Source organism: Azospirillum palustre (genome assembly GCF_002573965.1).
Classification (GTDB): domain Bacteria; phylum Pseudomonadota; class Alphaproteobacteria; order Azospirillales; family Azospirillaceae; genus Azospirillum; species Azospirillum palustre.
The window spans coordinates 792,265-846,303 of record NZ_PDKW01000040.1 but is presented as its reverse complement, the minus strand read 5'-3'; the positions used below and the strand labels follow the sequence as shown (position 1 = coordinate 846,303).

Here is a 54,039-nt window from a genome sequence, read left to right as displayed (position 1 = left end):
CCCGGCATCCTGCTGGCGGTGGACGGGCCGGACCTCGACCGCTTCGTCGCCGCGGCGGTGGAGGCCATCGGCGGCAGTGCGGCCTCGACCATGCTGACGCCGGGCATCCATGCCGCCTTCGACAGCGGCGTCGCCAAGCTGGCCGGCAGCGGTGCCGTGACGACGCTGGCCCGCGGTCTGGCCTGCAGCGGGCCGAACCAGGCGCAGGCCGCCTTCTTCACCACCACGGCGGACGCCTTCCTGGCCGACACGGAGTTGCAGGAGGAGGTGTTCGGCGCCGCCTCGCTGCTGATCCGCTGCCCGGACGTGGCGGCGATGACGGCGGTGGCGGAAAGGCTGGAAGGGCAGCTGACGGCGACCTTGCAGATGGACGGGGAGGACAAGGCGGCGGTGGCCGGGCTGATCCCGACGCTGGAGCGCAAGGCCGGGCGCATCCTGGCGAACGGCTGGCCGACGGGGGTGGAGGTCTGTCACGCGATGGTGCATGGCGGCCCGTTCCCGGCGACCTCCGACCCGCGCAGCACCTCGGTCGGCACGCTGGCGATCCGCCGTTTCCTGCGTCCGGTCTGCTACCAGGACATCCCCGCCGACCTGCTGCCGGAGGCCCTGCGCGACGGCAACCCGCAAGGGATCTGGCGCCGGGTCGATGGGGAATTGGGGCGCGCCTGACCGTCTGTCGGGACGGGGGGCAGTGGCAAATCAGCCCCTGCCCCGCCGCTCCATCGCAGCGCGCAACAGGGCGGCGAAGCGGAAGGGTGCGTGCAGGGACTTGCTGTAGGGCAGCGTCGCGAACCAGCCGAGGACGAGGCCCAGATGGACCAGCAGCAGCGGTCCCATCGCCGCCGTCTCGCGCAGAGCCAGCAGACCCAGGCCGCTGGCCGCCACCAGAAACAGCAGAGCCAGCAAGGCGCAGTCCGCACCGGTGAGGCTTGCCGCCACCGGTGCGGGATCGGCGCGCAGCTTCAGTGAAGCCAGCCCTGCCGTGCCGATCACCATGCCGACCCCGCCAAGGCTGCCCAGCAGGACCGGCAGGCTTGTCAACGGATAAGGCGCCGGCCACCCCAGAAGATGGTCATAGACGGTCGCCATGCTGGTCGAGGCGAAGCAGAGCATCACCCCGTAGAACAACGCATGATGGAAGCGGCGACGCGCCTGGGAAAAGCCTTCATCCCGGTCGTTGCAGCCGGCCCCGCCGCCGCCGAGATTGCGCAATGTGGCGGCGTCGGACAGGGCATCGCGCAGCGCCGGCAACAGCGGCACGCCGGCCGGCGCCGGCCCCATGCCGCGCCAGAAGGATGCGACGCTGAAGCCGATGGCGAGCAGCGACCACAGCATCACCCCCCCGGCGACACCGGCAATAACCCGCCACGGCACCAGCCGGTAGAAGGCGCCGGGCCCCGACTGTCGCCCGAACAGCGTCTCCGGCGGAACCCACAGCAGGGCCGGAACGACCACGAGGGCGACCGCCGACAGGACGACGGCAGCCATGACGGCAACCGCGGGCCATCCCGCATGGGGCAATCGTCCCCTGAGCAGCGGCGGCCAGACATGGTCGCGGTAGGATTGCTGCCGGACCAGGCTCAGGCTTTTCGGCAGGTTGAGGTCGAAGGCGTGGGGCGGCGCGTATTGGCAGGCATGATGGCAGGACCGGCAGTTGTGGCAGAGGTTGGACAGGAAGGTCAGATCCTCCGCCGAGACCAATCGCCGCGATTTCAGCGCGGGGAAGACGGCGCAGTAGCCGTCGCAGAACTGGCAGGCGTTGCAGATGTCCAGCGCCCGGCGGGCCTCCGCGGCGATCCGTTGGGTATCGTCAGCGCAGGGCATGAGCTGCGGCCTCCCGACCGGCGATGCGGCCGAACACGGCGCCGATGGTCATGGCGCTCCCCGCCAGATAGCCAGTTCCCAGGATGTTGGGCGCCATGATGACTCCGGCGGCATGGACTCCGTCGATGGCCGTCCCGTCCGGCCGCAGCACACGTGCCCGCCCATCGACCCGCACCCCCAGGCAGGTGGAGGTGATGCCGGCCCGAACCGGGTAGGCACCGAAGGGCGGAACCGTGATCGGCGCGGCCAGCCGGGTTTTCGGTGGATGGATGCCCGCCGTCGTGCCGCCGGTGACCGCAGCGTTGAAGGCCGCCACCGTGGATTCCAGCACCGGCGGACAGATGCCCAGAGCCGAGGCCAGCCCGCCGACGCTGTCCGCCTGGATCGCCGGGAAGATGGAGGGCCGGAACCGCTCGGCAATGGCGGAATCGAAGACCGAAAAGGCGACGGCACCGGGGCTGCGGGCCACCAGTTCCCCCCAGGCCGTGTAGCGCGACGGCCCGACGACCGCCCCTTCGTCGGCGAAACGCCGGCCGTCCCGATCCACGACGATGCCATGGGGAAGCCCATCCAGCCGCGTGACGATGCCGCCGTCGAACGGCGGAGCGCGGCCATCCACCGCCACCATATGACAGTGGTCCGCCGCCCCCACCGGGTCCGCCCCATCCTCCAGCAGCGCCTTCAGCGGGACGCCCGTCGCATGCGGGGTGCCGCGGATCGTGAATTCGCCGGCAGCCCCACCCCACTGCTGCCGCAGCCAGCCGAGATCGGCCTGGAACCCGCCGGAGGCGACGACGAGCGCTCCTGCCCGGATGGGGATGTCCGCATCGCCGACGGTGACGGCCGGCGGCCCGTCCCGCAGATGCAGGGTGCGCACGGCGCCGTCGTAGCGGACGACGACGCCCAGCGCTTCCGCCGTGGCGTAGAGCGCATTCATCAGGGCCTTCCCCCCGCCCAGGAAGAAGGCGGTCTTGCGTGAATAGGGCAGGACTTCGTCGGTGCCGCGGTGAAACCGCACGCCGTTGCCGGTCAGCCAATCGACGATGTCGGCACTGGCGTCGATAAATTGGCGCGCCAGCTCGTCATCGGCGGATTTTACGGCAGCCCCGGCCACCCGTTGCAGGTCGGCATGGTAATCGTCGGCCGGATAGCGCCCCCGCACCCACGCTGTCGGTGCGCCGTGCATGACCCGCATGTTGCGGGAGTGGCGGGCGTTCCCTCCGCGCAGCGACTTGGATGCGGCCTCCAGCAGCAGGACCGACGCACCGGCCCGGCGGGCCGCGATTGCGGCGCAGAGCGCCGCGTTGCCGCCGCCCACCACCAGAACATCGCAGTCGCACGAAACACGGGTCATCGATCCGTCGCAGCAGAAGGCGGTCCGCCCCCGGTCTGCCGGACGAAGCCTGGAAAACATGGCTTTAGCGCCGGACGGCATCGCATGGGAAGAGCCGGCACCTGCGACACAGCGCAGCGGGACGATGGGCTGTGTCGCCTTGTTAAGGCAAAATTGGTTTTCCATAAGCCATGCTTGACTCCTGCACGGATTTTGTGTGCAGTGCAATATAATCCCCGCTCATGAACCTGGACGGCCGCCCGCCGGATCGAGGCGCCCAACCGAGGTCGCTCCCCACTCCATCACGGCTGGAGTTGTCATGATCGAGTTGATCTTCGTGGTTTGCCTTGTTTCCAGTCCGGATCGCTGCACCGTCGAACGCCCGCAATTCCAGGAGCCATTCGTCAATGCGATGGCCTGCTCGCGCACCGGCCTGTTCCGGGCCGCCGAATGGGCGGAGCAGCACCCGAAATACACCGTGCGCCGCTGGAAGTGCGAACCGCGCCAGATCTGACCTCACAGGATCCGGTGGCTCCATCGCATCTCCTCGAAAGAGACCCACCTCTTTTGAGCCCCCCAACTTCATCCGTATCCATGATTGTTATATGTGACAATCATGGATGGTCCATGGGCGCAGACCCATGGACAGGGATGGAAGGGGTTTGGGCATGCCTGTTCGCATCGCGTTCATCCTTGCCGCGGCATTGCTGTCGGCTGCTCCGGCAGCCGCCGGCCCGGCCAACGACTACCCCACGGCGGCGCGGGCCGATTACGTGATCGCCTGCATGGCGTCGAACGGGCAGTCGCACATCGTCATGGAGAAATGCGCGTGCAGCATCGACGCCATCGCCGACCGCATCACCTATGACGACTACACCGCTATCGAGACGGTGAAGGTGATGGCCGACCTGCCGGGCGAGCGGGCCGGACTCTTCCGCAGCTCCGGATGGGCCAAGGACCTGATGGACCGCTTCCGCCAGGCCCAGGTCGCCGCCGACCGCCAGTGCTTCTGAGCGCGCAAGTGTTTCTGAGGGAAGGCTACAGTGCCGGATCGCCCTTGGCGGCAGCGGCTGTCAAAGGAACGCTGTGGGTGAAGGTGGCGCCCTTGGTGTCCTGCGCGACCACCTCCAGGCTGCCGCCACCGGTGGGTAGGAAACTGAAGCGCAGGTTCGGGTCCTCGCTGATGGAAATGTCGGTGTCCGCCTCCAGCACCGTCCGGCCGCCGGCACGGATGAGGATCGACTGGATATAATGGGCGGGAATGTAGGTACGGCTGACCTGATCGAACTGAAGCCCGCTGCTGTTGGGGTGGCTGACCATGACCTGGGCGGTGGCGGGGCTGCCGGGGGACAGCGCTTCCGGAAGCTTCACCTTGATGCGGCCGAGACGCGCCATCGCCTCCTGCGGGTCCTTGACGGCGGGGGCGGAGCAGCCGCCGGCGGCCTTCACGTAGACCGCCGTCATCAGCAAACGGCCGTCCTGCGTCTCGCCCACCGCATGGAGGTTCGTGTATTCGTTGACGCGCACGCGGGTCTCGATGCCGCTGCCGGCGCTGGCCGGGCCGAAGCGGAAGGTGGCGGCCAGCGGCACCGGGTTCTTGTCGACCAGCAGGGACAGCGATTTCAGGCGAAGCGACGGCTCCACCTCGATCCGCACCGGGACCAGGGCCGCGTCATGGGCGCGGGCCGGCGCGTCGATGCGGATGAGGGTGCCCGCCTCCTCGATTGGGCGGTCCTTGAAATACATGTCGTGCAGAATGTCCCAGCGCGCGGCATCCTCCGCCGCATCGGTGGCGGCAAGACCCGGCATGGACAGGACGATCAGGAGGCCGGCCAGCAGCCCCATCGGCGGATATCGCATCATCGCTCCCGCTCCTATTCCCATTCCAGTTCGGCGAAGGTCGCCGTGACGTTGCGCGGGTTGTATGCATCGAACAACAGCCAGCGCTCCCGTTCCTCCTCCGCCACATGGGCGACGGCATCCTGGATGCCGCCACCCGCCGTCAGCACCCGGCGCACGCCCTCCACCAGCACTGTCAGGTAGCGCCGCTGGGCATCCAGCGCTCCCGGCCAGGCCACGCGGACGGGCCCATGGCCGGGGACGGCACGCACCGCCGGCACCCGCTCCAGCCGGTCGATCACCCGAAGCCAGCCCATGGCATTGCCGTCGACCGCCGGAACATGGTCGACGAACAGCAGGTCGCCCGTGAACAGCGTTCCCGTCTTGCGGTCGAAGACGGTCAGGTCGTTGTTGGTGTGCGCGGTCGGATAGGCGGTCAGCACAAGGATGCGGTTGCCGAGGTCGACCCGCACGTCTTCGGCCACCGGCCGGTCCACCCGGACTGGGGCGATTCCGGCCGCCGCTTCGGAGCCCAGCTCCTCGGTCAGCCGTTGACGGTAGATTTCCTGGCGGGCAGCCAGCGCGTCGCGCAGGTTGGCATGGCCGGCGATGGGCACGCCGGCGAAGGCGGCATTGCCGAAGATATGGTCGGGATGCATGTGGGTGTTGATGACGATGACCGGTTTCCTGCCGGTCCGCGCCGCAATGGCCTCGCGCAGACGCACCCCCAACTGCGGCGTGCCGCCGGTGTCGATGACCGCGACGAAGCTGTCGCCGACGACGAAGCCCATGTTGGCCGTATCGCCGGCGTTGTCCGGCGCCGGTTCCGCAATGGCTCCCTGGTGGACGAAGACCCCGGGCGCCACTTCCGTTACCGGCAGAGGCTCCGCCGACGCAGGCAGAGCTGCGACGAGGAGGCGTAGCACAACGCCGCCGACCTTGAGGCCGATGGCGGTCCTCATGTCCGTGTGCCTTTGCAGTCGGCATCCCGGTCCTCCAGACGATGGGCGAAGAGGCTGGCGACGGTCAGGTCGGCGGAGGTGCCGGGGTTGATGCCCTGCCATTTCAGGCGCGCATCGAAGACGAACAGATGCTCCCGCCGGATGGCCGCCGAGGATACCGCAGCGACCTGCCGGTGCACCTCGCGGGCTTCGGACAGCACGGCCGTGGCGCGATCCTCCCCATGCTTGCGCAGGATATGGCTGTCGGGGAAGGCGGTCAGGAACTCCAGATAAATGGCCTCCGCGAGCGTAACGGCGTCGCTGTCCGGCATCGACCGGGCGCGGGCAACGCCGATGTCGAAGACGTCCCGAAAGCCGTCGGCATATTGGGCGGCGATGCGGTCGCGCGACCGGGCCGCCGCCATGGCGGTGCGCAGATCCCCCCTCGCCGGGCCGGCGACGTCATGCTCCGCGGCACGACCGAGCCCGCCGGGCGATGCGAGGCGGATCGCCTCGAAGGCTGCCTCAGCATCCTCCACCGTCAGCACAGCCAGCACGGCGGCCAGCCTGTCCCGCAGCGGGCGCCTTTCTGGCATCTCGACGGCGCGGGCCAACGGGGCGCACAGCAGCAGGATGCCCAGGTTGGTATTGCAGCCAACCGCCCTGCGGGTGGCCTGCACCGCCCGCAGGATGCGGTCCCCGACCGGGGCACCGGAGCGGGCGATCTCGGGCGCCGCGGCTTCCGCCGACAGAAGGAAGTCCTCCACCGTCATGCCATGGCCGGCGGCATGCACATGGACGTTGCCGGGCTTCAGCGCCATCATCTCCGCCCGGCAGACGGCCATGAACAGTTCCGCGGTCGCAGCGTTCATCCCGCCGTTCCCGCGCCCTCCGCCCCACCGAAGGACCGGTCGAGCATCTCCGAGGCAAGATGCCCGCCGTGGAAGCTGCGGCCGCTGTCGAGTGCAGTGACCACCACGCGCGCCGGGGCGAACAGCAGCGGGTCGATGGCGTAGAAGTCCTTGTTCACCGTGGCGAACACCTCGGCGAAAGGGCGGCCGTAATCGCGGGACTCCGTGCTGGGCAGGCGTTTCGCCAGATCGGCGGCGGCATCGTCGGGTCCGGTGACGAAAAGCTGGACGGTGCCGCCGAACAAGATGGCGTCGTTGGTCCGCCCCATCGCCTCGACGAAGCCTTTGCCGGGCGGCGGCAACGGGGCGACGCCGATGCCGTCCACGACATGGCCGAGCGGGAAGCCCAATGCGTGCACCTTGTGCATGGCGACTTCCAGCACGCGGGCAACGATCTGCACCGTGCCGGCGAGGCTGGCCGTCGGCGTCAGCACCAGCGTCAGCCGCTCCGCCGCCACCCCGCACCCGGCGGCAATCCGTTCGACCAGCGGCGCCGGCGGGACGGTGCCGCTTTCCAGCACCAGCACCGCATGGTCGCCGCTGTCCGTGTAGCCCAGCTCGTCGAACAGCGGTTCCTTGCGGGCGAGCGCACGGCCGGGACCGGAACCGAGCGCGAAGAAGGAGCCGCCCTCGTCCTTGTGCGACAGGCTCCACCCGGCATATTGGCTGCCGAGGCAGGCCAGCACCGGATCGGTGCTGTGCACCGCGACCTGGACGGGCCAGCGGTCCGACCGGGTGTCGGCCTGGAGCGTCACGCGGCCGAGACCGCCCATGCACAGCTCGGCGATGCGGCGTCCGGCTTCCAGCCCACCGGGATGGGCCATCCCGCCATCGACGATGGTGGCGCCGGCCACGCGGTCGATGCCGAGCCGCAACCGCACCACATCGGCGACCAGAGCGGCGGCGAGCGGAGCGGACAGGGCCGACAGGCTGGGGCGCCCGGTCGGCGCATGTTGAGTCATGATTTGCCCTTTCCGGCAATGGTCCGCGCCGCGTCCATCGCATCCTGGAAATCGAAGGCAACGGCGGTGCCACCGGTCTGCATCCGCTCCAGCAGATGGTGCTGGACCTTGAACTTGACGTTGCCGATGGCGAGAGCGCCGATGCCGACCGCGTTCGGTTGGGCAGGCAGGGGTGCGCCGTCATCCTGCACGCCGATACCCTCCACACCGGCCGGCGGCACGGCGTTGATGTCGGCGGCGACGCGCAGGCGCTTGGCCGTACGCAACTCGTCGGCGGTCAGCACGGTCACCCCCGCCTTGCCGCAGGCCAGCACGACCTCCGCCCGCTCCATCAGCGCGGCCTTGCCGCCGGCCGATGTGTCGGCGCAGGACAGCGTGACGCCATAACGCCGGCCGAACTCCTCCGCCTTGCCCTCCACGGCCGACACGCCGCGGTGGCTGACCAGGGTGACTTGGCCGCCGGCCTGGGCGGCGATCAGTCCGGCGATCCCGCCGACGACGCCGGTGGCGCCATAGACCTGGACATCCAGGCCGGTCAGGCCCTCCACCCCCAGCCGCCGCAGCGCACGTTCGGCCACGGCGACCATGGCGGCGGCGGTGGTGAAGGCGCCCGACGGGTCGGCGAAGACCGAGATCCGGAAGGGCGGGAACATCGCCTTGCGCGCGACCTCCTGCATGTCCAGCGCCATCGCCGCGTCGCGCCCGCCGATGAACAGGCCGGTGCGCGCCGCGTTCTTCGGATCGCGGGAGAACATGGCGTCCTGCGTCAGCGCCTCGACCTGCGCGGTCCCGATGCCGGTGTAGGGGACCACCGTGTCGATGCCGGCATCCACCGCCATGTTGACGTCGAACGGGCTGACATTCTCCAGCGGCGTGATCATGTGCAGCACATAAGGGGCGCCCATGCCTGTCTCCCTCCGGTCATTCCCCGGCTGCCCGCCGCATCGCGGGCGTGAAGTCCGCCTCGGCGGACAGGTTCCGCACCGTCGCACCGACATTCCGCCCGCGGCAGACCGTCACCTCCAGCGGTGAACCGGTCCAGAGCGTGCGCATCTCACTGGCCAGCCGTTCCGCCTGTCGGGAATCGCCGATGACGGCGAAGCCGGTCGGCCCCCAGCTGCTCTGGCCGACCCCGGCGATCCCCTGCGCCTCCAGCCAGGCCAGCGCGTCCGCCACCAGGGGGCTGGTGAAGCGGCCGCCCTGGGCGGGCGCGAAATGGTCGCCGACCGTGCGCTGAAGCTCGCCGATGGCCTGTCCGAACCGGTCGACGTCGCCCTCGGCCAACGCCGGCAGGGCGACCATCAGCATCAGCCGGCACAGATGCGCCGCGGCGTCGGGCGGAAAGGGCGGCAACCGGCGGAATGCCTCGGCCTCCGGCGCGCCGTGCAGGCCGTGGCCGCCGCGATGGAGCAAGAGCAGGATGCGCCACTCCTCCGGAAATGGCGCCCGCGCGATCACCGGCGGCGCGGCGTCGAGCCCACCCCGGCCACCGTCGAGCAGCACCCCGCCCTGCTCGAAGGCCGCCAGCCCGATGCCGGACCGGGCCCCCCGCTCCAGCGCGCGGGCCAGATCGCGGGCAGCCGTGCCGCGCCCCTCCAGGCAAACCAGCGCCGCGGCGACGGCGAGGTCCGTCTGGGTGCCGGAGCCCAGCCCGACATGGGGCGGGATCGCCTCCTCCACCGTCACCGCGACGGCTTCGGGCAATCCGGCTTCGCGCCCAAGCCGTTCGATGCTGCGGCGGACACGCTCCGCCGATGGACCGCTGACGGTCAGCCGGTCAGCGGGCCGGACACGCAGGGCGATGGCCGGGCGGTCGATGGCGATGCCGAGACTGCCGAAGCGGCGCCCCAGCCCACCGTTCAGATCGACGAAGCCGGCATGCAGGCGCGCAGGCGCACGGACCCACACCTCCCCTATCCGATTGCGCTGGTGGCTCATCTGCATTCCCTTTGCGCGGGTCACCGCACAATGTTAGCGTTACGAACAAAATTGTCCGTAGCGCGAACGAGTATCCACGCGCGGTAGCCCGAACGGGGCAAGACATATCCAGGGAGGAAACCGGGCATGAAGCGGACGCTTTGCCTGTCGGGGACCGACCATGTCCAAGCATCGGACCCTCAATGTTGGGGCCGGTTCTTGGGAGGATCGTGGCGAAGATCGCCAGCGTCCTTGAATTCTGCTTGAATTCTTCGGTCTGACTTCACTCATCCCGCTCAGACGATTGGGGGGCCATGACCTTCCACCCCGACATTCTCTGCCCGTTCTGCGGGCTCGGCTGCGGCGACATCGGGATCGACCGGGACCCGTCCGGCATCGCCCCGCGGCCGAGCGGCTGCCCGCAGGCCGACCGGCTATTCCGACGCTCCATGGCGGTGCCGACGGATGCCCGCCTGGGCGGAGCCGCCATTTCCATGGACGATGCCATTGCCGAAGCGGTCCGGCTGCTGGGATCCAGCCGCGCGCCGCTGATCGCCGGACTGGCAACCGATGTGGACGGCGTGCTCGCAGCACTCAGCCTCGCCGAACGCATCGGCGCGACCGTGGATCATGAGCGCTCGGATGCCCTGTTCCGCAATCTGTCGGTCCTGCGCCGCTTCGGCTGGTCGGTGACCACGCTGGCAGAGCTGCGCAACCGCTGCGACCTCGTCCTTGTCGTGGGGCCGGACCCGGCCGCGGCCTTCCCGCGCCTGTGGGAACGCTGGGTGGTCCCGGAACCGGCCTTCGCTGACGGCAATGGCCGGAGCGTCGTTTTCCTGGGCGGGGCACCGCTGCCGGAAACCGTGCGGTGCCTTGGCGGCAGGCTCGAAACGAGCGGGGTGGACACCGGCGCGGAAACCGATCTGGCGACGCTGGTCGGAAGGCTGAGGACGGCATTGGCCGGGCGTTTGGCGAACGACGATCCGATGGCGGCCTTGGCGGCCCGGTTGCGTTCCGCCCGCTATGCGGTGGTGGTCTGGGCGGCGGGATTGTTCGAGGGGCCGCAGCCGGACCTGATCGTCGAGGGGCTGGTGCGCCTGATCCGCACGGTGGACGGCACCACGCGGTGCGCCGGTCTTCCATTGTCCGGGGCCGACAACCTGATCGGCGCCAATCAGGCCTGCGGCTGGCGCACCGGCTTTCCCTTGCGCACCGGTTTCGATGGTGGCGGACCGCTGCACGATCCGGAACGCTTCGACTGGCGCACGCGCCTGCGCGATGCCGACGTGACGCTGTGGATTTCCGCCTTCCGCCCGGAGACACCGCCCCTCGCCACCGGCGGCAGCGTCATCATGCTGGCGCCGCCGGAGACGAGTGTTGCGCCGGAGCCGGCGCTGTTCATTCCGGTGGGCACCCCGGGCATCGACCATCCCGGCGACGTGTTCCGCGCCGACAGCGTTGTCGCTCTCCATGCCGGCGCCCTGATCGACAGGGGCCTGCCGAGCGTCGCCGGCGTGATCGACCGGATGCTGGCGGCACTCGGCCAAAACGCCAGAACCAGGGAGGCCGCCGGATGCTGACGAAGCTTGCCGGCGGGCGGCTGTTCGACCCGGCCAACGGGCGGCATGGCGAGGTCGCCGACCTCTGGCTGCGAGACGACCGCATCGCCGCCGATCCGGGGCCGGGCGCGACGCCGGACGCGGTTCATGACGTGACCGGCAAGGTGGTGATGGCCGGGGCCATCGACATCCACAGCCACATCGCCGGCGGCAAGGTGAACCTCGCCCGCCTGCTGATGGGAGAGGAGCACGACCGGCACCGCTTCGCCGGCCATGCCTGCGGCCACGATAGGATCGGGGGAGGCAGCGGCATCGCCACGCCCTCCACCCACACCACCGGCGCCCGCTATATCGAGATGGGATTCACCGCCGCCTTCGAGCCGGCGATGCTGGGCTCCAACGCCCGGCATGCGCATCTGGAGATGAGCGACATCCCCTATATCGACACCGGCGGCTATCTGGTCCTGGGAAACGACGATTTCCTGCTGGACCTGATCGCCACCAACGCCGGGCAGGCGGCGGTCAACGATTATGTCGCCTGGATGCTGACGGCGACCCAGAGCCTTGCCGTCAAGGTGGTCAATCCCGGCGGCATCAACGCCTTCAAGTTCAACGCCCGCTCGCTCGACCTGGATGAGGCCGGGCCGCATTACGGCGTCACGCCGCGCAACGTCCTGACGGTGCTGGCCCGTGCGGTCTACGAGTTGGGACTGCCCCACCCGCTGCATGTCCATGGCTGCAATCTGGGGGTTCCCGGCAACGTCGCGACGACGCTCGACACCATCCAGGCGGCATCGGGGCTGCCGATGCACATGACGCACATCCAGTTCCACAGCTACGACACGGCGGGAGACCGCAAATTCTCCTCGGGTGCCGCGGCGCTGGCGGAGGCGGTGAACAGGACGCCGACCCTGTCGGTGGACATCGGGCAGGTGATGTTCGGGCAGACGGTGACGGCATCGGCCGACACCATGGCGCAACGCCACACAGCACCGCTTGCCCACCCCCGCAAATGGCTGGCGATGGACATCGAATGCGACGCCGGCTGCGGCGTGGTCCCCTTCCGCTACCGCGATACGTCCTATGTCAACGCGCTGCAATGGGCGATCGGGCTGGAGCTTTTCCTGCTGCTCGACGATCCCTGGCGGGTGTTCCTGACCACCGACCATCCCAACGGCGCGCCCTTCACCTTCTATCCGGAACTGATCCGGCTGCTGATGGACCGCGATTACCGGTTGGCGAAGCTGGCCGAAATCCATCCCGACGCGCCGGCCCACACCACGCTGGGCTCCATCACCCGCGAATACACGCTGGCAGAGATCGCCATCATGACCCGTGCGGCGCCGGCCCGCATCCTTGGGCTTGCCGACCGCGGCCATCTGGCGCCGGGCGCTTCGGCAGACATCACCGTCTACAGCGATTTGCCGGACCGCCGCGCGATGTTCGAACGGCCCGATCTGGTCTTCAAGAGCGGCCGGCTGGTGGTGCGCGACGGCGTGCTGGTGGCGATGGCGCAGGGCTGCACCCATGTCGTCCGCCCCGGCTTCGACGATCTGATCGAGCGCCGCATCGCCCGCCATTTCGACGAGCGACTCGGCCTGCCGATCAAGCATTTCCGCATCCAGGACGCGGAAATCCGCCATGGCGCCGGCCCGCAGCTCCATCCCTGCCGGCGGCGGGAGGTGCCGTGATGGCGGAGATGCGGATCAACGGCGTGCGCATCGAGGACACCTTTGCCGAGGCGTTTCCGATGACCTACACACGGCTGGTCATCACCGCCGACACGCCCGCCTGGGTGGAGGCGGCGACATCCAGCCTGACCGGCTTCGCCACCTCGGTCATCGGCTGCGGTTGCGAGGCGGCGGTGGAACGGCTGCTGACGCCGGAGGAAACGCCGGACAGCCGGCCGGGCGCCGCGGTGATGATCTTCGGCATGTCCACCGGCGACCTTGCCAAGCTGGTGGTCAACCGGGTCGGGCAGTGCATCATGACCTCGCCGGGGTCGGCCTGTTATGCCGGGCTCCTCCAGGGGACCAAGCGCATTCCGCTCGGCGGGGGCTTGCGCTATTTCGGCGACGGGCACCAGGTTTCCAAGAAATTCGGCGACCGCCGCTTCTGGCGACTGCCGGTGATGGATGGCGAGTTCGTCTGCGAGGACAGCGTCGCCGTGGCCAAGGGCATCGGCGGCGGCAACTTCCTGATCCTGGCCGCCAGCCACCGTCAGTGCCTCGCCGCGGCGGAGGCGGCAGTCGCGGCGATCCGGTCCTTGCCCGGAGTCATCCTGCCCTTCCCCGGCGGGGTGGTGCGGTCGGGGTCCAAGGTGGGGTCCAAATACAAGGCGCTGATCGCCTCCACCAACACGCGATTCTGCCCGACCTTGCGGGCGGTCGAACCGGAAACGCTGCTGGCCCCGAACGTCGAAGCGGTGCTGGAACTGGTGCTGGACGGCATCGACGAGGCGGCGATCCGCACCGGCATGCGGGCTGGCATCGCCGCCGCCGCGGCCGGGGGGACGGCGGCCGGCGTGCTGGCGATCACCGCCGGGAATTACGGCGGCAAGCTGGGCCCGCACCATTTCCACCTCCATGAGGTGATGGGCGAGGTGACGGAATGAGCGGCATGACCCTCACCTTCCGCGGCGATGCCGGAATGGCGGTGGACATGTCCGCCCTACTGCCCGAACGTCTGGCCGGCCTGACGGCCGATGAGGTCGCCGGACTGCCGCTGCCCTGTGGCGGTGGAGTGGCAGACGTCGGCGGAATGTTCGACGTGTCGGCGGGCGACGCGGCCGAAGGCCTGCTGATCCGGCCGGTGCAGGCCGTCCTGCACCGGGTCGGCGCCGGCATGGCGTCCGGACGCATCCTCGTGGAGGGCGATGCCGGCAGCCATGCCGGTGCCGGGATGAGCGGCGGACTGCTGCGCATCTCCGGCAATGCCGGGGATGCGCTGGGCGGCGCCCTGCCCGGCTTGCCGCTGGGGATGCGCGGCGGGCTGATCAGCGTCGGCGGCAGCGCCGGTGACCGGGCATCCGAACGGATGCGGCGCGGCATCGTCGTCGTCGACGGGCCGGTCGGCGCCTATGCCGCCGGCTTCATGGTCGCCGGGACGCTGGCCGCCGGTGGCGGCTGCGGTCCGCATCCGGGATTCGGCATGCGGCGCGGCACGCTCCTGCTGGGCAGGGCGCAAAACGAAGCACCCGGCGGCTTTGCCGACGGCGGCATGCGGGACTGGCTGTTCCTGCACCTTCTGCGGCGCGCCCTGGAGGGAACCGGAAGCTGGTTCGAGCGTGCGGGCACCACCCGCGCCCATCGGTTCATCGGCGACCTTGCGGAGGGAGGGCATGGTGAGATTCTGGCGATGGCCTGAACGACGATCCGACTTATCGAAGCGGTGGCAACCGGTTGCCGCGGCCCTGCCGCTTTTGGGACTACTGGCCCTTGCGCCACCGGCAGCCGCCCAGGGAAGCGGTTCGCAGGACCCCGGTGCCACGGTGGTGCTGATCGGCTATCTGGCACGCCAGGAGGATCCGCGCACCCCACTCAGCTTCCTGGAGCCGGTCGCGACCGACGAAGGGCTTCAGGGGGCCCGACTGGCGCTCGCCGACAACAACACGACCGGCGTCTTTCTGAAACAGAGCTACCGGCTGGTCGAGCAGGTCCTGCCCCAGGACGGCGACATCTCCGCCGGAGTGAAGGCGCTGGCCGACGAGGGTGTCCGCTTCGTCGTCGCCGATCTGCCGGCCGATGCGCTGCTCGCCGCCGCCGACCGGCCGGAAGCCAAGCCCATGGTGCTCTTCAACGCGCGCGCCACCGACGATGCGCTGCGCAACGGGCAATGCCGCGCCAACATCCTGCACACCGCCCCCAGCCGGCGCATGCTGGCCGATGCGCTGGCACAGTATCTCGCCTGGAAGAAATGGCCGCGGTGGAGCCTGATGACCGGCCGCGACCCGGGCAATGCGCTCTATGCCGAGGCCGTCCGCCGCGCGGCCAAGCGCTTCGGCGGCCGGATCGTCGATGAGAAATCCTGGACCTTCGACACCGGCAACCGACGCACCGACACCGGCGTCACCACCATCCAGTCCGACATCCCGCTCGCCACCCAGGGGCCGGATTACGACGTGCTGGTCGTCGCCGACGAAGCGGGTGATTTCGGCGACTATCTCGACGGACGCACCTGGTATCCACGCCCGGTCGCCGGCACCCAGGGGCTGACCGCAACGGCCTGGTCGCGGGTGAACGAACAGTGGGGCGGCACCCAGCTGCAAAGCCGGTTCGAAAAGCTGGCCGGACGCTGGATGACCCCACGCGACTATGCCGCCTGGCTGGCGGTGCGCAGCGTCGGGGAGGCGGCGGCCCGCACCGGCGCCACCGGCTTCGATAGCCTGACCGGCTATCTGCACAGCCCCGATTTCGAGCTGGCGGGCTTCAAGGGCGAGGCGCTGTCCTTCCGCGCCTGGGACGGCCAGATGCGCCAGCCCATCCTGATCGCCGGGCCGCGGATGCTGGTCTCGGTGTCGCCGCAGGAGGGGTTCCTGCACCCGGTCACACCTCTCGACACGCTCGGCGACGATGCGCCGGAAAGCAAATGCCGTCTCAACCGATAGGGCGGACCCAACAAGGCGGACCACACCATGCGATACCTGCTGTCCTGCACCCTGCTGCTTCTCGCCGGCCCGGTCCTGGTTGCCGAGCCCCTGCTCGCTGAAACCATTTTCGTGTCCAACGAGAAGGACAACCAGATCGCCGTGGTCGACGGCGACAGCCTTCAGATCAAAAACAAGATCAAGGTCGGCCGGCGTCCGCGCGGCATCACGCTGAGCGCCGACGGGACGCAGCTTTACGTGTGCGTCGGCGACGACAACCGCATCGACGTGGTGGACATCGCCAGCGGCAAGATCGTCCACACATTGCCGTCCGGTCCCGATCCGGAACTGTTCGTGCTGTCGCCCGACGGGACGAAACTCTACGTCGCCAACGAGAACGACAACATGGTGACGGTGATCGACGTCGCCGAACGCAAGGCCATCGGCAACATACAGGTCGGCGTCGAGCCGGAAGGGATGGGGATCAGCCCCGATGGCAAGATTCTGGTCAACACCTCCGAAACCACCAACATGGCGCACTTCATCGACACGGAGAAGCACGCCGTCGTCGGCAATGTGCTGGTGGACAGCCGGCCGCGCGTCGCCCGCTTCACCGACGACGGCAAGCAGGTCTGGGTGTCGAGCGAGATCGGCGGCACGGTCAGCGTGATCGATGCGGCGGCCCACAAGGTGATCAAGAAGATCCGCTTCGAGGTCACCGGCGTCCGGCGCGAGGCCATCCAGGCCGTAGGCATCCAGATGACGAAGGACGGCAAGCGCGCCTTCGTGGCGCTGGGTCCGGCGAACCGCATTGCCGAGATCGACACCGGCAGCTTCGAAGTGAAGCGTTATTTCCTGGTCGGACAGCGCGTGTGGAACCTCGCCTTCTCCCCCGACGAGAAGCGGCTCTACACCACCAACGGCATCAGCAACGATCTGTCGGTGATCGACCTGGAGCGTAACAAGGTGATCAAGAGCATTCCGGTCGGCGGCGCGCCCTGGGGCATCGTCGTCAAGCCGTGAGCGGACGGAACCCCTTGCCGGACCGGCCGGTTGATGGGGATGGCCGGGTGCGTCGGCAAACCGTCGACGATGGCCCGACGCGGCGTGCGGCAGGACCGGACGGTCTGAACCGCCTCGCCAGGATTGTCCATCCCCGGAGACCCACGATGAAACGCTTCACCACCCTTCCCTTGACAAGCCTCGCACTGGCCGCCGGCCTTGCGATTGCCGCGCTGCCGGCCTCGGCGCAATCCAGCGGCAATCCGACCGGCGGCTCCACCGGTACCAGCACGCAGAACGCCCCAGCCGGCACCACCGGACAATTGCCGCCCGACTCCCTGCCCGGCAAGCGCCAGGGCGCCATCGGCGGCGCTCCGGTCCCGCAGGGCAGTTCCGGCAGTTCCACCGACAGCACCAGCGCCCCGACCGGACAGCTTCCGGGCGGCTCCCTCCAACAGGAAAGACAGGGCGTGATCGGCGGTTCTCCCGTGACCCAAGGTGGCTCGGGCCAATCGACCGGCAAGCAGGACAGCCAGTAACCGGGAGCATTTCCGGTTTCCCGACGGACCAGCAACCGCCGCCCTCCCGAAGATGGGGTAGCGCAGCCCGAAAGGCCGTGCCATCCCGGTCCTTATCCGGTCAACGGGACGGCGGCAGTTGCGATTTCAAGTTACTCCGGACCTCTTTTGAGAGTTTGTTGGCAAAACAAACAAGATGCCATAATGCCGGCCGTGACCGACGCCGTGGCCGTAGTTACCCGGCTATCAATCATGCTGGATCGACATGCCCGCATGACCGCGACGGTCCTCCAATGATTTCAAAATCCATGGGAGAAAGCGGCGATGGGCATGTGGCAGGGGTCATCCCCGAAAATCAATCGCGTGCTGGTGGGCGAATCCTTGGTCGGCGACGGCAACGAGGTCGCTCATATCGACCTGATCATGGGACCGCGCGGCAGTGCGGCGGAAACCGCCTTCTGCAACGCGCTGACCAACAACAAGGACGGCTTTACCAGCCTTCTGGCGGTCATCGCCCCCAACCTGCAATGCAAACCCTCCACCATCCTGTTCAACAAGGTGACGATCAAGGGGGCGGAACAGGCGGTGCAGATGTTCGGGCCGGCCCAGCATGGCGTCGCCAAGGCGGTCGCCGACTGTGTCGCCGCCGGCACCATCCCGCAGGATGAGATCGACAACATCTTCATCTGCGTCGGCGTCTTCATCCATTGGGAAGCCAAGGACAACGCCAAGATCCAAGACTACAACTACCGCGCCACCAAGGAAGCCATCGAACGCGCGGTGTCCGGCTATCCGACCCTCAAGGATCTGCTGAACCAGAAGGATTCGGCCAAGCATCCCTTCGCCGCCTGACACCGGGTCCGGTGGCGTCCTGCTGGATGGCGGTGTCCGGATCACCGTCATGGGGTACGCCACCGGCCGCATCCGGGCCAGCGCGATAGGACCGGATACCGTCCATGCGCCAAACATCTCTTTACCCGCGAACCGAAGAGAACGACACCTTCGGCCATCGCCGGAAACTTCATTTATATTTTTAACAAAAGATATTTATTTTGAACTCTCCGGCAAATCAGCGGGTGACGCATAGATTTTTTCTAATTCTAACAAGCGGATCCCCCAGAATTCTTTCTGCATCGCAGCAAATCCATCCCAAATTATCTTAGGACTATCCATTGGGATGATGGCCGACTTGCGGACTCACGGGTACAATTTCCTAGTGGGCTCCCGCGGCAATATTGCCTGATCGCCCATTCCAGCGGAGGATGCGGACATGAAGACCTGGCGCAAGCCGAAGATTGTCGAGATTTCGGTCGGCACCGAAATCAACGCCTACGCCTGCGCCGGTTTGTAACCGGCAAAGGCGATCCATTTCTCGAACATCCTTGCACGTCGTCAACTCAAGGCCGGCAGCGGCTCGAAATGGGCAAAGAACTGCCCCGCATCGTCCGGCGCGCCCACATCGTAGTGCAGCGCGCAAAGCCGCAGCCGGCCGGCATTGCCCAACTCCGGGCCCGACAGCATGGTGTGGAAACTCTCACCACCGAGCAGGCGATGCGCGGTGGTGAGGTAAAGCCGCGAGAGCACCCGATCGCGCAGCATGGTGTCGAGCATCCGCGGCCCCGTCAGCAGATAAATGCTGCGCAGCCCCCGGCTGCCGAGTTCGCGGACCAGCGCCCCACCGTCCACCGACGCGCCGGCACCGGCGAGCAGCACCTCATAGCCGGCGCGCCGCCAGTGCGCGACCCGCTCGGCCGGAGCCCCTGCACCGGTGGCGACGATCACGCGCTGACCATGCCTTGCAGGCGAGTCCGGCATCGGGAAGTCCAGGCTGGCGCTGGCGATGACCACGGCAGGCTGGGGTGAAAGGCCGTTATCCACCCGCCACTGCGCCAGATCTTCCGTGGCCGCCTGTGTGCCGATTTGCAGAACGTCGTCCAATCGCCCCGCCGCAAGGTCGCGCAGGTAACCGCCATGGGTGACCAGGCAATCCGCCTGCGCCTGAAGTTCGAGGAACAGCCGGAAGTCGTTGCCGCTGACAAGCCCGGCCGGCAGCCGGCTTTCCCCGGTGGGGGGGTCGCGCAAGGCGATGCGCCCGTCCAGGCTGGCGACGAAGCTGGCATAGACGAACGGCACGCCGGCACTCCCCTTCTCATGCAGGCGGTGGGCGAGATAGGCGCCGGACAGTGCGATGTCCTCAGGCACGCCGGGATAGAGGCGCAGCAGCCGGGCAGTCATCGCGGTTCCCTCGATGAAACGGCATCGATCCGGCCCAGGAAATCGGCGGCCAGTGCATCGGCAATGTCGATCTTGCTGACCGATTGCAGGCCCTGCCAAGCCGGCATCGAATTGACCTCCAGCACCAGCCAGCGGTCGCCGTCGCCAGGATCGGCGATCAGATCGACACCGGCATAATCCGCCCCCACGGCGGCGGCGGCGCGCACCGCCAGATCGGCGGCGGTGCCGTCCGGCGCCATGGCCTCGCAGCGGGCGCCCTGATGCACATTGGTGATCCAGCTGCGGCCATGGCGGATCATGGCGGCCACCGCATGCCCTCCCACGACGAAGACCCGGCAATCGCGCCACTCGCCCTCCCGGCGCGGCGGCACGAAGGATTGAAGGTAATAGACGCCGGCCACCGCCTCGGATTCCGGTACGTCGTCTGGGGTGGACAGGCGGCGCAGGCCACGTCCCTGGGCGCCGAACAGCGGCTTCAGCACACAGTCCGGCGTGTTCTCCACCACAGCACGCGCCATATCGGCGGATTGAACGGCAACGGAGGGAGGCGTCGGCAGGCCGGACCGGGCCAGCAGGAAACTGGTGGCGCTCTTGTCCACACAGCGTTCGATGGCCCGGGCGGTGTTGTAGACGGGGACGCCCAGCCGGTCGAGCGCATGAAGCACTCCCAACCGCAGCGTCACCTGTTCGAAGCTGCCTTGACCGATCACCCTCACGAAAGCACCGGACGGCAGGCTGTCGCCAAAGCCCGGCAGCAGAAGATCGGTCAGCGTCCGTCCGACCGCAAAGCCGCAGGTGCTCAACGAAACGCGCCGACATTCGACACCGCGGCGCGCGAATGCCCGCTCCAGGCGTGCCGCGTGCCAATCGGCTCCGTCGGTGAACAAGGCGACTGCGCCGCTCATGCCGCCTCCACCATGGCGAGAAACCTGCACAGCGTCCGGGCATACCGGCCGGCAAGGCGCCGGGCGTCCAGCAGGCCGTCTGCGTCGGCGAGCACGGTGCAGAGCGGCGCTCCGGTCGGGATATAGGCCGGGGTTTGCGGGCGGTCTGCTGTCCAGTCCGGCCAGCGCAGGCCCTCCGGCAAATGGACCGGAGCCGTGGCATAGACGACCGTGGCGGCGCGGCAGCCGGCAAGCGGTGGCAGTGCGGCCGGCAGTTGCCCGGCGCAGGCCGCCAGATGCAGGCCGAACAGGCTGGGCATCGGCGGTCGGTCGAACAGGTCGAGCGTCGCTCCCGGCCGCGGGTTGATCTCCAGCAGGCACCATCCGGCGGACCCGACCAGGAAATCGGCGCTGTTCAGCCCAACCAGCCCAACCGCTTCGGCGATTGCCGCCGCCGCATCGATCATCGCCGTGCCCAGCCTCCCGCAAGCCGGCAACGGGCCGACCGCCCCGCCGTAACGGTAGGGCTGCCTGGGTGCCGGCGCCACCCATTGCTGGCTGAAGCCCACCGGCAGGATGCGACGGCCGTCGGCCAGGAACAGCAGGGACACCGGACGCCCGCCCATGCGGCGCTGGGCATAATGGCCGGCCGGCAGTCGTCTGGAGGCCCGCCGGATGTGGCCGTCACCGCTGGCACCTGCGCGCTTCACCAGCCAGCCGTCGCGGTCCGGCAGCGACAGCGAGACCTCCGGATGCGGAATGCCGAGACGGGCGAGCAGCGCTGCAAAAACGAGAGGATCCTTCACCTGCGCCACCGCTTCCGCGCGGTTGCCGATCACCGGCCGGACGCGGGCAAGCGCCGCCAACAAATCGGCTTGGTCCTCGAACCCGGCGCCATAGACCAGCGGCAGCCTGCGCAATTCGGGCAAGGCCAGCGCCCGCCGCAATGCGCCGGCGGAAATGCACAGCCGGCGCGACGGCAGGTTCAGGCAGAGGGCGGTCATGGCAGCCGTATCCGCATCGGCGAACAGATCGATGGCGGCGACGCTGCGCCCGCCGCGGCAGGCGCTGGCTGCCAGCGCCCGTGCCGACAGCGCAACCACGACGAATTCCGGAACTGCCGTCGGGGTCAAGCTCCACCCCCTCGGAAAAGCATCTTGAACAATCGTTTGCAATGCCAACAATCAGGCGCGAACGCTCTCTTTGCAATGACCCTTCCGAAGCATGGCGACCGCCGCCCACCGGATTTGACTCCGGCATCGAACAGGGTGTGTCCTGGGGAAGACAGGATGTACGAAGCCGCGATCCCTGCGGAACCTCAGCCGATTCCTGCGATCCATGGCCCTCCCGCCCTGGCGGTGGAGGAGTTGAGCCACAGTTTCGGCAAGCGCCTGGCGCTGGATCGCGTGTCCTTCGCCGTGGCGCCCGGCGGTTTCACCATGCTGCTGGGCCTGAACGGGGCGGGAAAGACCACGCTGTTCTCGCTGATCACCCGGCTCTATTCCAACCGGACCGGCGCCATCCGCATCTTCGGCTTCGACCTGCGGCGCCAGCCGACCCGCGCGCTGGAGCGGATCGGCGTGGTGTTCCAGCAGCCGACGCTCGACCTCGATCTCACCGTCCGGCAGAACCTGCGCTATCACGGCGGCCTGCATGGAATGTCGCCCTCCGACTGCGAAGCCCGCGCACGGGAGGAACTGGCGCGCATCGGCCTTGCCGACCGTGGCGACGACAAGGTCCGTGCCCTGTCCGGCGGTCAGCGAAGGCGGGTGGAGATCGCCCGTGCGCTGCTGCACCGGCCGAGCCTGCTGCTGCTCGACGAGCCGACGGTCGGTCTGGATGCGGACTCGCGCCGCCATATTCTGACCCATGTCCGCACGCTGTGCCGGGAGCAGGGGTTGGCGGTCCTGTGGGCCACCCATTTGATGGACGAGGCGACCAACGAGGATTCCGTCGTCGTGCTGCACCAGGGCCGGCTGCGCGCCTCCGGCACGGTGCGGACGGTCTGCGACGAGACCGCCACCGCCGCCCTGCCCGCCGCCTTCGCCGTCCTGACCACAGGGGAGCGCCGGCCATGAGCGCCGCAACCTACTGGTACTGCCTGCGCAGCATCATCGTGCGCGAAGGCCTGCGTTTCCTTCACCAGCGCGAGCGCTTCTTCGCCGCCCTGGTCCGGCCGCTGGTCTGGCTGGCGATCTTCGCCGTCGGCTTCCGGGCCGTGCTGGGCGTGTCGATCATCCCGCCTTACGAAACATACATCCTCTACGACGAGTATGTCGTTCCGGGGCTGGTCGCGATGATCCAGCTGTTCAACGGCATGCAGAACTCGCTGTCGATGGTCTATGACCGCGAGATGGGCAGCATGCGGACGCTGCTGGTCAGTCCCCTGCCGCGCTGGTACCTGCTGGTCGCCAAGCTGCTGGCGGGTGTCGCGGTGTCGATCGCACAGGTCTATGTGTTTCTCGGCATCGCGTGGCTGTGGGGGGTGGAGCCGCCGCCGCTGGGCTATCTCGCGGCCCTGCCGGCGCTGCTGCTCAGCGGACTGATGCTGGGGGCGCTCGGCCTGCTGCTGTCGTCCTTCGTCCGGCAGCTGGAAAATTTCGCCGGGGTGATGAACTTCGTGATCTTCCCGATGTTCTTCGCCTCCTCCGCCCTCTATCCGCTCTGGCGGATCAGGGAGGGCAGCCCGGCACTCTATCAGATCGCCGCCTGGAACCCCTTCACCCAGGCGGTGGAACTGATCCGTTTCAGCCTGTATCTCCGAGTCGATGTCAGTGCCTTGCTATGGGTGGCCGGCTGTCTCGCCCTGTTCCTGGGTGCGGCGGTTCTGGCCTACGATCCGGGGCGCGGTTTCTGGGCGCGGCGGGGTGGCCCGGCCGAACAAGCCTGATATCGGGAGCGTCGGATTCGGCGTTTGCGATTTTCCGGATTAACTCTTCGGTTTCTCCCTACCCGTTATTCCGCCTCTTTCGAAAACTTTCGAACGGTAACGGAAAATAATCTTCACAGCCTATTTTTATTTGATCAAACTGATTGTCAGTATCGCCAACAGAGTGCGGGGCAGTTTAGAACCCCGCCAACAGTCGTGCCCCGGCATTTAGGACCGGCACGCCTGCGATGCCAAAACAGTTCGAAATCTGAGCGCCGGTAACCGAACCGCCCGACGTCTCTCAGTTCGACGTCACGCGTCCATCGTCGAGGGAGAACGCCCTCTCCGAACATCGCCTTTCACGGAAGCCGCCGCCTGCCGCCGCACGAGTTTCTGGGACCACGGACGACCGCCGAAAAAACGGGAGGAAACACATGAACCCCTTTGTGCGCTGTCTGCTCGTCACCGCCGCGATCCAGGCGGCCACCGCCGCCATCCCCACCGGTGCTTTCGCCAACGACGACATTCTGAAGAACCAGAAGGATCCGTCCAACTGGGCATTGCAGCTCGGAAATTATGCCGGCCAGCGTTACAGCACGCTCGACCAGATCACCCGCGACAACGTGAAAAACCTGCGCCCGGTGTGGCAGTTCTCCACCGGCGTGCTTCGCGGCCACGAAGGCGGTCCCATCGTGGTGGGCGACACGATGTACATCTCGACGCCTTTCCCCAACAACGTCTATGCGCTCGATCTCAACGACAACGGCCGCATCAAGTGGAAGTATGAGCCGAGACAGGATTCGTCCGTCATCCCCGTGATGTGCTGCGACACCGTCACCCGCGGTGTCGCGGTCGCCGGCAACAAGCTGTTCCTGGGTCAGGCCGACAACACGCTGGTGGCGCTGGACACCGAAACCGGCAAGGTGCTGTGGTCGGCCAAGAACGGCGACGCCAGCAAGGGCGAGACGCTGACCGCCGCCCCGCTGGTGGTGAAGGACAAGGTCTATGTCGGCATCAGCGGCGGCGAGTTCGGCGTGCGCGGCCATCTGACCGCTTACGACATCAACTCCGGCAAGATGGTGTGGCGGGCCTATTCGACCGGTCCCGACAAGGACGTGATGATCGACCCACAGAAGACGATGATGCTCGGCAAGCCGATCGGCGAGCCCGACCTCGGCATCAAGACCTGGCCGGCCGACCAGTGGAAGATCGGCGGCGGCACCACCTGGGGCTGGTACACCTACGATCCCGAACTGAACCTGATCTATTACGGCACCGGCAACCCGGGCACCTGGAACCCGGCGCAGCGCGCGGTCGACAAGGACCGGGCCAAGAGCGACAACAAATGGTCGATGACCATCTTCGCCCGCGATGCCGACACCGGACAGGCGAAATGGGTGTTCCAGAAGACGCCCTTCGACGAATGGGATTATGACGGCGTCAACGAGAACATCCTGGCCGACGTCACCATCGGCGGAGGCAAGCGCAAGGCGCTGATCAATTTCGACCGCAACGGCTTCGCATACACCATCGACCGCACCAACGGCGAACTGCTGGTCGCTCAGAAATACGATCCGTCCGTCAACTGGGCGAGCGAGATCGACATGAAGACCGGCCGGCCGAAGGTGAACGACAAGTACAGCACCTTCGCCCAGGGCGAGGATCACAACACCACCGGCGTCTGCCCGGCGGCGCTGGGCTCCAAGGACCAGCAGCCGGCCAGCTACTCGCCCGACAGCGGCCTGATCTATGTGCCGACCAACCACATCTGCATGGATTACGAGCCGTTCAAGGTGGAATATTCCGCCGGCCAGCCCTATGTCGGCGCGACGCTCAGCATGTATCCGGCGCCCGATTCCCACGGCGGCATGGGCAACTTCATCGCCTGGGATCCGTCCGCCGGCAAGATCGTCTGGTCTAAGCCCGAACGCTTCGCGGTGTGGAGCGGTGCCCTGTCGACCAAGGGCGGCGTCGGGTTCTACGGGACGCTGGAAGGCTATCTGAAGGCGTTCGACCTGAAGGACGGCAAGGACTTGTACAACTTCAAGACCTCGTCCGGCATCATCGGCAACGTCAACACCTACATGCACAAGGGCAAGCAGTACATCGCCGTGCTGTCGGGTGTCGGCGGCTGGGCCGGCATCGGGCTGGCCGCCGGTCTGACCGGCGAACAGGAAGGGCTGGGAGCCGTCGGCGCACACAAGGCGCTGGGCGAATACACCCAGCTGGGCGGCACGCTGACCGTCTTCGCCTTGCCGGACACTCAGTAACGAACAAGGGGGCGCCGGTTCCCATGGCTGGGGCCGGCGCTCGCACAATTTCCAGGCTGATGGCGCCTACGCATGAAGGCAGTGGGGAGAGAAAGCAAGATGCCCAAATACCTGATCGGGCTGTGCGCCGCCGTCGGGTTCACCGCAACCGTGACCCTCGGCACCGCATTCGGCCAGCAGGATGCAGCACAGAAACCGGAGCAGAGCCCGACACCGCCGAACCAGACGCAAACCGCTCAAACTCCGGCCACCCAAAGCCCAACCGCCCAGGCTCCAACCACCCAGGCGCCATCCGGCGGAAACGCCGCGCAGGAGGCGAAGGTCGCCGACCCGGAGGAACTGGTGGACGATCAGGGCGTGCCGCTCTACGCGGTGCGGGACGGCAAGGTGGACCAGGGGACCTACAACGGCTATCGGCGCTATGCCTCGTCCTGCCATGTCTGTCACGGGCCGGACGGGCTCGGTTCGTCCTTCGCGCCGGCGCTGGCCGATTCACTGAAGCGGATGGACTATTGGCAATTCACCGACGTGGTGACCAACGGCCGCAAGAACATGGGCGCCACCGGCGACAAGGTGATGCCGACCTTCGGGTCCGATCCCAACGTGATGCTCAACCTCGCCGACATCTACCGCTATCTGAAGGCGCGCTCGGACGACAAGATCGGCCGTGGACGGCCCGAGCGGTTCAAAGCGCCGTCGTGAGTCCGGCATGACCCGCTGGCTCTCCTTTTCCAGGCGTGTCCTGTACCTGGCCGTCGCGCTCTGCGCGGCGGCTGCGTCCATTGGCCGGCCTGCCAGTGCGGCAGAGGGCATCCCCACCGAGGTGCTGCGCGTCTGCGCCGACGCCAGCCTGCTTCCCTTCTCCAACGAGCGCCGCGAAGGGTTCGAGAACCGGATCGCCCAGCTGATCGCCGACGATCTGAAGGTGCCGCTGGCCTTTACGTGGTGGCCGCAGACTATCGGCTTCGTCCGCAACACACTGCGCACGCGCCAATGCGATCTGGTGATGGGCACCGCGGTCGGCGAAGATCTGATGCAGAACACCAATCCCTATTACCGGTCGACCTATGCGCTGATCTATCGGAAGGATTCCGGGATCACAGCGAAGACGCTGGCCGATCCGTCGCTGCAGGGTGCACGCATCGGCGTCGTCGCCCGCACGCCGCCTTCGGCGGTGATGCTGCGCCATGGGTTGATCAACATGGAGCCCTACCAGCTCGACACCGACACGCGCGCCCACCATCCGGCTCAGCAGGCGGTGGAGGACGTGGCGGCGGCACGCACCGATGCCGCCATCGTCTGGGGGCCGATTGCCGGCTATTTCGCCGCCCGGCAGCAGGTGCCGCTGGCGGTCGTGCCGCTGATGGACGAGCCGGGCGCTTCGCCCTTTCAGTACATGATTTCCATGGGCCTCCGTCCGGACGAGCCGGACTGGCGGCACTGGCTGAACGACTTCATCATCCGCCGCCAGGGCGACATCGACCGCATCCTGGCCGAATACCATGTCCCGCTGCTCAATGCCGATGGAACGATCCGGGCAGAGGTGGCGGAGCCGGACGGCTATCGCATGGCCGATTACCGCTCCCCCACACCGCCGGGCCTGCGCGGTGCCGAAACGGTGGGAGCGGCGGAGGTGGAGCGGCTGGCGAAGGCCGGCGCCGTCCTGGTCGACGTGCTGCCGACGCCACCGAAACCTGCGGGCCTGGCGGCTGACAGCCGTTGGGTGCCGCCCCCGCATCGCAGCCTTCCCGGCGCCCATTGGCTGCCGAATGTCGGCTACGGTGCGCCGTCGGACGAACAGGAGGCCTATTTCCGCACCGGCTTGGAGGCCCTGACCGCGGGTGACCGCAAGCGTCCGCTGGTGGTGTTCTGCCAGCCCGATTGCTGGATGAGCTGGAATGCGGCCAAGCGCGCGGTCGCTCTGGGCTATCAGTCGGTCAAATGGTTCCCGGCCGGCACCGAAGGCTGGACGGCGGCGGGACACGAGCTGGTCACGGTCGAACCGGAACCGAGCCCTGTATCGCCAAATTCCATATCTAAGATTGCGAACTGAGTGGTCCGCTCAGGACAGCAACGCCGTCAGCATCCGGGCAATCTGGCCGAGCCGCTGCTCGATCCGGGCCGGCTGCTCGCACACCGCAGTCTGCGACCGGCGGCGGTCGTCGAGGATGCGGCGGTCCCAGGCGATGGCGTCCTTGATCTCTTTCGCGCGGGCCGCGTCGCCCGATGCGGCGTCGAGGTCGCGCAGGCTGGCGGCAATGCGGTCGCGCAGGGCCCGTTGGTGCTGGGCATACCGCTCGATAGAGGCGATGGCCGCGGTGCGCTGACGGTCCAGCGTCTGGAAGGTTCCGGCGAACACCAGGGCGAGCCTGCGGTCGTGTTCCTGATCCGCGTCGTGCTTGACCGGCCCCGCCAGCGCTTCGGCCTGCGGTTCCAACGTCGCGGGATCGACGCTGTCGTCGGCGGCCCGCCGGACCAGGGCGGCGACCGCGGGGTCTCGTTGCCACTCGTCCATCAGGCCGTCGAGCGACGGGCCATCCCAAACCGAGGCTGGGGACAAGCTGGGGACGAGAATTTGCTGGCAGGGCCAGTCGGGGTTCTTCGGGTCCTGCGCAATGGCGGCGGCGGGCAATCCGGCGCCCATGGCGATGGCCAGAGCCGCGGCGAAGGCGGGTCCGAGGACGGAGGAATATCGTTGCATGGCAGGAATGATGGCTCCGCAAACGATCCGGCGCAATCGGAACCGCTGCGCAAAAGGAGAAGCCCGATGGATCATGTGGGGAGGTGGGCCGCAGCCGCTATCATCGCTGGTGCGACGGTCGCTTTGCCGGCACCGGCATCGGCGCGGACGCTGGTGTTGGACCTCGAACTGGAGGACAGCAGCGGCGAAGCCCCATCCGTGGAGCATGCGGAGCGGCTGAAACGGGTCAGCGCGGAGTTGCGCCATGCCCTCGATGCCAAGGGGTATGACGTGGTCGGCGATGCGGCCACCGCCGGACTGGTCCCGCCGGGAACGGCGATCCGATCCTGCAACGGCTGCGAGCGCGACATCGCGCGGGCGGCCGGGGCCGATCTGGTCGTTTTCGGCATCGTCCGCAAGGTCAGCAGCCTGATCCTGTGGATCGGTGTGGTCGTCGAGGATGTCGGCACCGGCCAGGCGGTGACAACGGCGCGCGGCGACATCCGCGGCGACACCGAGACCGCATGGTCGCGCGGCGTCGGCTGGCTGGTCGACCATCGGCTGGCGGAGCATGCGCCGCAAAAGCGGTAAGCGGGCGGCGGGGAGGACCGAGGAATGCCGGACGAATCACAAAGCGGCTACAGCAGCATCATGAACGTCCTGCGACCGCCGCCGCCGCGCACGGCGGCCCTGATGCGCCGCTACGATCTGGTGCTGCGCGACTATGTCGGCGATTTCCGCATCGGCGTCTGGGACCATGAGAAGACCCGGACCCAGCGCGTGCGGGTCAGCCTGACCGTCACGGTGGAGGTACCGAACCGGCCCTTCGTCGACGATCTCGACGCCGTCGTCTCCTACGAATACCTGATCAAGGGCGTCGAGGCCTTCACGCAAATCCCGCACATCCAATTGCTGGAAGTACTGGCGGAGAAACTGCTGGCGCTGTGCCTGTCGCCGCCTCAGGCGGTCTTCGCCCGGGTGCAGGTAGAGAAGCTGGAGATCGTGCCGCAGGCCGCCGGGGTGGGCGTGGTGCTGACCGGCGCACGGGAGCCGTCGTAACGGTAGCAAAGCCAGCCGTGGTCCCGCAGGCGGCGGCGCGCACGCCGCCTGCGGGACCGGTTTCAACCTCGCTACTCCGCCGCCTCGGCCATCTGTGCCTTCTCGATCCTGATCGCGCAGTATTTGAACTCCGGGATCTTGCCGAAGGGATCGAGCTGCGGGTTGGTCAGCACATTCGCCGCCGCTTCCGCGTAGGCGAAGGGGATGAAGACCAGCCCCACCGGCATGCGGTCGTCGATGCGCGCCTTCAGTCGGATCGTGCCGCGACGGCTCGACACCAGCATATAGTCGCCGGTCCTCATCCCGGCGCGGGTGAGGTCATGCGGGGAGACATAGGCCACCGCCTCCGGCTCCACCGCATCCAGCACGCTCGACCGGCGGGTCATCGACCCGGTGTGCCAATGCTCCAGCTGGCGGCCGGTAGTGAGCACCAGCGGATAGTCGAGGTCGGGCGTCTCCGCCGGGTTGATAGGCCGCGCCGGCACGAAGCGCCCGCGGCCCGTCTTCGTCGGGAAGCCGTTGCCGAAGACGATGTCGTGGCCGGGCTGGTCCGGACCGTCGACCGGATAGGTGACGGAGCCTTCGCGCTCGACCCGCTCCCAGCTTATGTTGGCGAGCGACGGCATGGCGCCGACCATCTCGGTGAACACCTCCGACACGTGGGTATAGGTCCAGTTGAGGCCCAGCCCGCGCGCCATGTCCTGGATGATCCACAGATCCTGGCGCGCCTCGCCCGGCAGCGGCACCGCGGCACGGCCCATCTGGACCTGTCGGTTGGTGTTGATGACGGTGCCGTCCTTCTCCGGCCAGGCCGAGGCCGGCAGCACCACGTCGGCGTATTTTGCCGTCTCGGTCAGGAAGATGTCCTGCACCACGAGATGGTCGAGCATCGCCAGCGCCTCGCGGGCGTGGGTCACATCCGGATCGGACATCGCCGGATTCTCACCCTCGATGTAGAGGCCGTTGATCCGGCCGTCATGGATGGCGTCCATGATCTCGACCACCGTCAGGCCGCGCTTGCCGTCCAGCTTGGTGCCCCAGTAATTTTCGTAGAAGGACTGGACCTCCGGATCCTCGACCGACTTGTAGTCGGGGTAGAACATCGGGATCAGGCCGGCGTCGGACGCGCCCTGGACGTTGTTCTGGCCGCGCAACGGATGCAGGCCGGTGCCGGGGCGGCCGATCTGGCCGGTGACCAGGGACAGCGCGATCAGGCAGCGGCTGTTGTCGGTGCCGTGGATGTGCTGCGACACGCCCATGCCCCAGAAGATGATCGACGCCTTGGACCGCGCGAACAGCCGCGCCACCGTGCGCAGGGTGGCGGCCGGGATGCCGCAGACCTTCTCCATCTCCTCCGGCGGGTAATCCTTCACCGTCTCGGCCAGCGCCTCGAAATCCTCGGTGTTGGCCTGGACGTATTGGCGGTCGTACAGCCCCTCCGCGATGATGGTGTGGAGGATGGCGTTCAGCATCGAGACGTCGCGGCCCGGCGTGAACTGCAGCATGTGCGTGGCGTGGCGCGCCATGGCAAGCCCGCGCGGGTCCATGACGATCAGCTTGGCGCCACGCTCCGCCGCGTTCTTGAAGAAGGTGGCGGCGACGGGATGGTTCTCCGTCGGGTTGGCGCCGATGATGACGATGACCTCGGCATCCTCCGCCGCCATGAAGGGCGCCGACACCGCCCCCGACCCGACACCCTCGATCAGCGCCGCGACCGACGAGGCGTGGCAGAGCCGCGTGCAGTGATCGACGTTGTTGGTGCCGAAGCCGGTGCGCACCAGCTTCTGGAACAGATAGGCCTCTTCGTTCGACCCCTTGGCCGATCCGAAACCGGCCAGCGCGTTGCCGCCGCGCTCGTCCCTGATCTTGCGCAGGCCGCCGGCCGCCACCGCCAGCGCCTCGTCCCAGGTGGCTTCGCGGAAATGGGTGAAGGGGTTCATCGGGTCGATGTCGACGTCATGCTTCGACACGCCCTCCTTGCGGATCAGCGGCACGGTCAACCGGTCGCCGTGATGGGCGTAATCGAAGCCGAAGCGGCCCTTCACGCACAGGCGGTTCTGGTTCGACGGACCGTCCTTGCCATCGACGGCGACGATCTTGTTGTCCCGGATCTTGTAGGTCAGCTGGCAGCCGACGCCGCAATAGGGGCAGACGGAGTCGACTTCACGGTCGGGGGCGTTGGCGTAGACGCCCTTCTCGTCCACCAGGGTCGCCGGCATCAGCGCGCCGGTCGGGCAGGCCTGGACGCACTCGCCACAGGCGACGCAGGTGGATTGGCCCATGGGGTCGTCGAAATCGAAGACGATCTTTTCCAGATGCCCGCGCGCCGCCATGCCGATGACGTCGTTGACCTGCACCTCTCGGCAGGCGCGGACGCACAGGTTGCAGTGGATGCAGGCGTCGAGCTGGACCGCCATCGCCGGATGCGACATGTCGTCCGTCTTGGTCGGCCGGTCCACGGCGGGAAAGCGGCTGCCGGCGATTTCGACCTTGTCGGCCCAGTTCCAGAAGGTGGAGTTGGGGTCGTGCGCGCTCTCCCGCTCCGGCTGGTCGGCCAGCAGCAGCTCGAAGACCAGCTTGCGCGATGCCTTGGCCCGCTCCGACGCGGTGCGCACGGTCATGCCGGGCTTGGGCTTGCGGATGCAGGAGGCGGCGAGCACGCGCTCCCCCTCGATCTCGACCATGCAGGCGCGGCAGTTGCCGTCCGGACGGTAGCCCGGTTCCGGCCGGTGGCAGAGATGCGGGATCTCAGTACCGAGCCGGGTCGCGACCTGCCAGATCGTCTCGCCGTTCCGCGCCGTGACCTCGGTGCCGTCCAGGGTGAAGCTGATGCCGTTGGACATGTCGGTCTCCTTACCCCTGCGATCCGGTTGCGCCCTGGGTCATGCTCTGGCGCGATACGAAGTCGTCGCGGAAATGCTTCATCACCAGCTTGATCGGATTCATCGCCGCCTGCCCCAGGCCACAGATCGAGGCATCGCCCATCACGGTGGCGAGGGCCGTCAGCAACTCTTCGTCCCATTCCGGCTCACTGATCAGGCGCACCGCCTTCTCGGTGCCGACCCGGCAGGGGGTGCATTGGCCGCAGCTTTCATCCTCGAAGAATTTCAGCAGGTTGAGCGCCACGTCGCGCATGTTGTCCTTGTCGGACAGCACGACGACGGCGGCCGAGCCGATGAAGGAGCCATGCGGTTCCAGCGTGCCGAAATCGAGCGGGATGTCGGCCATCGACGCCGGCAGGATGCCGCCCGACGGGCCGCCCGGCAGGTAGCCTTTCAGCGTGTGGCCGTCGGCCATTCCGCCGCAATACTGGTCGATCAGCTCCCGCAGAGTGATGCCGGCCGGGGCCAGCTTGACCCCCGGCTCCTTGACGCGGCCGGAAACCGAGAAGGTGCGCAGCCCCTTGCGGCCGTTCAGGCCATGGCTGGCGAACCACGCTCCGCCCTTCTCCAGGATCTCGCGGACCCAGAACACCGTCTCGATGTTGTTGATCAGCGTCGGGCGGCCGAACAGGCCGACCACGGATGGAAAGGGCGGCTTGTGCCGGGGCAGCCCGCGCTTGCCCTCGATGCTTTCCAGCATCGCCGACTCCTCGCCGCAGATGTAGGCGCCGGCACCGCGACGGAGATGGATGCGGGTGTGGCGGGCGAAACCGGCGGCCTCGACCTTCGGGATTTCGCGCAGCAGGATTTCCCGGCATTGCGGGTATTCGTCGCGCAGGTAGATGTAGACGTCAGTCGCCTCCACCGTCCAGGCGCCGATCAGCATCCCTTCCAGGAAGCGATGCGGGTCGCGCTCCAGATGGAAGCGGTCCTTGAAAGTGCCGGGCTCGCCCTCGTCGCCGTTGATCGCCATGATGCGCGGTCCCGGCTCCGCCCGGACATAGCGCCATTTCAGGCCGGTGGGGAAACCGGCGCCGCCCAGGCCGCGGATGCTGGAATCCTCCAGCCCCTTCAGCACGGCATCGACATCGCGCGCGCCGTTCAGGCATTCGGCCAGCATCTTGTAGCCGCCGCCACGGATGTACTCGTCGAAGCCCAGATAGTCGGGAATGTCCGGGTCGACATGGCCATGGGCGACGGCATCGAGCACGCTCTCGACCGTCGCGTTCTCATGCGGGGCATGGCCGATCGCCACGACGGGGGCGTTGTTGCAGCCGCCCATGCAGGGCGCACGCACGACGCGGACATCACGCTCGTCGACGCCGGCCGTCAGCGCCTCGTGCAGTTGTTCGGCTCCGGCAAGCGCACAGCTCAGGGAGTCGCACACACGGATGGTCAGCTTCGGCGGAGCCGGCTCTCCGTCCATCACGATGTCGAAATGGGCATAGAAGGACGCCACTTCGAACACCTCGACCAGCGCCAGCTTCATCTCCTTCGCCAAGGCAGCGAGATGGCGGGCATGCAGGCAGCCGTAATGGTCCTGAAGCAGGTGGAGATGCTCGATCAGCAGATCCGGCTGACGGGAACGGTCGCCGAGAAGCGCCCGTATCTCGTCAAGGCTGAGGGGATCGACCTGACGGCCCTTCTGCTGGTCGCGCGTCTTGCGGCGGCCGGAGCCGGGATGGATGTTGCGGGCGGGAACGCCACCGGGCGGTGTCGCGCTGATGATCGGAGGGAATGCGGTCACGACGGTTCTGGCCTCTGCTGGGTGGTCCGCGCTTCTGGTTGTCGCGATCCCAAGTTCCTGGCGTTTCGTATACCAGATGCCACGTTAACCGATAATTCACCGAATGTCAGCATTCTAAATCATTCACAGTCTCAGCCGGATGGGAATGTCGGATGGGCTGTTGGCATAAGTCGATATTGCTGCGGACAACGACCTCAAGCACGGCCGGAAGTTCGATAAGACGGTGGATCGGGAAGCGCAGCATGGCATCTCTGACCACAGGACACCCCCAACCGCCGAGCAGGCGGTTGAGGGCGTGACCGAGATGCGGAGCACCGTCGATCAGCGCCGCTTCCGTCAATGCGACGCCATCGCCGTAGGCGAGCGCCGCTCCATCGCCGCGAACTCCAATGCCGCGGTGCTGGCGGCCATGCGCTCCAGCGGAAGCGGAACGATCCGCTCCGCGTGTCCGGCGGATCCGAAGGCTTCGAACCGTTCGCGGCAAAGGCTGCGGGCGGCCCTGGTGGCCTCGGCAAGGAACCGGCGCGGGTCGAACTCCTCCGGTCGCGTCATCAACGCGCGACGCAGGCTGCCGCTCATGGCGAGGCGGATGTCGGTGTCGATGTTGACCTTGCGCACACCGTTCCGGATGCCCTCGCGGATTTCCTCCACCGGGACGCCGTAGGTCTCGCGGATGCGACCACCATGGGCGCGGATGATCTCCAGCCACTCCTGCGGCACGCTGGAGGACCCGTGCATCACCAGATGGGTGTCGGGAATGCGCTCATGGATGGCGCGGATGCGGTCGATGGCCAGCACCTCGCCATCCGGGCGGCGGCTGAACTTGTAGGCGCCGTGGCTGGTGCCGATGGCAATGGCGAGCGCGTCCACGCCCGTGCGCGCCACGAAATCGGCCGCCTGCTCCGGATCGGTCAGGAGCTGGTCGCGCGACAACGTGCCGACAGCACCGGAACCATCCTCCTCCCCTGCTTGGTTGGTCTCCAGCGAACCGAGGCAGCCCAGTTCGCCCTCCACCGAAACACCGACGGCGTGCGCCTGCTCCACCACCTGCCGGGTGACGCGGATGTTGTAGTCGTAACCGGCCGGTGTCCTCATGTCGTCCAGCAGCGAGCCGTCCATCATCACGCTGGTGAAGCCGGAACGGATGGCCTGCTGGCAGACCGCCGGGCTGGCGCCATGGTCCTGATGCAGGCAGACGGGAATGTGCGGCCACATCTCCGCCGCCGCCTGCACCATATGGCGCAGGAAGGGCTCGCCGGCATATTTGCGCGCTCCGGCCGAGGCCTGGAGGATCACCGGGCTGGCGCAATCCTCCGCCGCCTGCATGATCGCCTGAATCTGTTCCATGTTGTTGATGTTGAAGGCCGGCACGCCATAGCCATGCTGGGCCGCATGGTCGAGCAGCTGCCGAAGGGAGATCAGGGCCATCGGGGAGGTCTCCGGTTCAGGACAGGGGGACGCAAAGGCGTTGGGCGCGATCCGCCACCGCGTCGCCCGTAATGCCGAAATGGCGGTAGAGGTCTGCGGCTGGAGCGGACTCGCCGTAACGGTCGAGGCCCACCACATCGCCGGCAAGCCCGACGGTGGCGCGCCACAGCCCGGTTGCCCCGGCCTCCACCGCCAGCCGGGGAATGCCGTCCGGCAGTACGGCGCGACGCCATGACGGATCCTGCCGGTCGAAAACCTCGCAGCAGGGCATGGAAATGACGCGCGCGGCGATGCCCCGGTTTGCGAGCAGCAGCCGAGCCTCCATGGCGATGGACACCTCCGATCCGGTGGCGATCAACACCACATCGGGCCGCCCATCGTCGGCCAGCACATAGCCGCCATGGGCCACGTCACGGGCGCGGTCAGTGCCGGCGCGCCCTGTTCCTTGGGCCGGCAGGCTCTGTCGCGACAACAGCAGCGCGGTTGGCCCGCCCGACCGCTCCACCGCCATGCGCCAGGCGACGGCGGTCTCCAGGGCATCGCACGGGCGCCAGACGTCGAGGTTCGGGATAAGACGCAGGCTGGCGGCATGCTCGACCGGCTGATGGGTCGGACCGTCCTCGCCCAGGCCGATGCCGTCATGGGTGAAGACGTGGACCACGCGCAATCCCATCAGCGCCGACAGGCGCAGGGCGTTGCGAGCATAGTCGGAAAAGGCCAGGAAGGTGCCGCCGAAAGGCAGAAAGCCGCCATGCAGCGCCATGCCGTTCATCACCGCTGCCATTGCGAATTCCCGCACGCCGTAATGAAGGTGGCGCCCACCGCTCCCTCGCCAGTCGGTGAGGGTGGAGCCGGTCAGATCCCCCGACCCGCCCAGCAACTCCGGCAGCAGGCCTGTCAGCGCACCGATCGCCTGCTGTGACGCCTTGCGCGTCGCCATCGCCTCCGCCCGCGCAGTGACGGCGCCGATCCAGGCATCGGCGGAATTGGCAAAGCTCTCCGGCAGGTCGCCGCGCATCCGCCGCAGGAACTCCGCCGCGGCTTGCGGGTGGGCATCGGCATAGGAATCGAACCGGGCCTGCCAGTCGGCCTGTGCCGCCGCACCGCGCCGCCGGGCGTCCCAGCCGGCGTACACCTCCTCCGCAATCTCGAAGGGCGGGCCAGTCCATCCGAGCGCGGCCCTGGTCGCGGCGACCTCCGCCGAGCCCAGCGGTGCGCCATGCGCCTCGGCCGAACCGGCCCGGTTGGGAGAGCCGTAGCCGATCACCGTCCTGCAGCAGATCAGCGTCGGCTTGCCGCAGGGGGTGAGCGCCTCGTCGATGGCGGCGTCCAGCGCGTAAGCGTCGTGGCCATCGACCCGCCGGATCACCCGCCAGCCATAGGCCTCGAACCGCTGCGCTGTGTCGTCAGTGAACCAGCCGGCAACGGGGCCATCGATGGAAATGCCGTTGTCGTCATAGAAGACCACCAGTTTTTCCAAACCCAGTGTGCCGGCCAGAGAGCAGGCCTCGTGGCTGATCCCCTCCATCAGGCAACCGTCGCCGACGAAGCAGAAGGTCCGGTGATCGACGATCCGGTGCCCCGGCCTGTTGAACTCCGCCCCCAGCAGCCGTTCGGCAAGTGCCATGCCGATGGCATTGGCGAGCCCCTGCCCCAGCGGTCCGGTGGTCGTCTCCACCCCCGGCGTCACGCCATATTCCGGATGGCCCGGCGTGCGGGAACCGAGCTGCCGGAAGCGCCGCAGTTCCTCCATCGGCAGGTCGTAGCCGGTCAGGTGCAGCAGGGCGTAGAGCAGCATGGAGCCGTGCCCGTTCGACAGCACGAAGCGGTCGCGGTCAGGCCAGCCGGGGTCGGTCGGATTGTGGCGCAGATGGCGCCGCCACAGCGCCTCGGCGATGTCGGCCATCCCCATCGGCATGCCGGGATGGCCGGAATTCGCGGCCTCCACGGCATCGATGGCGAGAATGCGCAATGCGTTCGCCAACAGGCGGCGGCCGGAGCCGCGGTCGGGAGTGTCGTCGGGCAGCTCAGTCGGCGAAACGGCAAGCCGGTCCTGTTCGCGGACCTCAATGGCCGTGGTCATCGATGCGTTCATCGCTGGTATCCTCCCCGATGGATGTTTTTTCGGCGCCCCGCTCAGAACGCCTTCTTCTTGCGATCGGCGAGTTGCCAGATCATCGGCGTGAAGATCAGCTGCATCGCCAGTGCCATCTTGTCGCCCGGACAGACGATGGTGTTGGGCCGTGTCATGAAGCTGTCCTTCAGCATCGACAGCAGATAGGGGAAGTCGATGCCCTTCGGCCGGGTGAAGCGGATGACCAGCATGCTCTCGTCGGAAGTCGGAATGTCGCGGGCGATGAAGGGGTTGCTGGTGTCCACCGTCGGCACACGCTGGAAATTCACGTCGGTGCTGCTGAATTGCGGGCAGATGTATTTCACGTAATCGGGCATGCGCCGCAGAATGGTGTCGACGATGGCCTCCTCCGAATAGCCGCGCATGTTGCGGTCTCGGTGGATCTTCTGAATCCATTCGAGGTTCACGATGGGAACGACGCCGATCTTCAGGTCGGCATGACGGGCGAGATCGACGCGCTCGGTGCGCACGCAGCCGTGAAGCCCTTCGTAGAACAGCAGGTCGGTGCCGGGTTCGATCTCCTCCCACGGCGTGAAGGTGCCGGGGTCCTGGCCGTAGGGAGCGGCCTCCTTCTCGTCATGCAGATAGCGGCGGGTCCGGCCGCCGCCGGTCTCGCCATAGCTGCGGAACAGGTCGTCCAGTTCCTCGAACAGGTTGGCGTCGGGGCCGAAATGGCTGAAGGTCGAATGGGGCTCCTCCTGCGCTTGGGCGACCTTGGCGCGCATCTCCCGCCGGTCGTAGCGGTGGAAGCTGTCGCCCTCGACGATGGCGGCGGCGATGCTCTCCCTGCGGAAGATCTGCTGGAAGGTGCGGGTGACGGTGGTCGTTCCGGCACCGGAGGAACCGGTGACGGCGATGATCGGATGACGGGCCGACATGGTGTGATCTCCCTCAGCCGAGTGCCGCGGTTTCGGAGGCGATGAACAGCGACCGGCTGCCGAACAGCGGGGCGTGAAAGGCCAGTTCCTCCCCGCGGTCGTAGGCGGCGTGATAGGCGACCAGCCGCTCCACCTCCGCCTTCGATCCCAGGATGACAGGCACGCGCTGGTGCAGGGCCATCGGCTTGATGTCGAGGATGCGCTGCCGCCCGGTGCTGGCCGCTCCGCCCGCCTGTTCCACTAGCATGGCGATGGGGTTGGCCTCGTAGAGAAGGCGCAGCCTGCCCGGCTTGTGGGTCGGTCTGGCGTCGCGCGGGTAGAGGAAGACGCCGCCGCGGATCAGGATGCGGTAGACCTCCGCCACCAGGGATGCGATCCAGCGCATGTTGAAGTCCGCCTCGCGCGGGCCGGAACTGCCTTTGATGCATTCCTCCACATACATGCGGACCGGCGGTTCCCAGAAGCGGGCGTTGGAACTGTTGATGGCGAACTCGCAGACATGATCGGGGATGCGCATGTCCGGGTGGGTCAGAGTGTAGGCGCCGATCTCGCGATCCAGGGTAAAGCCGTGCACGCCCTCGCCGAAGGTGGCGACGATCATGTCGGCCGGACCGTAGAGGGCGAAGCCGGCCGCCACCTGTTGCGTGCCGGGCTGCAGGAAATGCTCCACTTCCGGCTCGTCCACACCATCGGGCGCCCTGAGGATGGAGAAGATGGTGCCCACGGTCAGATTGACGTCGACGTTCGACGAGCCGTCCAGCGGATCGAAGGCCAGCAGATAGCGGCCGCGCGGATATTCGCGGGGGATGCGGTAGGGCTCCTCCATCTCCTCCGACGCCATGCCGCAGAGCTTGCCGCCGTACTCGCAGGTGCGCAGCATGATCTCGTTGGCGATCAGGTCGAGCGGCTTCTGCGTCTCGCCATGGACGTTGACGCCGGGTTCGGGAGCCGGAGCCGCCGGCTGGCCGGCGGACGGAGCCAGCGATCCGCGGGCGGCGGCGCTGGCGATGAACTTGCACGCGGTCTGCACGTCGTTGAGCAGAGCCGTCAGGTCGGTGTCGGCCCCACCCCGGCGGCGCTGGTCCTCGATGATGAATTTGCTGAAGGTGGTGTGACGGTGCGGCATCGGTTCCCCCTCTCTCGGTGTTATGTGCGGCCGGCTTGCTGCCGGCCTATTGTGTGAAGACGCGGCTTCGGCGGATGTCCTCCTCGGCGATGGTCAGCAGGTCGGCGGCGGCGATGGCGCTGCCACGCGCTTCGAACAGGCGGTTGGCCTGTCGCAGGCGGGCGCGGTCCAACGCATTGCGGATGGAGCGGGCATTGGCGAATCGCGGCTGGACCATGCGGCGCAGGATGTAGTCGGCCATCGCCCGCTCAGCCTCCGGCGCCAAGCGATACTGCATGCCCGCCGTCATCAGCCGGGCGATCTCCAACAGCTCTTCCGCCTCGTAGTCGGGGAAATCGACATGGTGGGCGATGCGCGACGCCATGCCGGGATTGGAGCGGAAGAAGACCTCCATGCGGTCGCGGTAGCCGGCGAGGATCACCACGAGGTCGTCGCGGTTGTCCTCCATCACCTGGAGCAGGATTTCGATGGCTTCCTGGCCGTAATCGCGTTCGTTCTCAGGCCGGTAGAGGTAATAAGCCTCGTCGATGAACAGCACGCCGCCCATGGCGCGCTTCACCACCTCCTTCGTCTTGGGTGCCGTGTGGCCGATATACTGGCCGACCAGATCGTCGCGGGTGACGCTGACGACATGGTCGCGGCGGATGTAGCCCAACCCATGGAGAAGCCCGGCCATGCGCCGCGCCACACTGGTCTTGCCGGTGCCGGGATTGCCGGTGAAGCACATGTGCAGCGACGGCGGCTCGGCCCGAAGGCCGATGCTGCGGCGGGCGCGTTCCACCAGCAGCAGGGCGGCGATCTCGCGGGTGCGGGTCTTCACCGGCTTCAGTCCGACAAGGTCGCGATCCATCCCCGCCAGCATTCCGCCGATGCCGGACTCCCGGTAAAGCGCGTCGAGATCGACGGATGGAGCGTCGGACGGCCGGTCACGGGTCTCCTGGTCGAGAAGGGCGGCGACCCCGCTCATGCCGCCCTCCATTCCAGTTCGGCCATCAGGGCGGCACGCATGCGCCCGACCACGCCGCGATAACCGCCATCGGCATCCGCCGCACCGAAGATGGCGGATCCGGCGACGAAGATGTCGGCGCCGGCATCGGCCACGGCGCGGATGTTGTCAGGCTTGATGCCGCCGTCCACCTCCAGCCGGATATCGCGGCCGGTGCGCTCGCGGTGGCGGTCGATCCGCTGGCGGACTTCGGCGATCTTCTCGAACGCGGAGGGGATGAAGGACTGGCCACCGAAGCCGGGATTGACCGACATGACGAGGATCAGGTCCAGCCGGTCCATCGCATGGTCGAGATGGGCCAGCGGCGTCGCCGGGTTAAACGACAGACCGGCGCGGCAGCCCTGCTCACGGATCAGCGCCAGGGTCCGGTCAGGATGGTCCGATGCCTCGGGGTGGAAACTGATGATGTCGGCGCCGGCCCTGGCGAACAGCGGCACCAGCGCATCGACCGGACGCACCATCAGATGGATGTCGAGGATGGCGCGGGTGTGCGGACGGATGGCGGCGCAGACCAACGGACCGATGGTCAGGTTGGGGACATAATGATTGTCCATCACGTCGACATGGATGACTTCGCATCCCGCCTCCACCACCCGCTCCACCTCCTCGCCCAGCCGTGCGAAGTCGGCGGAGAGGATCGAAGGAGCAAGCAGATATCCGGACCCAAGCTCACGGTCCATGACGGGTCTCCCCGCCATAGCGCTGCCCGGCGGGGCGGCCGGTGGCATAGCTGCGCACCGTGTAGCCGATGCGCCGCCCCGGCCCCTCCGACCGCAACAGCTCGAAGCCGGGCTCCTCCGCCGGACGGTTGATCAGGAACGACATTCGCACCGTCTCGAAGCCGTGCGAACTGTCGAAGGCGAGAACCTTCACATACTGCTCGGAATGCGCGGTGCGGCAGGCGTCGATCTCCATCGTCACGCCCTTGGCGTCGCGCAGGTCGAACATGGGGTTGCCCCACATCGTCCAATAGCTGTTGCGCGGGTGCGGGTCGTCGGTGAACTCCACAGCCACGGCCCAGCCCTGATCGAGGGCGTATTGCACCTGTCTGGTGATCTCCCCGTCCGTCAAATCCGGCAGGAAGGAGAACTGGCCCTGGGTCAGTCGCATGGGAATCGCTCCTTCACATCGCCGCGGTGGAGGTGGGGACGTAATCGACGCTGTCGGTGGAGGCGTAATCGAAGGTCACGTCCTTCCAGGTGTCGAGCGCCGCACGCAGCGGAGCGCACCAGCGGGCGGCCTCGCGCAGAATTTCCGGCCCCTCGTTCCAGATGTCGCGGCCCTCGTTGCGGGCCTTGACCATCGTCTCCAGAGCGACACGGTTTGCGGTGGCACCGGCCTGGATGCCGTCGGGATGGCCGATGGTACCGCCGCCGAACTGCAGGATCACGTCCTCGCCCAGATATGTCAGCAGTTGGTGCATCTGCCCGGCATGGATGCCGCCGGACGCCACCGGCATCATCCGTTTCAGACCGGCCCAGGGCTGGTCGAAGAAAATGCCGTGCTGGAGATTCTGTGGAACATGGGTTTCGCGGCAGGTGTCGTAGATGCCGCAGATGACGTTGGGGTCGCCCTCCAGCTTGCCGACGACGGTGCCGGCATGGATGTGGTCGACGCCGGCCATGCGCATCCACTTGGCGATGACGCGGAAGGACACGCCGTGGCTCTTCTGCCTTGTGTAGGTGGAATGGCCGGCACGGTGCAGATGCAGGATCATGTCGTTGCGCCGCGCCCATTTCGCCATCGACTGGATCGCGGTGTAGCCGATCACCAGATCGATCATGACGATGACGCTGCCCAGTTCCTTGGCGAACTCGGCGCGCTCGTACATGTCCTCCATGGTGGCGGCGGTGACGTTCAGATAGGTGCCCTTGATTTCCCCGGTCTCGGCAGTGGCACGATTCACCCCCTCCATGCAGTAGAGAAAACGGTCGCGCCAGTGCATGAAGGGCTGCGAGTTGATGTTCTCGTCATCCTTGGTGAAGTCGAGCCCACCCTTCAGCGCCTCATACACCACGCGGCCATAGTTGCGGCCGGACAGGCCCAGCTTCGGCTTCATGGTGGCGCCCAGCAACGGCCGGCCGAAATTGTTCAGCCGCTCGCGCTCCACCACGATGCCGGTCGCCGGCCCCTGGAAGGTTTTCAGATAGGCGATGGGGATTCGCATATCTTCCAGCCGCAGACCCTTCAGCGGCTTGAAGCCGAAGACGTTGCCGATGATCGACGCGGTCAGGTTGGCGATCGACCCTTCCTCGAACAGGTCGAGTTCATAGGCGATGTAGGCGAAATACTGGCCGGGCGTGCCGGGCACCGGATCGACGCGGAAGGCCTTGGCGCGATAGCGCTCGCAGTCGGTCAGGCGGTCGGTCCAAACCACTGTCCAGGTGGCGGTGGAACTCTCGCCGGCAACCGCCGCCGCCGCTTCCTCCGGATCGACGCCATCCTGCGGCGTGATGCGGAAGACGGCGAGAATGTCGGTGTCCTTCGGCTCATAGTCCGGCTCCCAATAGCCCATCTGCCGGTATTTCAGCACACCGGGCCGGTAGCGGGCCTTGGGATCGCTGACGACCGCATCGCCGGCCTTCTGATCAGGAGGGAGCGTTGTCGATACGTAATTCATCGTCCTCACCTCGTCGGTGACGTTCGGTTCGTTCCGATGAAAACGTTAGCCCCACGTACTATTGAGGAAAATTCAAATACACAACAGAATATGGATAGGTATTCCTCGTGAATGGCGCCAGCCGATGACCATCCAGCATGCGACGCTGCGCCAGCTCCAGATCTTCACCGCCGCCGCCCGCAGCCTGTCCTTCGCCCGCGTGGCGGAACAGTTCGGCCTGACACCCGGCGCGGTCTCGTTCCAGATCAAGCAGGTGGAGGGCCATTGCGGCTTTCCGCTGTTCGAGCGGGTGGGCCGGGGCGTCGTCCTGACGGAGGCAGGGCGCGACCTGCTGGAACACGCGACGCTGATCCTCCAAGCGCTGGACAATGCGGACCGGCGGATGCAGGCGCTGAAGGGGGTTACCGGCGGCAACGTCACCATCGGGCTGGTCAGTACCGCCAAATACATCGCCCCGCACATGGTGTCCCGCTTCCAGGCGGAGCGGCCGGGCGTGTCCATCCATCTCCAGGATGGCAACCGGCGCGAAGTGAATGCGATGGTGGCAAAGGGCGAGGTCGATCTTGCCATCATGGGCCGACCTTTGGATGCGGACGAGTTGCTGGCCGAACCGTTCGCCCGCCATCCCAGCATCATCATCTGCGCGCCGGGCCATCCGCTGGCCCAGGCCCCGACACTCCGCCTGTCCGATCTGGCCGACAGCGACTTCATCGCGCGCGAGGAAGGGGCCGGCACACGGGCGCTCACCGATGCCTATTTCCAGGGCCATGGCTTCTCCCCGCGCATCGTCATGACATCCAGCAGCAACGAGACGATCAAGCAGGCGGTGATGGCCGGAATCGGCATCGCCCTGCTGTCCCGCCACACCGTGAACCTGGAACTGGCACTGGGCATGCTGCGCGAGCTGAGGGTGGAGGGGCTGCCGCTGATGCGGTCGTGGTACATCGCCCACCGCCGCAGCCTGCCGCTGCTGCCGGTCCATGCGCAGTTGCGCAGCTATCTGCTGGAGCGTGGGCAGGCGATCATCGACAGCCTCCATGCCGGCCACCGGGCGCTGGCGTCCGGCACCTGAGCCCTGGCGTCAGGCCAGCACGATGCGCATGCCGGCAATGGTCAACCGTTCCGACCTTGCAGCGTCCAATCCGTCGTCGCAACACAGGAAATCGAAACTGTCGAGCTTGGCGAAGAAGGCCGGCTTGACCTGATCGAACTTGCTGCTGTCGATGACCAGCGCCCTGGTCACCGCGTTGGCGATGGCCGTCTGCTTGATCTCCACCTCATGGAAGTTCGAGCAGCTGATCCCCAGCGACTCGTGCACGCCGCCGGCCGAGATGAAGGCGGTGTTGATGCCGATGCCGCGCAGCATCTCCAGTGATTCCGGACTGGAGAAGGAGGCGGAGGAGGCGTGGTAAAGGCCGCCCAGCATGACCACGCGCACGCCGGGCTTTTTGCAGACGATCTCCGCAATGTTCATCGCGTAACAGACCACGGTGATCTGGCTGTCGGCCGGGATGCGGCTGGCGAGATGGGTGGTGGTGGTGCCGCAATCGATGAAGACCGTTTCACCCGGCTTCAGCAGGCTTGCCGCCGCCTCGCAGGCGGTGCGCTTCATCTCGATATGGGCGTCCCGCTCGCGGTCCAGGATGTAGCCCATGCCGCCTGCGCTCTCCAGCCCGCCGGCGATGTAGCCGCCGAGATAGGCGAATCGTCCGCCGCAGGACGCGATGTCGCGCCGCACGGTCATTTCCGACACGCCCAGCAGCCGCGCCGCATCCTTCAGCCGAAGGTAGCCGCCGGCATCCAGGGCGGACTGCAACCGGTTCAGACGCTCGGCCTTTCTCATCGACATGTCCGCATTCCGCACCGTTTCCGCCCTTGCTGCCAGCGGCCGCACCCTACAATCCAAACGGGTTAATCCCAATGGTCAAAGCCTTGAACAGGAGGGCCGTGGTCAAGATCACAATCGCGTGCATTGATCTTGACACAGTGCGCGACAGCGTGAAACTATCCTTTCAGAAAATGTTAGGATGTTAACATCGCAACGGATTTGTAAGCGATGTCGGCATCCCGGCGACAATCGAGGAGAGCCCCCAAGGACAAGGGGCTCCCCGGGAGGACCAAGATGCCGATACCCAGCGTTCCGGCGGAGCCGGCCGGTCTGGCTCCGTTCATCGACCACACCCTGTTGCGCCCCGATGCCCAGCCCGCCGAGGTCGAGCGGCTGTGCGACGAGGCGCGTGCGCACGCCTTCAAGGCGGTCTGCGTCAACCCCGTCTTCATCCCGCTGGTGACAGACCGGCTGGCCGGATCGCCGGTGGCGCCCTGCGCCGTCATCTGCTTCCCCTTCGGCGCCGATCCCACGGCGATCAAGGCGGACGAGGCCGAGTGGGTGGTCCGCCATGGCGCCCGCGAGGTTGACATGGTGATCCCCATCGGCCTGCTGAAAGCCGGGCGGACGGCCGAGGTCCGTGACGACATCGCCGAGGTGAAACGGGCCTGCGGCGACGCCCTGCTGAAGGTCATCATCGAAACCAGCCTGCTCACCGACGAGGAAAAGATCCTGGCCTGCCGCCTGTCGCAGGAGGCCGGGGCCGATTTCGTCAAGACCTCCACCGGCTTCGCCGGGGGCGGCGCCACCGCCGAGGATGTGGCGCTGATGCGCCGGACCGTCGGCGACGACATGGGCGTCAAGGCATCGGGCGGCGTGCGGACCACCGAAGACGCCCGCCGCATGATCGCGGCCGGTGCCTCGCGCATCGGCGCCAGCGCCAGCGTGGCGATCATCGGCGGCTGAGGCCGCCGACGGCGCACACGCCGTACAGCGTGCCGGTCGGGCGGGGGTTCCGTCCGTCCCACCCGGCACGGCATCATCAAAAACGGAACGCGCAGCGGGTGGCAAACACCCCGGCACCGGCGGTGGGTCGAGGAACTCTCCCACCGCATGGCGCTTATCGCCTCTCATGGGAGTCACGCCGACATGAAGAAGTTGCTGTCCTCGCTCATCGTCGCCGCGTCGCTGGTCGCCGGGCCGGCGATGGCCGCCGATCCGGTTCCGACCCCGGACTCCGTCAAGACGCTGAAGTCCGACGCCACCAAAAAGAAATACACCATCGCCACCGTGGTGAAGGTCGACGGCATCGCCTGGTTCGACCGCATGCGCGACGGCGTGAAGCAGTTCGCCAGCGACACCGGCCACGACACCTGGATGGTGGGGCCGAGCCAGGCCGACGCGGCGGCGCAGGTCCAGCTGGTCGAGAACCTGATCGCCCAGGGCGTCGACGCCATCGCCATCGTCCCCTTCTCGGTCGAAGCGGTGGAGCCGGTGCTGAAAAAGGCGCGCGACCGCGGCATCGTGGTGATCGCGCATGAGGCGTCGAACATCCAGAACGCCGACTATGTGCTGGAGGCCTTCGACAACTTCGCCTACGGCGCCAAGCTGATGGAAGTGCTGGGCAAGGCAATGGGTGGCGAGGGCAAGTATGTCTGCACCGTCGGCAGCCTGACCTCGAAGTCGCAGAACGAGTGGATCGACGGCGCCGTCGCCTATCAGAAGGAACATTTCCCGAAGATGCAGATGGTGACCAACCGTCTGGAGACTTATGACGACGCCAACACCGACTACAACAAGCTGAAGGAAGTCCTGACGACCTACCCCGACCTGAAGGGCATCGTCGGCGGTCCGATGCCGACCTCGGCCGGCGCCGGCCGTCTGGTGGCGGAACGCGGGCTGAAGAACAAGCTGTTCTTCTCCGGCACGGGTCTGGTCTCTGTGGCCGGCCAGTACCTGACCCAGGGCGACATCCAGTACATCCAGTTCTGGGATCCGGCGGTCGCCGGCTATGCCATGAACATGCTGGCGGTGATGGCACTGGACGGCAAGAAGGACCAGATCAAGGCCGGCCTGAACCTGGGCCTGCCGGGCTACACCGCCCTGACCACGCCGCAGGGGGCCAAGGCCAACCTGCTGTACGGCCAGGGCTGGGTCGGAGTCACCAAGGAGAACATGGGCTCCTACGACTTCTGACGATCTGAAGGGCGGGCGCCGGCGGCCGGAAGCGGCTTGCCGGCGCCCCGCGTCTTCATCCCCTCCTCGAACCGCCGGGCGGAAGATATGTCGGACGGTTTCATCGAACTCCGGAACATCCGGAAGGTGTTTGCCGGCGTCGTGGCGCTGGACGCCATGTCGCTGGTCATCAAGCCCGGCGAGATCCATTGTTTGGCCGGCGAGAACGGGTCGGGCAAATCCACCGTCATCAAGATCATGTCCGGCGTCTACCAGCCGGACGGCGGCGAGATCCTGATCGACGGCCGGACAATGCCCGGCATGTCGCCGATCGAGGCCATCGCCCACGGCGTCCAGGTCATCTACCAGGACTTCTCGCTGTTCGGGAATTTGACGGTCGCCGAAAATCTGGCGATGAACGTCCATCTCGGCGAGAAGCGGCGCCTGATGAACTGGCGGCGTACCCGCGCCATCGCCCGCGAGGCGGTTGACCGGCTGGGCGTGGAGCTTGATTTGGATGCCGAGGTCGCGTCGCTGCCGACCGCCGGCAAGCAGCTGGTCGCCATCGCCCGCGCGCTGATGTCGGATGCCCGCCTGATTATCATGGACGAGCCGACCACGGCCTTGACCCGCAAGGAGGTCGAGACGCTGTTCCGCATCGTCCGCGACATCCAGGCGCGCGACATCGCCATCCTGTTCGTCAGCCACAAGATGCGCGAAATGCTGGAGATCAGCGAGCGCATCACCGTGATCCGCAACGGCCGCAAGGTGGCGGAGGGGCCGACCGGCGACTTCGACGAGGCGCTGATCACCCGCCACATGACCGGCGGCGACATCCTCAACGAACCCTATGCCTGGACCCCGCCGCCCGGTCCGCCGCCGGTGCCCCGGCTGGAGATCCGCGGCCTGACCGTGCCCGGCAAGTGCGAGGATTTGAGTCTCGCCATCCGGCCGGGCGAGATCGTCGGGCTGTCGGGCCTGCTCGGTTCCGGCCGTACCGATCTCGCCCTGGCGCTGTTCGGCATGGTCCCCGGTTATAAGGGCGAAATCCTGATCGACGGCGCGCCGGTTCGGCTGCGCACGACCCAGGAGGCCATCGCCGCCGGCATCGCCTATGTACCGGAGGACCGGCTGACCGAAGGGCTGTTCCTGCCGCAGAGCATCAAGCGCAACATGCTGGCCACCTCCTACGAGCGGCTGGCGCCGAAACTGGTGATCGACCGCAGCCAAGCGGAGGAAATGACGCAGGGCATGGTCCGCGCCATGCAGATCGCCACCCCGACCGCCGAGAAGCCGGTGATGCAGCTGTCGGGCGGCAACCAGCAGCGCGTGGTGCTGGCCCGCTGGCTGCTGACCGACGCCCGCGTGCTGATCCTGAACGGCCCGACGGTCGGGGTCGATGTCGGATCGAAGGCGGAAATCCACGCCAAGATCCGGGAGCTGGCGCAGCATCATGGCCTCGCCGTCCTGATGATCTCCGACGACGTGCCGGAGCTGGTGCAGAACTGCAACCGCATCGTGCTGATGCATCGCGGGCGCTTCATCGAGGATCTGCCCGCCGACGACGTCACCGAAGAGACGGTCAGCGACCGGCTCAAGACCTTTACCTGAGGGAGGAACCGATGGCCCTGCTCCGCCGGTCGGAAACGGTCATCGCGGGCATCCTGCTGCTCGCCATGGTCCTCATCGGCACGATCAACCCCGCCTTCTGGCAGCTCGACAACCTGTTCAGCCTGATGCGCAGCAACGTCATCATCGGCATCATGGCGATGGGCGTGCTGCTGGTCCTGATCTCCGGCGGCATCGACGTGTCGTTCCCGGCCTTCGCCGTCGCCGCCATGTATCTGACTATCAAGGGCATGCTGGCGCTGGGCTACAACGGCGTCGTGCTGCCGCTGCTGGCCGCCACCCTGATGGGGCTGGCGTTCGGTGCGGTGAACGGCTTCTTCGTCTACAAGTTCCGCATGATCCCGCTGATCGTGACGCTGAGCACCAGCGCCATGGTGCGCGGCTTCCTGCTGGGCGTCGTCGGCACCAGCATGATCAACATCAACAAGATGCCGACCGCGCTGATCGACTTCGCCCGCACCGACGTGGTCAGCGTGACCAAGGCCGACGGCACCACCTATGGCCTGACGGCGATGGTGCTGATCTATCTCGGGCTGGCGCTCGCCATGCATCTGGTGCTGCGCTACACCATGATCGGCCGAAGCGCCTATGCGCTGGGCGGCGATCCGGAGGCGGCGCGCCGCGCCGGCTTCGATCTGCGCAAGACCATCTTCTTCATCTATTGCGTTGCGGGCGCGCTGGCCGGTTTCGCCGGGCTTCTGCACAGCGGCATGATCTGGCTGGCCAACCCGCGCGACTTCGTGGGTCTTGAGCTGGACGTCATCGCCGCGGTGGTGCTGGGCGGGGCGTCGATCTTCGGCGGGCGGGGCAGCGTGCTCGGCACCATGCTCGGCGTCTTCATGCTGGTGATGGTCAAGAACAGCCTGATCATCATGCACGTGGACACCACCTGGCAGCTCGTCGTCGTGGGTCTGATCGTCATCGCCGCGACCGCCCTGTCGGCGTGGCGCGACCGCCGCCGGGCGGCCTGAGGAGGCGGGAACATGAAGACGCAAATGAACATCCGCAGCCTGATCAACCGCGACAACAACATCGTCCAGCTGCTGGTCATGACGGTGCTGATCTTCGCCGTGATGACGGCGCTCAGCCCGGACAAGTTCCTGCGCTACTATAACTTCGAATCCATCACCTACATCTTCCCGGAACTGGGGCTGCTCTCCATCGCGATGATGATCGCCATGCTGACCGGCGGCATCGACCTGTCGGTGGTGGGGGTCGCCAATCTGTCGGGCATCCTGGCCGGCGTGCTGTTCCACAAGCTGGCGGGAGCCGCCGGCATCGCCGACGCCGGCATCCTGACCGTGCTGCTGGGCGGGGTGATCGCGCTCGGCACCGGGCTGGTGGCGGGGACAGTCAACGGGCTGCTGATCACACGGCTCGGCATCACGCCGATCCTGGCGACGCTGGGGACGGGGCAGGTCTTCACCGGGCTCGCCATCGTCTTGACCGGCGGGCCGGCCATCGTCGGCTTCCCCACCGCCTGGGCCTTCCTCGGCAACGGCAAGATCCTGGGGCTGGCGACGCCCTTCGTGCTGTTCGCGGTGATCGCCGCCCTGATCGCCTTCGTGCTGAGCCGCACCGCGCTCGGCATCAACCTGATGCTGATCGGCACCAACCCGAAGGCGGCGCTGTTCGCCGGGCTGAAGCGGGAGCGGATGGTGCTGTACAGCTACATGCTGACCGGCGTGCTGGCCTCGGTCGCCGGGATCATCCTGTCGGGGCGGACCAACGCGGCGAAGTCGGATTACGGCACCTCGTACCTGTTGCAGGCGGTGCTGATCGCCGTGCTGGGCGGGACAAATCCGGCCGGCGGGCGCGGAACGGTGCTGGGCATCACCATCGCGGTGGCGGCGCTGATGCTGCTGTCGAGCGGGTTCCAGATCCTGCGCTTCTCCAACCACCTGATCGATTTCATCTGGGGCGCGTTCCTTTTGCTGGTCATCGCCATCAACGCCTACAAGAACCGCACCCGCTAGCGGGCTTCCGATAGGGAGGAAATCCCATGAGCGTCCGAACCGCAATCCATTTCCGCAAAAGCTTCTTCGGCGAGGCCGAGCGCCCGATCGCGGAAGCGCACGGCATGACCGCCAGCCTGTTCCGCTATGACAGCGGGATCGAGGCGGTGCGGCTGTCCAACCGGCGCGGGCATCTGGTGGTGCTGCCCTATTACGGCCAGATGGTGTGGGACGCCGTGTTCGACGGCGTCGACCTGACCATGGCGAACATGTTCGACATGCCGCGTCCGGCCAGCGAGATCGTCGGCACATATGGCTGCTTCGCCTTCCATTCCGGGCTGCTGCGCAACGGTTGCCCCGGCCCGCAGGACAGCCACCTTCTGCATGGCGAGATGCCCTGCGCGCCGATGGACGACGCCGGGCTGGAGGTGGGGGAGGATGACGAAGGCCCCTATATGGCGGTGACCGGCCGGCGCGAGTATGTGATGGGCTTCGGCGCCCATTACGTCGCCCGCCCACGGGTGGTGCTGCGTCCCGGCTCCGCCCTGTTCGACATCGGGATGGCGGTGGAGAACCTGTCGGGTGCCGCGATGGACCTGATGTACATGTGCCACGTCAATTTCGCCTTCGCCGAGGGTGCCCGCATCGTCCAGCCCGCCCCCTTCACGCCGGAGGCGACGGCGGTGCGCACGGTGGTGCCGGCCCATGTGCCGCGCAGTCCGGCCTATGACGCGCTGCTGGCCGACCTCGCCCGCGATCCGGCGGTGATGGAGGTGCTGGACGAGCCTGGGCGCTACGACCCGGAGCAGGTCTTCTACATCCGCGGCCTGCGCACCGACGAGGAGGGCGGCACCGCGGTGATGATGCGGCGGCGCGAGGGCGACGCCTTCCACATCGCCTACAGCACGCGGGAGTTCCCCAAGACGGTGCGCTGGGTGCTGGTCAACAGCGACCAGAAGGTCTGCGCCTTCGCCCTGCCCTCCACCTGCGAGCCGGAGGGCTACAGCGCGGAAAGCGCCAAGGGCAATGTCCAGACGCTGGCGGGCGGCGAGACACGGCGCTTTTCGGTGCGGCTGGGCTATCTGACCGCCGACGAGGCCGAAGCCGAGGAATGCGCCATCCGGGCGCTGTAAGAGGAGTAATCAGAGATGGGCAAGATCGCCGTGGTCGGCAGCAACATGGTCGACCTGATCACCTACACCGCCCGCATGCCCGGCCCCGGCGAGACCATCGAGGCGCCGCGCTTCGAGATGGGCTGCGGCGGCAAGGGCGCCAACCAAGCCATCGCCGCCGCCCGGCTGGGTGCCGAGGTGATGATGGTCACCAAGGTCGGCGACGACATCTTCGCCGACAACACCATCCGCAACTTCGAGGAGTCCGGCATCGACACCCGCCATGTCGAGCGGGTGCCCGGCACCTCCAGCGGTGTCGCCCCGATCTTCGTCGAGCCGTCGGGCGAGAACAGCATCCTGATCATCAAGGGCGCCAACGCCCTGCTGTCGCCGGCCGACATCGACCGCGCCGCCGAGGATCTGAAGGGCTGCGACCTGATCGTCATGCAGCTGGAAGTCCCGCTGGAGACGATCTACCACACCATCCAGTTCGGGGCGCGGCACGGCATCGAGACCCTGCTGAACCCGGCCCCAGCGCCGACCGACCTCGACCCGAAGCGGATCGAGCAGGTCACCTTCCTGGTGCCGAACCAGACCGAGCTGGCGACCATCTCCGGACTGCCGGTGACTTCGGAGGCGGAGGCCGAGACGGCGGCGCGGGCGCTGATCGGGCGCGGCATTCGCACGGTGATCGTCACGCTGGGCGCCCGCGGTGCCCTGCTGTTGACCAAGGGCGAGGAAACCCGGCGGATCGAGCCGGTGCGGGTGACGCCGGTCGACACCACCGGGGCCGGCGACGCCTTCATCGGCAGCTTCGCCCGCTATTATGTCGAGAACCGCGATTTGGACGCGGCGCTGCGCATGGCGGTCCGCTATGCCGCCGACAGCATCACCCGGCCGGGCACCCAGAAATCCTACGCCAGCCGCGAGGCGTTCGAGGCCTTCTGCGCCAGCCTGTAACCGTCGGACGGAGGAGGACACGCCATGACACGCGCCGTGATCGGTGTGGATGTGGGGACCGGCAGCGCGCGGGCCGGCATCTTCGACCTTGCCGGCCGCCGGCTGGCCGCGGCCGCCCGCCCGATCCGGATGTGGAAGCCCGATCCGGAGTGGGCGGAGCAGTCTTCCGACGACATCTGGGCCGCCGTCTGCGCCGCGGTCCGGGAGGCGCTGGCGGCCTGCGCCAAGACGCTGGAGGTGGTCGGCATCGGCTTCGACGCCACCTGTTCGCTGGTGGTGCTGGACGCCGCCGGGCGGCCGGTGACGGTCGATCCGGAGGGCGACGATTCCCGCAACGTCATCGTCTGGATGGACCACCGCGCCATCGACCAGACCGACCGCATCAATGCCGGCGGTCATGAGGTGCTGCGCTATGTCGGCGGGCGGCTGTCGCCGGAGATGCAGACGCCCAAGCTGCTGTGGCTGAAGGAGAGGCTTCCGCAAAGCTGGAGCCGGGCCGCCCATTTCTTCGATCTGCCGGACTTCCTGACCTGGCGGGCGACCGGGTCGGCGCGGCGGTCGCTGTGCTCGCTGGTGTGCAAGTGGACTTATCTGGGACATGAGGGGCGGTGGGACGACGGCTACCTCCGTGCCATCGGGTTGGGCGATCTGGTCGATGAGGGGCATGCCCGCATCGGCACCGAGGTCGGCGCGGTCGGCAGCGCCGTCGCCGGCGGGCTGAGCGCGGAGGCGGCGCGCGAGCTTGGGCTGACGCCGGGCATCGCGGTCGGCACCTCGATGATCGACGCCCATGCCGGCGGGATCGGGGTGATCGGGGTGCCGCTGGAGACGGCGGGGACCGTCGATTTCGACCGGCGGCTGGCGCTGATCGGCGGCACGTCGAGCTGCCATATGGTGATGAGCCCCGCAACGCCGCGCTTCATCCCCGGCGTCTGGGGGCCTTATCATTCCGCCATGCTGCCGGGGCTGTGGCTGAACGAGGGCGGGCAGTCGGCGACCGGCGCCTTGATCGACCATGTGGTGCAGGGCCATCCCCGCCATGCCGACCTCGCCCTTGAGGCCCAGCGGCGCGGCACCACGGTCTACCAGCTGCTGAACGAGGAACTGGCGGCGTTGGCGGAGCGCCGCGGCGAGCCGGTGGCGATGCTGACCCGCGACCTGCATGTGCTGC

General features: G+C 67.4%; 51 protein-coding genes (1 of these 51 only partly in view). 28 read left to right on the top strand and 23 right to left on the bottom strand.

All coding sequences use genetic code 11. The annotated features are described in order from the left end of the window. Positions 1-669, top strand: a 669-nt coding sequence (locus CRT60_RS37045) for an aldehyde dehydrogenase family protein (protein WP_475369089.1), incomplete at its 5' end; no start/stop codon positions are given. 30 nt (positions 670-699) lie between these two features. On the opposite strand, the gene tcuB is transcribed toward CRT60_RS37045, so the two are convergent. Continuing rightward, the gene (tcuB, locus tag CRT60_RS13675) at positions 700-1,824 is read right to left on the bottom strand and encodes a tricarballylate utilization 4Fe-4S protein TcuB (RefSeq protein ID WP_098736913.1); all 1,125 of its coding nucleotides are present in this window, start codon (positions 1,822-1,824) and stop codon (positions 700-702) included. Further along, a complete protein-coding gene (gene tcuA, locus CRT60_RS13670) occupies positions 1,811-3,178 on the bottom strand; it encodes an FAD-dependent tricarballylate dehydrogenase TcuA (RefSeq protein WP_098736912.1) in 1,368 nt (455 codons plus the stop codon). The genes tcuB and tcuA overlap by 14 nt, the downstream gene beginning before the upstream one ends. A 298-nt stretch (positions 3,179-3,476) precedes the next feature. On the opposite strand from tcuA, the gene CRT60_RS13665 reads away from it, so the two are divergent. Together CRT60_RS13665 and CRT60_RS13660 are read left to right on the top strand one after the other, a co-directional pair. After that, positions 3,477-3,671, top strand: coding sequence for a hypothetical protein (locus CRT60_RS13665; protein ID WP_098736911.1), 195 nt, complete (start codon positions 3,477-3,479; stop codon positions 3,669-3,671). A 154-nt stretch (positions 3,672-3,825) separates the two neighbouring features. Then, positions 3,826-4,170 (top strand): hypothetical protein, encoded by a 345-nt coding sequence (locus CRT60_RS13660; protein WP_098736910.1) that lies wholly within the window; start codon positions 3,826-3,828, stop codon positions 4,168-4,170. Between the two features lie 25 nt (positions 4,171-4,195). Here CRT60_RS13660 and CRT60_RS13655 read toward each other — a convergent pair whose 3' ends face one another. From CRT60_RS13655 to CRT60_RS13630, 6 genes are read right to left on the bottom strand one after another with little or no spacing between them, the layout of a single operon-like run. After that, positions 4,196-5,020: a quinoprotein dehydrogenase-associated SoxYZ-like carrier gene (locus tag CRT60_RS13655; protein WP_098736909.1), complete on the bottom strand. Its 825-nt coding sequence runs from the start codon at positions 5,018-5,020 to the stop codon at positions 4,196-4,198. Between the two features lie 11 nt (positions 5,021-5,031). Next, a complete protein-coding gene (locus CRT60_RS13650) occupies positions 5,032-5,958 on the bottom strand; it encodes a quinoprotein relay system zinc metallohydrolase 2 (protein WP_244592474.1) in 927 nt (308 codons plus the stop codon). Next, positions 5,955-6,809: a triphosphoribosyl-dephospho-CoA synthase gene (locus CRT60_RS13645; RefSeq protein ID WP_098736908.1), complete on the bottom strand. Its 855-nt coding sequence runs from the start codon at positions 6,807-6,809 to the stop codon at positions 5,955-5,957. Before CRT60_RS13645 ends, CRT60_RS13650 begins: the two co-directional genes overlap by 4 nt. Continuing rightward, positions 6,806-7,810 (bottom strand): methenyltetrahydromethanopterin cyclohydrolase, encoded by a 1,005-nt coding sequence (gene mch / locus CRT60_RS13640; protein ID WP_098736907.1) that lies wholly within the window; start codon positions 7,808-7,810, stop codon positions 6,806-6,808. The genes CRT60_RS13645 and mch overlap by 4 nt, the downstream gene beginning before the upstream one ends. After that, positions 7,807-8,715: an NAD(P)-dependent methylenetetrahydromethanopterin dehydrogenase gene (locus CRT60_RS13635; RefSeq protein WP_098736906.1), complete on the bottom strand. Its 909-nt coding sequence runs from the start codon at positions 8,713-8,715 to the stop codon at positions 7,807-7,809. The genes mch and CRT60_RS13635 overlap by 4 nt, the downstream gene beginning before the upstream one ends. A gap of 16 nt (positions 8,716-8,731) precedes the next feature. Next, positions 8,732-9,748, bottom strand: a complete 1,017-nt coding sequence (locus CRT60_RS13630) for a beta-ribofuranosylaminobenzene 5'-phosphate synthase family protein (protein WP_098737043.1) — start codon at positions 9,746-9,748, stop codon at positions 8,732-8,734. Between the two features lie 293 nt (positions 9,749-10,041). Between CRT60_RS13630 and CRT60_RS13625 the strand changes: the two genes are divergently transcribed. The 9 genes from CRT60_RS13625 (at position 10,042) to pqqA (ending at position 18,742) form a co-directional block, all read left to right on the top strand. Then, the gene (locus tag CRT60_RS13625; RefSeq protein WP_098736905.1) at positions 10,042-11,307 is read left to right on the top strand and encodes a molybdopterin-binding domain-containing protein; all 1,266 of its coding nucleotides are present in this window, start codon (positions 10,042-10,044) and stop codon (positions 11,305-11,307) included. Beyond that, positions 11,301-12,977, top strand: coding sequence for a formylmethanofuran dehydrogenase subunit A (locus tag CRT60_RS13620; protein ID WP_098736904.1), 1,677 nt, complete (start codon positions 11,301-11,303; stop codon positions 12,975-12,977). The genes CRT60_RS13625 and CRT60_RS13620 overlap by 7 nt, the downstream gene beginning before the upstream one ends. Further along, entirely contained in the window at positions 12,977-13,900 is a 924-nt protein-coding gene (gene fhcD, locus CRT60_RS13615; RefSeq protein WP_193548425.1) for a formylmethanofuran--tetrahydromethanopterin N-formyltransferase, read from the top strand. The genes CRT60_RS13620 and fhcD overlap by 1 nt, the downstream gene beginning before the upstream one ends. 5 nt (positions 13,901-13,905) lie before the next feature. Then, complete coding sequence (locus tag CRT60_RS13610; RefSeq protein WP_244592473.1) at positions 13,906-14,652, top strand: formylmethanofuran dehydrogenase subunit C; 747 nt, start codon at positions 13,906-13,908, stop codon at positions 14,650-14,652. A 55-nt stretch (positions 14,653-14,707) separates the two neighbouring features. Beyond that, positions 14,708-15,892 carry an ABC transporter substrate-binding protein gene (locus tag CRT60_RS13605; protein WP_244592472.1) on the top strand — a complete coding sequence of 395 codons (1,185 nt, stop codon included), beginning with the start codon at positions 14,708-14,710 and terminating at the stop codon, positions 15,890-15,892. Between the two features lie 27 nt (positions 15,893-15,919). Then, positions 15,920-16,894, top strand: a complete 975-nt coding sequence (locus tag CRT60_RS13600; RefSeq protein WP_098736901.1) for a PQQ-dependent catabolism-associated beta-propeller protein — start codon at positions 15,920-15,922, stop codon at positions 16,892-16,894. 146 nt (positions 16,895-17,040) lie between these two features. Then, on the top strand, positions 17,041-17,412 hold the full coding sequence (locus CRT60_RS13595) for a hypothetical protein (protein ID WP_098736900.1): 372 nt from the start codon (positions 17,041-17,043) through the stop codon (positions 17,410-17,412). Between the two features lie 303 nt (positions 17,413-17,715). Beyond that, positions 17,716-18,243 (top strand): formaldehyde-activating enzyme, encoded by a 528-nt coding sequence (fae, locus tag CRT60_RS13590; protein ID WP_280177216.1) that lies wholly within the window; start codon positions 17,716-17,718, stop codon positions 18,241-18,243. A 418-nt stretch (positions 18,244-18,661) separates the two neighbouring features. After that, positions 18,662-18,742, top strand: coding sequence for a pyrroloquinoline quinone precursor peptide PqqA (gene pqqA, locus CRT60_RS37790; protein WP_098736899.1), 81 nt, complete (start codon positions 18,662-18,664; stop codon positions 18,740-18,742). Positions 18,743-18,783: 41 nt separating this feature from the next. On the opposite strand, the gene CRT60_RS13580 is transcribed toward pqqA, so the two are convergent. Genes CRT60_RS13580 through CRT60_RS13570 form a run of 3 tightly spaced genes read right to left on the bottom strand, consistent with a single transcriptional unit; the run spans position 18,784 to position 21,643 of the window. Beyond that, positions 18,784-19,626: a RibD family protein gene (locus tag CRT60_RS13580; RefSeq protein ID WP_098736898.1), complete on the bottom strand. Its 843-nt coding sequence runs from the start codon at positions 19,624-19,626 to the stop codon at positions 18,784-18,786. Then, positions 19,623-20,531: a RimK family alpha-L-glutamate ligase gene (locus tag CRT60_RS13575; protein WP_098736897.1), complete on the bottom strand. Its 909-nt coding sequence runs from the start codon at positions 20,529-20,531 to the stop codon at positions 19,623-19,625. Before CRT60_RS13575 ends, CRT60_RS13580 begins: the two co-directional genes overlap by 4 nt. Beyond that, positions 20,528-21,643, bottom strand: a complete 1,116-nt coding sequence (locus CRT60_RS13570) for an ATP-grasp domain-containing protein (protein ID WP_244592471.1) — start codon at positions 21,641-21,643, stop codon at positions 20,528-20,530. Before CRT60_RS13570 ends, CRT60_RS13575 begins: the two co-directional genes overlap by 4 nt. Before the next feature lie 156 nt (positions 21,644-21,799). Between CRT60_RS13570 and CRT60_RS13565 the strand changes: the two genes are divergently transcribed. From CRT60_RS13565 to CRT60_RS13540, 5 genes are all read left to right on the top strand, one after another. Then, positions 21,800-22,588 carry an ABC transporter ATP-binding protein gene (locus tag CRT60_RS13565; RefSeq protein ID WP_098736896.1) on the top strand — a complete coding sequence of 263 codons (789 nt, stop codon included), beginning with the start codon at positions 21,800-21,802 and terminating at the stop codon, positions 22,586-22,588. Beyond that, positions 22,585-23,400 (top strand): ABC transporter permease, encoded by an 816-nt coding sequence (locus CRT60_RS13560; protein ID WP_098736895.1) that lies wholly within the window; start codon positions 22,585-22,587, stop codon positions 23,398-23,400. Before CRT60_RS13565 ends, CRT60_RS13560 begins: the two co-directional genes overlap by 4 nt. 413 nt (positions 23,401-23,813) lie before the next feature. Beyond that, a complete protein-coding gene (locus CRT60_RS13555) occupies positions 23,814-25,649 on the top strand; it encodes a methanol/ethanol family PQQ-dependent dehydrogenase (protein ID WP_098736894.1) in 1,836 nt (611 codons plus the stop codon). Between the two features lie 99 nt (positions 25,650-25,748). Further along, positions 25,749-26,351, top strand: a complete 603-nt coding sequence (locus tag CRT60_RS13545) for a c-type cytochrome (protein ID WP_244592470.1) — start codon at positions 25,749-25,751, stop codon at positions 26,349-26,351. Positions 26,352-26,358: 7 nt separating this feature from the next. Beyond that, entirely contained in the window at positions 26,359-27,702 is a 1,344-nt protein-coding gene (locus CRT60_RS13540) for a quinoprotein dehydrogenase-associated putative ABC transporter substrate-binding protein (RefSeq protein WP_098736893.1), read from the top strand. A gap of 9 nt (positions 27,703-27,711) precedes the next feature. On the opposite strand, the gene CRT60_RS13535 is transcribed toward CRT60_RS13540, so the two are convergent. Next, positions 27,712-28,386: a hypothetical protein gene (locus tag CRT60_RS13535; RefSeq protein WP_244592469.1), complete on the bottom strand. Its 675-nt coding sequence runs from the start codon at positions 28,384-28,386 to the stop codon at positions 27,712-27,714. Positions 28,387-28,503: 117 nt separating this feature from the next. Between CRT60_RS13535 and CRT60_RS13530 the strand changes: the two genes are divergently transcribed. After that, positions 28,504-28,920: a DUF3280 domain-containing protein gene (locus CRT60_RS13530; protein ID WP_244592492.1), complete on the top strand. Its 417-nt coding sequence runs from the start codon at positions 28,504-28,506 to the stop codon at positions 28,918-28,920. Positions 28,921-28,944: 24 nt separating this feature from the next. After that, a complete protein-coding gene (locus CRT60_RS13525; RefSeq protein ID WP_098736891.1) occupies positions 28,945-29,388 on the top strand; it encodes a dihydroneopterin aldolase in 444 nt (147 codons plus the stop codon). 71 nt (positions 29,389-29,459) lie between these two features. On the opposite strand, the gene fdhF is transcribed toward CRT60_RS13525, so the two are convergent. From fdhF to CRT60_RS13475, 10 genes are all read right to left on the bottom strand, one after another. Next, the gene (fdhF, locus tag CRT60_RS13520) at positions 29,460-32,231 is read right to left on the bottom strand and encodes a formate dehydrogenase subunit alpha (RefSeq protein WP_098736890.1); all 2,772 of its coding nucleotides are present in this window, start codon (positions 32,229-32,231) and stop codon (positions 29,460-29,462) included. A gap of 10 nt (positions 32,232-32,241) precedes the next feature. Next, entirely contained in the window at positions 32,242-34,017 is a 1,776-nt protein-coding gene (locus tag CRT60_RS13515) for an NAD(P)H-dependent oxidoreductase subunit E (RefSeq protein ID WP_244592468.1), read from the bottom strand. A gap of 336 nt (positions 34,018-34,353) precedes the next feature. Next, positions 34,354-35,445, bottom strand: coding sequence for a class II fructose-bisphosphate aldolase (gene fba / locus CRT60_RS13510; protein ID WP_098736889.1), 1,092 nt, complete (start codon positions 35,443-35,445; stop codon positions 34,354-34,356). Between the two features lie 16 nt (positions 35,446-35,461). Continuing rightward, positions 35,462-37,528: a transketolase gene (tkt, locus tag CRT60_RS13505; protein WP_244592467.1), complete on the bottom strand. Its 2,067-nt coding sequence runs from the start codon at positions 37,526-37,528 to the stop codon at positions 35,462-35,464. A 53-nt stretch (positions 37,529-37,581) separates the two neighbouring features. Next, the gene (locus CRT60_RS13500) at positions 37,582-38,457 is read right to left on the bottom strand and encodes a phosphoribulokinase (protein WP_098736887.1); all 876 of its coding nucleotides are present in this window, start codon (positions 38,455-38,457) and stop codon (positions 37,582-37,584) included. 13 nt (positions 38,458-38,470) lie between these two features. Further along, a complete protein-coding gene (locus CRT60_RS13495) occupies positions 38,471-39,583 on the bottom strand; it encodes a class 1 fructose-bisphosphatase (RefSeq protein WP_098736886.1) in 1,113 nt (370 codons plus the stop codon). A gap of 46 nt (positions 39,584-39,629) precedes the next feature. After that, the gene (gene cbbX / locus CRT60_RS13490; protein ID WP_244592466.1) at positions 39,630-40,550 is read right to left on the bottom strand and encodes a CbbX protein; all 921 of its coding nucleotides are present in this window, start codon (positions 40,548-40,550) and stop codon (positions 39,630-39,632) included. Beyond that, positions 40,547-41,269, bottom strand: a complete 723-nt coding sequence (gene rpe, locus CRT60_RS13485) for a ribulose-phosphate 3-epimerase (protein ID WP_098736884.1) — start codon at positions 41,267-41,269, stop codon at positions 40,547-40,549. Before rpe ends, cbbX begins: the two co-directional genes overlap by 4 nt. Next, a complete protein-coding gene (locus CRT60_RS13480) occupies positions 41,259-41,699 on the bottom strand; it encodes a ribulose bisphosphate carboxylase small subunit (protein WP_098736883.1) in 441 nt (146 codons plus the stop codon). The genes rpe and CRT60_RS13480 overlap by 11 nt, the downstream gene beginning before the upstream one ends. 13 nt (positions 41,700-41,712) lie before the next feature. Continuing rightward, entirely contained in the window at positions 41,713-43,209 is a 1,497-nt protein-coding gene (locus CRT60_RS13475; RefSeq protein ID WP_098736882.1) for a form I ribulose bisphosphate carboxylase large subunit, read from the bottom strand. A gap of 124 nt (positions 43,210-43,333) precedes the next feature. Here CRT60_RS13475 and CRT60_RS13470 point away from each other — a divergent pair, with 124 nt between their 5' ends. Beyond that, a complete protein-coding gene (locus CRT60_RS13470; protein ID WP_098736881.1) occupies positions 43,334-44,281 on the top strand; it encodes a LysR family transcriptional regulator in 948 nt (315 codons plus the stop codon). A 9-nt stretch (positions 44,282-44,290) separates the two neighbouring features. Here CRT60_RS13470 and CRT60_RS13465 read toward each other — a convergent pair whose 3' ends face one another. Continuing rightward, positions 44,291-45,058 (bottom strand): DeoR/GlpR family DNA-binding transcription regulator, encoded by a 768-nt coding sequence (locus tag CRT60_RS13465; RefSeq protein WP_098736880.1) that lies wholly within the window; start codon positions 45,056-45,058, stop codon positions 44,291-44,293. Between the two features lie 273 nt (positions 45,059-45,331). Between CRT60_RS13465 and deoC the strand changes: the two genes are divergently transcribed. From deoC to CRT60_RS13425, 8 genes are all read left to right on the top strand, one after another. Further along, positions 45,332-46,003: a deoxyribose-phosphate aldolase gene (gene deoC / locus CRT60_RS13460; RefSeq protein ID WP_098736879.1), complete on the top strand. Its 672-nt coding sequence runs from the start codon at positions 45,332-45,334 to the stop codon at positions 46,001-46,003. A 183-nt stretch (positions 46,004-46,186) separates the two neighbouring features. Beyond that, complete coding sequence (locus CRT60_RS13455) at positions 46,187-47,233, top strand: autoinducer 2 ABC transporter substrate-binding protein (protein WP_098736878.1); 1,047 nt, start codon at positions 46,187-46,189, stop codon at positions 47,231-47,233. 87 nt (positions 47,234-47,320) lie between these two features. Next, positions 47,321-48,823 (top strand): sugar ABC transporter ATP-binding protein, encoded by a 1,503-nt coding sequence (locus CRT60_RS13450; RefSeq protein WP_098736877.1) that lies wholly within the window; start codon positions 47,321-47,323, stop codon positions 48,821-48,823. 11 nt (positions 48,824-48,834) lie between these two features. Next, on the top strand, positions 48,835-49,812 hold the full coding sequence (locus CRT60_RS13445; protein ID WP_098736876.1) for an ABC transporter permease: 978 nt from the start codon (positions 48,835-48,837) through the stop codon (positions 49,810-49,812). A gap of 12 nt (positions 49,813-49,824) precedes the next feature. After that, entirely contained in the window at positions 49,825-50,817 is a 993-nt protein-coding gene (locus CRT60_RS13440; RefSeq protein WP_098736875.1) for an ABC transporter permease, read from the top strand. A 26-nt stretch (positions 50,818-50,843) separates the two neighbouring features. After that, complete coding sequence (locus CRT60_RS13435; RefSeq protein WP_098736874.1) at positions 50,844-51,929, top strand: aldose 1-epimerase family protein; 1,086 nt, start codon at positions 50,844-50,846, stop codon at positions 51,927-51,929. A gap of 15 nt (positions 51,930-51,944) precedes the next feature. After that, the gene (gene rbsK, locus CRT60_RS13430) at positions 51,945-52,868 is read left to right on the top strand and encodes a ribokinase (RefSeq protein ID WP_098736873.1); all 924 of its coding nucleotides are present in this window, start codon (positions 51,945-51,947) and stop codon (positions 52,866-52,868) included. A 24-nt stretch (positions 52,869-52,892) separates the two neighbouring features. After that, positions 52,893-54,039, top strand: partial view of an FGGY-family carbohydrate kinase gene (locus CRT60_RS13425; protein WP_098736872.1) — the 5' portion only. The gene runs 506 nt beyond the window's last position; 1,147 of the gene's 1,653 nt are visible here — the first part of the coding sequence; it begins with the start codon at positions 52,893-52,895; its stop codon lies beyond the right edge, outside the window.

Excerpts from the sequence above, each read along its gene's own strand:
- tcuB (WP_098736913.1), bottom strand. The coding sequence starts at position 1,824 with ATGCCCTGCGCTGACGATACCCAACGGATCGCCGCGGAGGCCCGCCGG.
- tcuA (WP_098736912.1), bottom strand. The coding sequence starts at position 3,178 with ATGACCCGTGTTTCGTGCGACTGCGATGTTCTGGTGGTGGGCGGCGGC.
- CRT60_RS13665 (WP_098736911.1), top strand. The coding sequence starts at position 3,477 with ATGATCGAGTTGATCTTCGTGGTTTGCCTTGTTTCCAGTCCGGATCGC.
- CRT60_RS13660 (WP_098736910.1), top strand. The coding sequence starts at position 3,826 with ATGCCTGTTCGCATCGCGTTCATCCTTGCCGCGGCATTGCTGTCGGCT.
- CRT60_RS13655 (WP_098736909.1), bottom strand. The coding sequence starts at position 5,020 with ATGATGCGATATCCGCCGATGGGGCTGCTGGCCGGCCTCCTGATCGTC.
- CRT60_RS13650 (WP_244592474.1), bottom strand. The coding sequence starts at position 5,958 with ATGAGGACCGCCATCGGCCTCAAGGTCGGCGGCGTTGTGCTACGCCTC.
- CRT60_RS13645 (WP_098736908.1), bottom strand. The coding sequence starts at position 6,809 with ATGAACGCTGCGACCGCGGAACTGTTCATGGCCGTCTGCCGGGCGGAG.
- mch (WP_098736907.1), bottom strand. The coding sequence starts at position 7,810 with ATGACTCAACATGCGCCGACCGGGCGCCCCAGCCTGTCGGCCCTGTCC.
- CRT60_RS13635 (WP_098736906.1), bottom strand. The coding sequence starts at position 8,715 with ATGGGCGCCCCTTATGTGCTGCACATGATCACGCCGCTGGAGAATGTC.
- CRT60_RS13630 (WP_098737043.1), bottom strand. The coding sequence starts at position 9,748 with ATGAGCCACCAGCGCAATCGGATAGGGGAGGTGTGGGTCCGTGCGCCT.
- CRT60_RS13625 (WP_098736905.1), top strand. The coding sequence starts at position 10,042 with ATGACCTTCCACCCCGACATTCTCTGCCCGTTCTGCGGGCTCGGCTGC.
- CRT60_RS13620 (WP_098736904.1), top strand. The coding sequence starts at position 11,301 with ATGCTGACGAAGCTTGCCGGCGGGCGGCTGTTCGACCCGGCCAACGGG.
- fhcD (WP_193548425.1), top strand. The coding sequence starts at position 12,977 with ATGGCGGAGATGCGGATCAACGGCGTGCGCATCGAGGACACCTTTGCC.
- CRT60_RS13610 (WP_244592473.1), top strand. The coding sequence starts at position 13,906 with ATGACCCTCACCTTCCGCGGCGATGCCGGAATGGCGGTGGACATGTCC.
- CRT60_RS13600 (WP_098736901.1), top strand. The coding sequence starts at position 15,920 with ATGCGATACCTGCTGTCCTGCACCCTGCTGCTTCTCGCCGGCCCGGTC.
- CRT60_RS13595 (WP_098736900.1), top strand. The coding sequence starts at position 17,041 with ATGAAACGCTTCACCACCCTTCCCTTGACAAGCCTCGCACTGGCCGCC.
- fae (WP_280177216.1), top strand. The coding sequence starts at position 17,716 with ATGGGCATGTGGCAGGGGTCATCCCCGAAAATCAATCGCGTGCTGGTG.
- pqqA (WP_098736899.1), top strand. The coding sequence starts at position 18,662 with ATGAAGACCTGGCGCAAGCCGAAGATTGTCGAGATTTCGGTCGGCACC.
- CRT60_RS13580 (WP_098736898.1), bottom strand. The coding sequence starts at position 19,626 with ATGACTGCCCGGCTGCTGCGCCTCTATCCCGGCGTGCCTGAGGACATC.
- CRT60_RS13575 (WP_098736897.1), bottom strand. The coding sequence starts at position 20,531 with ATGAGCGGCGCAGTCGCCTTGTTCACCGACGGAGCCGATTGGCACGCG.
- CRT60_RS13565 (WP_098736896.1), top strand. The coding sequence starts at position 21,800 with ATGTACGAAGCCGCGATCCCTGCGGAACCTCAGCCGATTCCTGCGATC.
- CRT60_RS13560 (WP_098736895.1), top strand. The coding sequence starts at position 22,585 with ATGAGCGCCGCAACCTACTGGTACTGCCTGCGCAGCATCATCGTGCGC.
- CRT60_RS13555 (WP_098736894.1), top strand. The coding sequence starts at position 23,814 with ATGAACCCCTTTGTGCGCTGTCTGCTCGTCACCGCCGCGATCCAGGCG.
- CRT60_RS13545 (WP_244592470.1), top strand. The coding sequence starts at position 25,749 with ATGCCCAAATACCTGATCGGGCTGTGCGCCGCCGTCGGGTTCACCGCA.
- CRT60_RS13540 (WP_098736893.1), top strand. The coding sequence starts at position 26,359 with ATGACCCGCTGGCTCTCCTTTTCCAGGCGTGTCCTGTACCTGGCCGTC.
- CRT60_RS13525 (WP_098736891.1), top strand. The coding sequence starts at position 28,945 with ATGCCGGACGAATCACAAAGCGGCTACAGCAGCATCATGAACGTCCTG.
- fdhF (WP_098736890.1), bottom strand. The coding sequence starts at position 32,231 with ATGTCCAACGGCATCAGCTTCACCCTGGACGGCACCGAGGTCACGGCG.
- fba (WP_098736889.1), bottom strand. The coding sequence starts at position 35,445 with ATGGCCCTGATCTCCCTTCGGCAGCTGCTCGACCATGCGGCCCAGCAT.
- tkt (WP_244592467.1), bottom strand. The coding sequence starts at position 37,528 with ATGACCACGGCCATTGAGGTCCGCGAACAGGACCGGCTTGCCGTTTCG.
- CRT60_RS13500 (WP_098736887.1), bottom strand. The coding sequence starts at position 38,457 with ATGTCGGCCCGTCATCCGATCATCGCCGTCACCGGTTCCTCCGGTGCC.
- CRT60_RS13495 (WP_098736886.1), bottom strand. The coding sequence starts at position 39,583 with ATGCCGCACCGTCACACCACCTTCAGCAAATTCATCATCGAGGACCAG.
- cbbX (WP_244592466.1), bottom strand. The coding sequence starts at position 40,550 with ATGAGCGGGGTCGCCGCCCTTCTCGACCAGGAGACCCGTGACCGGCCG.
- rpe (WP_098736884.1), bottom strand. The coding sequence starts at position 41,269 with ATGGACCGTGAGCTTGGGTCCGGATATCTGCTTGCTCCTTCGATCCTC.
- CRT60_RS13480 (WP_098736883.1), bottom strand. The coding sequence starts at position 41,699 with ATGCGACTGACCCAGGGCCAGTTCTCCTTCCTGCCGGATTTGACGGAC.
- CRT60_RS13475 (WP_098736882.1), bottom strand. The coding sequence starts at position 43,209 with ATGAATTACGTATCGACAACGCTCCCTCCTGATCAGAAGGCCGGCGAT.
- CRT60_RS13470 (WP_098736881.1), top strand. The coding sequence starts at position 43,334 with ATGACCATCCAGCATGCGACGCTGCGCCAGCTCCAGATCTTCACCGCC.
- CRT60_RS13465 (WP_098736880.1), bottom strand. The coding sequence starts at position 45,058 with ATGTCGATGAGAAAGGCCGAGCGTCTGAACCGGTTGCAGTCCGCCCTG.
- deoC (WP_098736879.1), top strand. The coding sequence starts at position 45,332 with ATGCCGATACCCAGCGTTCCGGCGGAGCCGGCCGGTCTGGCTCCGTTC.
- CRT60_RS13455 (WP_098736878.1), top strand. The coding sequence starts at position 46,187 with ATGAAGAAGTTGCTGTCCTCGCTCATCGTCGCCGCGTCGCTGGTCGCC.
- CRT60_RS13450 (WP_098736877.1), top strand. The coding sequence starts at position 47,321 with ATGTCGGACGGTTTCATCGAACTCCGGAACATCCGGAAGGTGTTTGCC.
- CRT60_RS13445 (WP_098736876.1), top strand. The coding sequence starts at position 48,835 with ATGGCCCTGCTCCGCCGGTCGGAAACGGTCATCGCGGGCATCCTGCTG.
- CRT60_RS13440 (WP_098736875.1), top strand. The coding sequence starts at position 49,825 with ATGAAGACGCAAATGAACATCCGCAGCCTGATCAACCGCGACAACAAC.
- CRT60_RS13435 (WP_098736874.1), top strand. The coding sequence starts at position 50,844 with ATGAGCGTCCGAACCGCAATCCATTTCCGCAAAAGCTTCTTCGGCGAG.
- rbsK (WP_098736873.1), top strand. The coding sequence starts at position 51,945 with ATGGGCAAGATCGCCGTGGTCGGCAGCAACATGGTCGACCTGATCACC.